Source organism: Leptothoe sp. LEGE 181152, assembly GCF_032906605.1.
In the GTDB taxonomy this organism is placed as follows: Bacteria; Cyanobacteriota; Cyanobacteriia; order Phormidesmidales; family Phormidesmidaceae; genus Leptothoe; species Leptothoe turfae.
The window spans coordinates 57,672-115,342 of the sequence record NZ_JASATU010000058.1 but is presented as its reverse complement, the minus strand read 5'-3'; the positions used below and the strand labels follow the sequence as shown (position 1 = coordinate 115,342).

Below are 57,671 nucleotides of genomic sequence, written 5' to 3'. Positions count from 1 at the left end.
TCTACCTGTTGAGAGGCTTGGTGACAATTGGTTCCCCTTCGTAAGGGGAACCGTCAGGGAGGGGTTTTCGATACTAGCGCTGTTGGTCGAACCCCCTCCGCCTACGGCACCTCCCCTTCGTAAGGGGAGGAAATCCTACAACACAATTTCAAACGGGTATTCTATTGATTGGCAGATCCCTAAGACGCTGGAGCATCCGCGACTCTGCAAGTACGATATGACGCTCATGCGCTGATCGACAGCCCGCGCGTCATCAAGATGAACAACTATAGTGTGACACGCCACCAACGTCAGAAAACGCGCTAGGTCTTAGATGATAGTATTTATCTTCTACCTCTTGTGATTGCTCATCATAGGGATAGCTAAGGACTGCTTGCAACTCTTTAACTAACGTGTAGTCACCCTGCATGGCTTGTTGATAGGCAGGAACAATCAACCACTCTCGCCATGCGTATTTGGGATTAGTCTGTTTCATCTTTGTGGATATCTCAGCCAAATTGCCCTCGTTAATGAGACCGCGCCAGCTTTTTAGCCAAGATTGCCATTGTTCATCAAATTGTTGTGACGTTTTACCATAGAAGCTCTTTTTCAATGCTGAGACATCGTCTGGTATATGGGATAACTCGCGGAAGAAAATGGTGTAATCCACATCTGAGTGGGTCATTAGCTGCATTAATGTCTGAAACAGCTCTGGGTTAAATTCAGTTAAGCCAAGTTTGGCCGCCCACATTGTTTGGAGTTGTTGTTGCATGGCTTCTGCAAAGCCACGGCCTACTTGGTCAAACTGTTCTAACGCGTCAGCATCGCCCGCCAGTAACGGTCTCACAGTTTTCCAAAACATGTAATAATTCGCTTCTGCTGCGTTCGGCTGATTGATGAATGCAAAGTGTTCGCCGCCACCAGTCCAGGGTTGAAACCAAGGGTCAAAAATTTCGCAAAACCCAAAGGGGCCATAGTCGAGGGTAAAGCCACCAGCGGCGCAGTTGTCACTGTTAAAATTACCCTGGCAGTAACCCACACGTAGCCAATGGGTCACCAGTGACGTCAGACGCTGGCGAAATAGCTTAGCTAACTCAACCAATTGAGCTGCAAAACCAAGAGTTTGATTAATATCACTTTTGTATTCTCGCTCAATTAAATGGGACACTACCATGAGCAACTCTTCTGATGCTTTTGGATGGGCATTGCTGCGATCGCGACGAGCAAATAACTCCAGCTGACCAACGCGCAAAAAAGATGGTGCAACGCGAGTTGAAATGGCTACCGGATTGTCCACCAAAACATCAGGCTCAAGCGAGCAGGAGTCTTGGGAATACCAAGGCCGGGTAACGGTCTCAGATTTAGAAACATACAGTGTCAAGGAGCGCGATGTGGGCACACCTAACGCGTGCATGTATTCTTGCGCTAGAAACTCACGCACACTTGACCGTAGTACTGCGCGCCCGTCGGCACCACGGCAATAAGGTGTTGGGCCACCCCCTTTCAATTGCATTTCCCAACGCTGGCCATTGATGATTCCTTCAAATATAGATATTGCTCGACCATCACCATAACCATTACCCGTACCGAATGGACAATTTTGGATATATTCGGTGCCATAAATCGACAGTGCATACCCTGTCGCCCAACCCACATGACGCATCGGCTCATGGGCGACAGAGAGATCACCAGAAAATAATTGCCGAAATTTTGCATCCAGCGCCAGCTGATCGCTCAACCCAAGTTCTTTAAAAAAGGTGCTGCTGTGGGCTACATATTCGGGTTCTGCAAGCGGCATGGGTGCCACAGGTACAAAATGACCTGAAAAAACCTGGCGGGCACGGTGATCATCCCCATCGACCGTGGCATCAGGATCGGCATTTAAGGTATCCATCAGGGAATAGTCTGCTAATTGCACAAACTCGTCGAAGGTGGTTACGCAGGGCTCAGCAGAAGCCTCTGCTGAGGGTGTAGATGGATATGACATTGTCGCTGGCGAGGGAAAGATTTATGTTTAATTGTAAAGGCTGGCATATTGAATGTGGAGCTTTCTAGGCTAATTGACTTGTTGGTATGCTCGATGATGCAGACCTATTACCGTTTAGCTTCCTCAATCAGCTGTGCTAATGCTTCCAAGGCACCAAATAGCCTGGCTAAATTATCAATAGTGTAGTTACCGGTGCTTCTGGTGAATGTGTCTAGCACCAATCGACCAAACTGCCAAAGGTTACCATCGGTGACGATGCCATAGACCGTAAATGTGGCATCCTCGTTTATTTTCTGGGAGGCTACTAACTCGGCTAAACATTGTCCCCATCCATGCTCAAAGTCGTTTTTCTTGGCTTCTACGACGACTACAATCGGCGTTTCTAGGACTGTTTTTCCGAGGTTTGAGCGCTTTGAAAAGATGTAATCTGGCGTCCCTGAAAGTGTGGAATCATAGGAGATACTCTTTTGAATCCAGAAAGAATAGTCTTGACTGTGTTTTTTATACAGCTCGCGCAGTAACGGGGATATAATCAGCTCGCTACGCGATGCCTCCGATGTGAAAATATCAATATTCTCTTTGCTAAATCGAAAATCGCTTAGAAAAGCTTCAGAGGGTGATATCTCCGTCACCGTAAGAAAGTCATGTTCATCATATTTGATGTCATACTTCTTCTGCACATCTGCAACAGTTTTGAAATCACTAAATGACATTTTTAGAGTTACCTATTCAAAGTCTTCGTCCAAATAAATGTGAATAGAAATATCACTCATAGATTCCGTACTCGTGAATCAATCAGCTGATCAGGAATACGATTTCGCTCAATGTATTCGTTGATTTCTGCTTGATGATCCAGGTAGTAGCTGAGTGCATCAAAAACCTGGGATAAACCAAGGTGTGGCAGTCTTTGGGGGATTTCCTCAGGTGAAACTCCAATACGCCACATTTCTACAATTGCTCTAACAGGTGTACGAGTACCTTTAATAATGGGCTCATTGCTCAGTATTTGGTCATTTCTGACAATATGGCAGTGCTCTGTCGTTTGTACCATACTGATGTTCCGGAGGGATCAATATATAATCGGTTCTATTTTAGCTTGAAAAGAAATTTCCGAGCCTGTTCAATCTGTTAGGGCAGATTAGATGCTCAACCTGACGTATGAGTACAAGCTACTACCGTAAGCCGATCAGATTGAGCGCGATCTAGAGATGTGCTGCAAGGTCTCGAATTATGTGTGGAAGGAACAACTTTTTCTGACAGGTAGCTTACTTCCTAGAAGCTGATTGGTGACAGCCTCAGCAACTTTTGGAGAGAATTAATGTTCCCGTTCACTCGTCGCAAAAACTTTTCGCACTCAGCGAAAAGACTCAATACGATCGGTGTGCAACGGGGTTGTTAGGCTACCTCCGATTGCAGTTAGACTGCCCCCAACTTTGTTTTTATCGCAGTGACTATCTCATCTGCCAGTTCATCCACAGAGCTGACTCCATTTAGAACCAAATCGCAATTCTTCAAGACCCTTGCGTTTACTTGAAGATACATTTCTCGGGTAGCACCATTAAGATACCCCGTTAGATATTCTTTAAGATAGGCTGCCAGATATTCTGGATTTCTTTTAATGAGACACCATTCAACATCTCGAAGCAGCCGACGTGCTAAGGCAACTTCTAGCGGAAGGTCGATACATGCTACAAAATCAATAAGTCCATTCATCTCGGCTCGTTCTCTACCAAATGGCTCCTCAATAACAATGAAGCTGGCCGCCTTGATCATTCCTTTGTTATCGGGGAGAGAAATGGATTCCCCATGCCGTAACATCTGCAAGTCTTTAAGGAGTTGTGGGGTTTCCCATTGATTAGGATCGGCTCCCTCTCTAATCCACTCAGAGAAGTTCGAGGGGTATTTCGATACGGAAGCGTAGTCGTCGAAATAGAAAGATACAGCATCCTCTAGCAAACTGGTTACTTTTTGAACCAGAGAAGTTTTTCCTGATCCAGAGGGTCCACTTATAGCAACCACAAAACTTGGCAATTGTTTGTTAGTCATCCTGTCCATGCCCTTAAGTCTTGGCAGCCTAACGCCAAGCTCACCGGCACATGCTGTGGAGAAGTTTTTGTGTGATAATCGAGCGCAGCGACCCAAACAAAAACGGGCGGAGCTGCATGTGTCCGTGTGCAGCTTTTTGTCAGGAAAAATTCAACTCCATAATTGTCTCTTCGAACTCTTCTTGATTAACCACTTCGAAACCAAATCGCTCAAAAAAGTGTTTCATTACGTCATGACCTTCAACGTAACATATCGAAATAGAAGTAATACCGTTCAATGATTTTATCTCCTGAATCGCTAAGTCAATTGCTTTTGTCCCATAACCTTTTCTTTGTTGACTTACATCGATCAATAGTTGATCTATAAATATTTCGTTTGATTTCCCATCTCTATAGTTCGGATAATATTGAAGAAAACCGACAGGCTCATCTCCCAAGTAGATACCTCGATTCACATAGTATTCATAGAACTTTGACGCTGCAATAGCCTCCGATGGGAGCGCAACAAAACCCTCCTGCTTTTCTGTAATTTCTAAGTCGATCATATCGACCCAATTGTCTTTGGTAATATTTCTTAGATTAATATCCAAAACATACACCCTTACTAAGATAGGCTTCTAACTCTTATTTAGACTGATTCTTCGTAGTATATCTCGCCAAATCAGATGGATAGGCTGCAAGTTGTCCACATAGTACGCTCAAGTTAGGTGAATATATTACAAGTTTCAGTATAGCTGCCGAGTTTTATCAGTATTTTTTTAATTACAGGTCAAAATAAACACATTCTTTTTGTGTCCAATACCTACAGAATCACAACCACGAAAGCTACCAAACCAAGTCAGAGACCAGATTCACTTAAACCATCACTCCTATCGCGCTGATTTACTGCCGATGCCAACGGACGGCTCCATCGGGCTGATCAACCACCGTAACCCCCGCTGCCGCTAGCTGATCGCGAATATCATCTGCCGTTATAAAGTCTCGCTGTTGTCGGGCCGTTTGGCGCTGCTGGATAAAGTCTGCGATCGCACCCTCATCCAATCCACCCGTTGCCACGTCACTGTCGGCTTTGGCCTCTAATGCCCTGTTTCAGGAGCAAACTGAGCAAATAGGCGGCTCCAGCAACAAGAATAATCGTTGCGCCGGAGGTGAGGTTGAAAAAATAGGAGAGCCACAGCCCTGTCGTCGTAAACGCCATCCCCAGTAGACTGGCCAGAAACATCATCTGCTTGATGTCCTGGACAAATTGGCCAGCGATCGCTGCGGGAATGGTTAACAGGGCAATCACCATAATTAACCCCACCACCTGCATCACCATCACGACTGTCAGGGCGATCGCTGCCACCAGCGTGAGGTACAGGGCATCCACCGGAATGTTGCGGGTGATGGCAAAAACAGGATCAAAGGAAATGGCCAACAATTCTTTATAAAAGAGAAAAACCATCGCGCCAATCATCAGGTTGAGGATGAGCATAATGATTAACTCCTGGCGGGGAACTGTGAGGATACTGCCAAAGAGATAGCTCATTAAATCCGCTTTGTAGCCCTGGGTTAAATCAATGGCAATAATGCCCACTGCCATACCGATGGCCCACATTACCCCAATAATTGTATCGGCCCGTTGTTGGGTCTTGCGCTCCACCCAGCCCATGCCCAGGGCCGCAGCCAGGGCAAAGGCGATCGCTCCTAACACTGGATTAACGCCAAAGAAATAGGCTAATCCAATCCCCCCATAAGCAGCGTGGGCAATGCCCCCACTGATAAAAACAATGCGATTGACCACTACAAAAGTACCAATAATGCCGCAGGCAATGCTCACCAGTACCCCAGCCAGGAGAGCATGACGCATAAAGTCAAATTGCAAAGCTTGTCCAATGGTTTCAATCATTATGGTGGTGAGAAAAAACGCGGTGAGGAACACCGTGGGCAATCAGATCCACGGGGCATTGATAGGTTTGCTCAAGCATTTCCGACGTAATTAACTTGTCATTGTGGTAAAAAAGGCGATGGTTAAGGCACCCCACCGTCTTAACGTAGGTGGAAACAGCACTTAAGTTATGGGAAATCATCAAAATGGTCATAAATTGATTGAGATCCGCCAGTAAGTCATAAATACTTTTCTGGATTTTACTATCCACGTTAGCTGTGGGTTCATCCAGAAGTAAAATATGGGGTTCAGAAGCCAGAGCCCGCGCAATGTAAACCCGCTGCCGCTCTCCACCGGATAGCTGACCGATGGGCCGATCGCGTAATCCCAGCATTCCCACCTGCTCCAGGCTGCGAGTGACCATACTCTCATCCTTGCGGTTATACCGTCTCAGCAAAGGGCGTTTACCTGAGCGTCCCATGCGAACTACATCCTCTACCCGAATGGGAAACTCCCGATCAAATTCCAGGAATTGGGGCACATAGCCCAGGTATTTTCGCCCCTGGGGCACCGGGCGACCCATGATTTTGACGTCTCCGCTATTGGGTGAAATCAGCCCTAACAAGACCTTCAACAACGTTGTTTTTCCCCCGCCATTGGGGCCAATTAAACCGATAAAATCTCGTTCCTTCACCACCAGGTTAATGTCTTCTAATACCGGAGTTGTCCCATAGCCCGCCCAGACCTGATGCAGGGTAATGACCTCGGTCATTTAATTTCCGCCCCCGTTCTGGTTCAGCACGTCGGCAAAGGTTTGGGAAACTTGCAACAGGTTATCTGACCAGTTGGGAGCCAGGGGAGTAATGAACAGGACTTCTCCAGCAATTTCGGTAGCGATCGTTTCTGCACTTTTGGTACTGAATTCTGGCTGGGCAAAAATCACTTGAATGTTTTCTGTTTTTGCCTGTTGTATAAGTTCCCCCAGTTCCGCTGCACTAGGTTCCTGACCACCTATTTCAATAGGCACCTGTTCCAGGTCATAATCCTGGGCAAAGTATCCCCAGGCCGGATGAAAAACGATAAACTCACGATTCTCAACTCCGACTAAGTTTTGTTTAATTTGTTGATCTAACTGATCGATTTCGCCTAAGAACTGGGTCAGATTGGCTTGATAGGTTGCCTCATTTTCGGGATCGATGGTTACTAATCCCTGATAGATATTTTGGGCTTGAATCTTGACCCGTTGCGGTGACAACCAGATATGGGGATCCAGAGTTCCCTCAGCGTGCTCATGTTTTTCCTCGTGCTCATGCTCTTCTTCATGGTCATGGTCCGCTGCTTCCTCGGCATGATCTTCGTCGTGATGATGGGCAACCATTTCCAATCGTTCAATTCCCTGGGCAGAATCAATCACCAGCATCTGGGCATTAGCAGACTGAATCTTGTCCATCCAGGCGTTTTCAAAAGGAACGCCAATCCTGACGTAAGCTTCCGCTTCACTCAAGTCCTTCAACTGTTGGGGCTTGGGTTCGTAGGTTGCCGGTGATTCCCCCGGTTGCACCATTACGTTCACCTCAACCCGATCGCCTCCGATTTTTTCAACAAAGTACTCCTGGGGCAAAATACTAACCGTAATGTCCAACGGCCCCTGAGGTTCACTGCTGACCGGAGTCGTTGCAGTCTGCGCTTCATTCCCTTCACTGACAGAATCCGTTGACGGGGAGTTGCAACCCGTCAGCACAATCACCCCCAACAACAGGGATAACACACTCGACTTCGGATAACTCATTGGTTCTACCCCCCAAAAACAACTTGACGCAATACAGGTGATGATAGCTCACTTGAGAATGATTATTATTCTCAAGTGAGTCAAAATTATGGAAATTCTAAATGTGAAATCTAAATGATGGCTGGTGTTAAAGGCGATTATTCCGGGAGGTGTCCCGTTCCTGGGAACATCACTTGCAAGACGATCTTGAACAGCTCCAGAGATTGGCCCAAGACTTTGCAGTTGAACTGTTGTCTTGGAAACCCGAATTGATAATCTAATAATGGGGCTGTTGGCGCTATCGTTGATTTACTGCTGATGCCAACGGACGGCTCCATCGGGTTGGTCGACCACCGTAACTCCCACTGCCGCTAGCTGATCACGAATATCATCTGCCGTTATAAAGTCTCTCTGTTGTCGAGCCGTTTGACGCTGCTGGATCAGGTCAGAGATTGCAACCTCATCCAATTTACCCGTTGCCGCATCAGTATCACTGTCGGCTTTGGCCTCTAACCCCAACACCTGGGCCAGGTGCAACAACGTTTGCCACTGCCGCCAGAGAATCTCTGGACTGGATTGGGTCTGCCCTTCATGCATCAGACGATTCCCCTCTCGCTGTAGCCCTTTGGCCAGCTCAAACAGCACTGCCAGAGCACCCGATGTATTCAGATCATCGTCCATGGCGGTTTGAAACCGTTTAACCCACGGGTCTTCTGAGGTGGGTTCCTGAGGAGAAGACTGGAGGCTGGCAACTGGCCATGACAACGCTGCTCGGTGATGGTTGCCAAAGAGAAGTCCGGCTTTTAGCGTTTGCCAACCGTTGACCGCAGCTGCGATCGCATCTTTTGTAAAATCCAACGGTTTCCGATAGTGCCCCTGCAGCACAAACAGTCGCACCGCCATTGGGTCTACCGGTTGTGGGTATTCTGCCCACAACCCATCCAGCAGGTCACGGATCGTCGTGAAATTGCCCAGGGATTTCGACATTTTTTCACCATTCACCGTCACCATGCCATTGTGCAGCCAGTAGCGAGCAAGCGGTTGTCCCGTCAGCGCTTCCGATTGAGCAATCTCGTTTTCATGGTGGGGAAACACCAGATCGCCACCACCACCATGAATGTCAATGGTTTCACCCAATCGCGCCCGGATCATGGCCGAACATTCAATATGCCATCCTGGTCGTCCCAGGCCCCAGGGTGACTCCCAGGCGGGTTCACCCGGTTTTGCCGATTTCCATAGGGCAAAATCAAACGGATCACGTTTCTTCTGGTCTGGAGCATCAGCGGCAACTCGTCCCCCCGCCCCCGCCTGCAGTTGATCCAGATTTCGTCCAGAGAGCTTGCCATACTCCGCAAACTGCCGCACGCTGTAGTACACATCGCCATCGACTGCATAGGCGTATCCTTTCTGTTCTAGCGCCTGGATCAATTGATGAACGGCAGGGATATGCTCTGTCACACGGGGATAGTCATCGGCATCGAGAATGTTGAGTCGGCGAATATCCCGAAAATAGGCAGCAATGTAGCGATCGCTCACCTCCTGCATCGTTATCCCTTCCACACTGGCACGATTGAGAATCTTGTCGTCAATATCTGTAAAATTTTGCACATAGCGCACTGTGTACCCACACCAATGCAAATAGCGTCGCAGCACATCCCAAACCATGTACGAACGAGCATGCCCTAGGTGGCAATGGTCATATACTGTCACACCACAGCAATACATCACCACTCGTCCGGGATGAATAGAGATAAATGGCTCTTTTCCACATGTCAGAGTGTTGTGAAGGGTGAGGTTCATAGAGATTGTTGCTAACTAAAAATTGTGATGGGGCCGCAGGGGGTGAATCAGGATAGATCTCCAGTTTTATGATAATGATTATCGTTCTCATTTTATCATAAACGGTCAAAACATTCCCGCCCCTTACTCTCTGGGTGCGGAAACTTGTCGAACCCGACATTAACCCTGATGACAGTTATCGAGTCATACAGTTATTCAGCTTTTGCATCAACGAGATCACATCTAACTGACGGCCAATCCACACCATTTCCGTTTTCGGAGGTGTTTTCCAGTCGCTGTCATCTATTGTGAATCGGCTCCCGCTGAGTTGAAATAGATGGCGCTTTTCACTCTCTGCAAACCAAATAACTCCTTTGGCCCGGAACACGTTGTTGGGAAGCTGATAGTCGAGAAATTGCTGAAACTTTTTGAGGGCAAAGGGGCGATCGCCTTTAAATGAAACAGACATAAACCCATCATTTTGGAGATGTTTGACCGAAGAATCGACGGCAGAAACATTCTCTTGCACCACAGCAGCATCTGTTAGTTGAACATTTAGAATCAACGATAGTGGAACCTGACCATGGGTTGCTTCTAATACCCTGGCTCTATCCTTAATGGAAAGAACGTGATGTTTTAACTTCTGAACTCGAGGTTCAGGCACTCGATCGATTTTATTCAAAAGAATAATATCACCATAGAGAATTTGACTCATCGCCGCGTTGCTTTCATAGTGATCATCTGGGTCAAAGGTTTCTACATCGATTAAGGTGATTACGGCATCCAACTGGGTCAAGTCTCTCAGTTCTGTGCCAAGAAACGTGAGCATGATAGGTAACGGATCGGCGACGCCCGTGGTTTCTAGCACCAGGTAATCAATGCGATCCCTCCGTTCTAATACACGATAGACCGCATCCGTTAGATTGTCGTTAATGGTGCAACAAATACAGCCATTGGTGAGTTCTATCATGTCCTCTTCCACCGCAATCAAGAACTGACTGTCGATGTTAATGTCCCCAAACTCATTCACGAGAACTGCTACCTTAAAATCCTCAAAGTTTTGGAGAATATGATTCAGTAACGTTGTTTTCCCACTACCTAAAAAGCCAGTGATGACCGTCACGGGAAGCTTCTGAAAATCAAGAGTGGGAGCCATAACGCTCATAATATAGATGTGCCTGTATAAAGGGGAAGAAGTGGAATGCTACTGGAAAACGATTGACCTGTTGTTCTACTTAAACCCTTTTCCTTTAGTCGTTTCAGTCCATACAAACAGCTCGCCTCCACTACCACCAGCGGCTAACATTGTGCCCTGCCCAGACCAGGCCAGACACGAAAATCCGCTGGAAGCACCCTCCAACTTTTGAGCAATCCGACGGGCCTTCTGCCACAAATACAAACAACCATCCTCAGCGGCAGTGGCCAATAATAGGGTATCGGGCTGAAACGAAATGGCCCGCACCATTCCCTCATGGGCATCCAACACCTGAGGCTTCCAACCCTCCGATGGATCAGCTGCTTTTGTCCACACAACGATTCCTTCAACACTTATTGATGCCAGCAACGGCGCATCCCGTACCGCCGGTTTCGACCAAGCCAACTGTCGCACCTTGCCAGGAAATCCCTGCATCCGCCAGGGAGCGGGATGATCTTTTGCCCACACCAAAACCGACCGATCATTGTTGCCCGAAGCCAGGTAATTACCATCCGGCGACCAGGCAACTGCCACACTAGCCCCGCCTACTTCTCTCACCGCTGGGTCCTCATCCCAATCCTGATACTGCCAGGTTTTAATACTCTGGTTACCCCCCAGCGATAGCCTGGTTCCCTGGGGGTTCCAGGCGAGGTCTAATACTGAAGACTCTTCAAAATTCAAGGTGGTGACAACCGTTTGCTCAACCGCATGCCACACCTGCACATAACGGCCAAAACTAAAGGCCAGTTCTGGAGAACTCGGGTGCCATTGCAGCCGATCAATCCAGGTACGGGCATGTTCCAAAGTTGTTAACAGTGTGGGTGAATCACGGTCAATTTGCCAGATCCAGACTGTGCCGGCCTGTCCGCCAGCGGCTAGAAATTGACCATCGGCGGAGATGGCCAAAGCATCCACAGATTCGCCCTGGGAGCTTTGTAAGCAGGTGGATTCACCCGTTGCAGGGGTGTAGAGTGCTATTTCTCCTGCGCCAGAGCTGACAGTGAGTTGAGTGCCGTCGGGTGACCAGGCAATGGCGGTTACATAGTCGGAAAGACGGGTGTCCCACAGCGGTTTCAGTACAGTTTGTTTATGCTTTTTTACTTTCAGCATGTTTCTGGGTATTAGTGGCTAGAGAGGCTGTTTAGGACACTTAGCGTAAAATGTTGGTGGAGAGTTTCAAGATGTTGCTTGGGGTCCCTCCGAGTTCCCCAACCCCCCTGGCTAGGGCCAGGACGCTGCCCTAGGACCCAACGTACTAGGTTGTTCTTAATGGCATTAAGTTTGAGGGTTACGGCGGGGTCGATTATAAATGTTCTGGATCGATTCCTGCGGCAAATTTAGTGCATGAAATTCAAATGATGAAGTTGTTGCCTAACGACTCGTTACCAAACAATCGCGAAAGCGCTCGCTTAGATTTAGCTGCTCCAGGTTACGACCGATAAACACCAGTTCATTTTTACGGGATTCGTCTGGTTTCCAGGGGCGGTCCTGGCGACCATCGAACAACATGTGCACCCCCTGAAAAACAAAGCGATTGTCTTCTCCAGCCATGTTGAGAATGCCCTTCATGCGAAAAATGTCGGGTCCGTGGTCGCGCAATAGTTCTCCTATCCAGGCGTCAAGTTTGTCGCCATCGAGTTCTCCTGACTCCACCAGGGCAATGGAGCCGACGGTTTCGTCGTGCTCATGGGCGGTTTCATCAAGGAAATCGGGGTCGATTTTTAGGGCGTTATTGAGGTCAAAGGCGCTGACGCCGAGGAGGGCATCCATTTCTATTTGGGCATCACGGGTGCGATGGATTTTGGCCAGGGCATTCATTCCTCGAATGCGCTGTTCTAGTTGGGTTAATTGGTCTTCTGTAACCAGGTCAATTTTATTGAGCAAGATTACATCGGCAAAGGCAATTTGCTCTACGGCTTCCTCTGCTTCCCAATGTTGCCAGATATGGCGCGCATCCACTACCGTCACCACCGCATCCAGACGGGTTTGTAGCTGCACTTCGTCATCCACAAAGAAGGTTTGGATCACTGGGGCCGGGTCTGCCAGCCCTGTGGTTTCAATGACTAGATGGTCAAACTTGTCGCGACGCTTCATCAGGTTGCCAATGATGCGAATCAGGTCGCCCCGCACGGTGCAACAGATACAACCGTTGTTCATTTCAAACACTTCTTCATCGGCATCCACCACCAGTTGATTATCGATGCCCACTTCGCCAAATTCGTTGACGATTACTGCAACCTTTTTGCCATGTTCATGGGTGAGAATGCGATTTAGCAGAGTGGTTTTGCCCGCGCCTAAATAGCCAGTTAAAACGGTTACGGGTACGGTGTTGTAAATGTCGTTGATTACCATGAATAGTCTCCTTGAGTGGTGTTTGCCTAGGCTTGAAAGTGGGCAAGCGCGATCACACCCACCTCAGCGCCATATTCTTCGTATAGCCCCAGCGAACCAGGTAGATGGTCGGTCTGGATGCCAGGGAGTTCTGACAGCGCCTGCATTTCAGCTTTAGACTGGGGTGGTGCCTGGTCCGCCAGGATCACTCGCACAGAATTATTGGGGTCCGCTGTGACCGCCGTTGCGATCTGGAGCCACTCGGTGCGATCGCCCATTGGATCTAGGGCCGCTGTCACAAAGGCAGCAGGAGCAAATCGGGCTCCCGGTTGCTGGGTAATGCGGTGACGTTGCTGAATAAATGTGGGAGTGAGCCGCGTCTGATCCACAAACACATGGCGCTGATACATCCATTTAAGAAAGGCTGGATGGGTATTTGCGCCATAGAGAGCAGACCCAACGATCGGCAACCCCACCAGACTGCGCAGGCTGGCCGCTAACCAACCGGGTGCACCCATGGCCCGCAGGGGACCTTTCCAGGTGGGTGCCACCAGCAGCAGTCGGGTGCTTATCTGGTTCTGGGTCAGGTGGTTCTGAGCCAGATGGAGCGCATACCCCGCCCCATGGCCTGCTGCCAAAATCCCCACCGGCCCTGGACAGCAGTTTTGTACAAAGTCCTTGAGTAATGCCTGATACAGCGATCGCTTGTAGGTGAAAGCAGGTCGCTCAGATTCACCAAACCCTAACCAGTCCAGGGCTATAACCTGAAATTGAGACGCCAGCACCTGAGCAATTTGGGCCAGCTCTGCCCGAGTTGAAACGGTACTAAACGCGGGTAGCAGCAACACCATTGGCCCTGCCCCCGACGTTTCGTAGGCGAGGGTTACCGTTTGCCCCTGATAGGTCCAGTCATAGTGCTGCACCTGTCCGCCTAGGGTAGGGTGGGTTAATTCTTGATAGGGACTGACTGTCATCGCGCTTCGCCTTTTATCTGGGGACGCTGCCAGGGTGCTCACCTGGTTATAATTACATAAGAATGATAATCATTCTTGCTACTAAAACGTTGAGTCGTTACCCTTTATTAACTTTTAGGAGCGTTTAGGAGCGATGGAGATTTGAGTGTGGCCAGTCATAGATCAGTAGAATGAACCTATAGCACCTGATGAACCCTGCAAAATCTGTGACCAAACCTAGTGATGTCTGCCAAGTCCGCTGCTTCAACGAAGAGTTAGTTCATCAGATCGGCCAGGTGCTCCCCGGCGACGACCTGTTGGAATCTGCCCAAGTTTTGTTTGGTGCCCTGGCCGATCGGTCTCGGCTAAAAATTTTGTACGCCCTGCGCAATGATGAGGAGCTATGCGTCTGTGATGTGGCTTCCCTATTGAACATCAAGGTGGCAACGGCATCTCACCACCTACGGAAGCTGCGCGACCTCAGTATTTTGAAGTATCGCAACGACGGTAAATTGGCCTACTACTCCCTAAAAGATCCACGGGTTGCTGACATTCTTTGCTATGCACTAAGGCAGCTGGTCGAGTAAGGGATCAGGATTTTATCAGATCCAAAAATGTTGTCTGCAGAGGCGTCCCATGGAACGCCTGGACGGTAAAAGATAGAACCTAATTGAATCCTCATTCTGCAGCCATCGGGGGCATTCCGCTGTCATTCTAATGATGGTTTGAATGACGTCTTTTTTCGTGATAACGTTCTAATACTTGCTTGAATGTTTGAATGATTGAATGTTGGAGGTTACCATGGCTGATGATTGTTGTCAGGCTAAAGCTTGCGAAGTTTCCAAGCTAAAAGAGCGGCAGGCAAAGGTACTTTGGTCGGTGTTGTGGATCAATGCTGTGATGTTTGTTGTCGAATTTGGTGCGGGTATTCGAGCAGCTTCTCTGTCGTTAACTGGGGATTCGCTGGATATGCTGGGAGATGCCCTGGTGTATGCCAGCAGTTTGTATGTGATTCACAAAAGCACAAAAGCTCAGGCGGGAGCGGCTCTGCTTAAGGGTCTGATCATGTTTTTGTTTGCCATTGCCGTATTTGCCAGAGCCACCTATCAGCTATTTGCAGGGGCCAGTCCCGAAGGCTCCATCATGGGGGCAGTGGGCGTATTGGCGCTACTGGCCAACCTGTTGTGTTTATTGTTGTTGACACGGCATCGCAACGACAATCTAAACATGTCATCGGTATGGCTGTGTTCTCGCAATGACATCATTGCCAACACGTCTGTTCTGGCTGCGGCAGTCTTAGTTTTACTTACTCGCTCAATTTTGCCCGATCTGGCGGTTGGATTGTTGTTAACCGTTGTCTTTGCGAAATCGGCTGGAACCGTGCTTTCTCAGTCCTGGAGAGAGCTGCAACAGACGTAAGGGGATTATGTAAAAATTAAGCTCATTCTTTGACTATAACTGTTTGGCCTAACATGAACTAGATAACGTCTCTTTTTAGAATTTTGTCGTTCATCATTAGTGATTCGGGCGTAGTTGGGTTATGGCAAGGTCAGGGGTCAGGTTATCGCAAATCATGAAATAGGTTTTTACAGCCCCTGATATTATCTTTTTGTTGCACCAAACCCCTTCGCCTTCCCATAATTCACGGTTCTAAAAGAAAGCTGCCCTTTTTCAGGACTGAATAGTGTATACGTCGCCTTTCCAGGCGTGCGACCCACCGAGCCAACACCCACAACCTGGCGGGGTGTTTTTCCATAGTCCTGAGGCTCTTGCTCACCGTCCAGGGTGGTCACTGTCGAGCGTAGCCCCACCGGGGTAACCCAGCATTCAAAGGTAAGGCCAGAGCGGCCACAAAAGAGATGACTGGCATCGGCCCGAATTAAGCGATCGCACAGTTGAATTGCCGGGGTATCAGGGGTAAGTTCATCGGCATAGCTAACGGTGCTGCCGTGGATCAGTAAACAGTTGTGTTCATGGAAGCCAAAGTGTTGCGATCGCAACCACCGCACCGATTCCCGTGACACAGATTCCCACATAGTTTTTACCCCATCACCTCCAAATTTCTCCATCAGCTCCGGCGCATCCTGCAAGCCGCTCACCCCGTGCAAACTAAAACACTGCTCTTCCCACCAGCCCACACATACCTGGGGCACTAACTCACCAGTTCGAGGAGACTGCAACCGTTGAATCACCGCCTCATTATCTCCCTGCAGGCCCACTACATCCCCCAGGATATAGAGATCGCTCACCGACTGCCGCCGTACATCCTGCAACACCGCTTCATAGGCCGTTAAATTCCCTTCAATACCACTTAAGATCGCCCACTTCACTTAGTTATCTCCCCGTTATTTTAGTGTCTAACGCTCACACACATGGCTCGGATCGTCCGCCCGTTCCGCAAACTCCATGCCCCGTGCTAATCGCCATGCAAAAATAGCAGGCAATCCCTTTTCGAGGATGGCCAGACAGGTCTTGGTATAGTCATAGGCAACTTCCCGTAGGGTTACCTGGGTTGTCTCCGTGTCGTAGAGAACATAGGTGGCATTGGGTCGACCGTGGCGGGGTTCCCCCACAGAACCTGCATTAATAATGCGTTTCAGTTCTGCCTGAAACTGTTGAGAACCCTCAGTTTGAGCCGGACTTTTCACCGTGACCGACAGTTTGGTATCCGCTAACTCTCGCACATAGGGAACATGGGTATGACCACAGAACAACACATCGGCATCGGTAGAGAGAACTCGCTCCAACGCGGCAAAGCCATCCATGCTGGGCAACAGATACTCATGCTGACTGTTGGGACTGCCATGGACAAAACACAGATTGTCCCGTTTTAACGACAGGGGTAATGTGGCCAAATACTCCCGCACGTCGGGGCGAATCTCAGTATTAGTCCATTCATGGGCCAGTTTGCCCCGCTGCTCGGCAAGCTGTGAGGGGTAGCTGCATTCACAGGCATTTAACCCTTCCACAATGTCCTCATCCCAACATCCCTGGCAGGTGGGAATCTCCAACGAGCGAATCCGATCCACTACCTCATTAGGATAAGGGCCATAGCCCACCAGATCTCCGAGACAGTAAATCTGATCAGCTTTCTGGGCGTCAATGTCTGACAACACGGCATTCAGTGCCTCGTAGTTGCCGTGAATGCAAGAAATCACCGCGAGTTTCATGCCATCACCTCTTGCTCAGTCTCTTCTGCTACGGTCTCTTCTTCTAACTGCAATTGTTGGTACTGTCGCTGATATTGGAACAACACATCATCGGCTAAACAACATGCCAGCAATGTTTGAGCAATGGTCTTTTGCTCTAAATTACGACCCACGATTTCCACACCACTAAAGCGATCGGGATGGCCCTCTAGCCACCGGGGCAACTTGAGGTCAGTGTATTCAATGCCCGGTAACCCTTCGACAAAATCAATATAAAATGCCTGACCATCTGGCAGTTCAAAAATACCCTTTAAGCGCATTACCTGACCGTAAGCTCCCCCCGTCAGCTCAATTAACACTTCATCCAGGCTAGGGGGATCAAACACTTGCCCCGTCAACGGCGATCGCCATAGGGCCGGTAGCTTGCCAGCACTCGATAATTGGCTATGGTTACTGGGTATCACCTCGTCTGCCCAATCGTGCCATTCAGACGTTTCCAGTCCGGGGGGCACAATGGCGATCCGCCGCCCAGGCAACGCTGCTAACAACGGTGATTCTAGATCCAGATGAAACCCTAATTCCATAAAAACCTGGGCCTGGTCGGGCAAGTCAGTCAGCACGGTCGCAGCCCGATCGTCCGCAATGATCGACACCCAGGGAAAGCAATAGCCAATCCGAGCCAAATCGACAGATTCCGCCTGTGACCCCGGATACAAATAAAACAGAGGACGTGAAACGTCTTTGAGAAACTGACTAATCCAGGTGGTTTTACCCACCCCAGGAGGACCAGCCACCAACGTCAGTTCGAGGGATTGCATAGGGCACTAACAGTCTTTAAGCTCAGGGGTTTGGTTCAAAATCTGACCGCGTACTGAGATAACGTCACGATACGCGTCAGAATTCAATGCATCACGGTGAAATGCTGCCAGCCTAGGGCAGTTCTGCAAGGCTAGCTTGACGGTTTACAACTAGGTTTGCATTATAATACTAGAACGATAATCATTCTCATGTTTTGATTTTAGTTAGGGTTGATGCCGTTGCGCCACCCACGACTGTTGTTGTTCACGCGGCATCGCAACGACAATCTAAACATGGCATCGGTGGATTGTGTTCTCGCAATGACATATTTTTGCACAAACCCTTAACAGACAAGGGGATGCCCCGACGAAGGGTATCTATTGATTATTTTCCATGATCAATTAAATTAAATCTCTATCGTAATTTCGGAAATGGGTTCGCTGCAATAAATGGAAAGCTTGCAGGCCACTTCGACGGCTTCGCGGGGACTATGGCCAAGATGTAGTGCTGCTTTGGCAAAGTCTTCACCAGCGCCAACGGCTTCAAATTCGGGCACTTCGTAGATGTCTAGCCCACCGTAGGTACGGAATAATTTCTGATCGTAGGCAATCAAATAATCATTTTCTGGGGAATGACTAGAATCGCGCTTGTTGATCCATTCACGGAATTCAACAAAAAAGTCAATGACTGCTAAACGACTACCATCCACTGGCCGATGATTACGACTAAACAACTCCATCATGGTGCCTTCATAACCGGTACCTGTACTACCAATAACCATGTCATTTTGCTGGAATAGCTTGTTGTAAATCACTTCCTTATCGGTGGCTTTGAGATACCCAGCTACCAAAATGGAGTCAGACGCAAAGGTAATGACGTCTTTAGTTTTACGAGCAGCAATCACAGTCATATAGAGGTCAAGCAGTACGAACGATACTTTACCAGCTAGCCTGGGCCTATGACCTAAGACAATTGTCACAACAACTGTCACACATATACGATCTCGCCCTAGTTAAACAGCTTAAAATCCTGACAGCGTAGCTGTCGTAATTAAGATGACGCCGGAGTCCCTGGATCAGTTTTTTTCAAAATCACAGCAGCAGGAGTATGTGCACCATTTGTTGGGTCGTGTCGGCCTCACCAGACGGCGGGCAGATTGCTTTGTGCGGCTGTGGGCTTACTTACAATTAAAACAAGCGGACATTTCTGAACCTTTGCAGCAATTAAAGCCTATCGACAATTGGGTGGATTGCACCTGCCGTGAGGCAGCCGCACTGTTTTATGCCGAGTCTGAGCGGGGCAGTGAACGTTCGGCTGGGATGATGCTGGATAAGCTGATGGCGTTGGGGTTAATTCAAAAGCAGTTTGATGGTAATACCATTGCGATCGCAATTCCCAAACCGCCAGAACTTATCCAAACACAGCCTAAACCAGCCCATGTCATCGCCGACCAGTTTGACCCACGCTGTGACGCTATTCCCATCGCCAACCTGCTGGCCAGCCGCTATAACTGGATGAACAATAGCAACACCGCTGTGCCTTATCGCATTACTGAACTATTACGACAGTGGGCCGCAGGCTATAACCGTGGTATGCGCGTATTACGTCGCAGCGATAACCTCAATCCGGTAGGGTTCTGTCTGCTGTATCCCACCACTCGTGATTCCGAAATTCACTTTTTTGGTTCCCCTAACAAGGGCTTACATCTCAGCGGCATTTCTGATGAAGACCCGTTTACCCTAGCCAAACCAGGGGATGAATCCTGTCGTTCCATATTTATCCGTAGCTGGAATATTGCCCCTGAGTATGAAGACCAGGCACTGATACTGCTGCAAGATAGTCAAGTCATATTAAAGGCTATGCAGCAAGACTTTCCAAATCTGTGTGATCTCCACACTCTGATTATTCATCGCCATTATGAACCCCTGGCCACTGCCCTTGGTTTTCAAAAAACAGGGTTAGATAACCAGGCTGCCATTTATTGGATGTACTTGGCCTTGGATCGTTTTCTAGCCATTGACATGGAAGACTTGCCCCATGCATCTTTGCATCTCTCATAAAAAACCATCTAAACAACAACCGTGTAAGTCATTGTTATCCAGATACAAGAGAGAGTTTTTTATGCCAAATCTGACTTTTTACCCCAATTCAAACAAAAGGCTCCTGTAGGGGCTGTGCCTTGTGCCAGTCCCGTGATACCGGATGCTACCCGTCAAGATTCGTACAGGATTGGTGATCAGTTTTGATAGAAGTCTGCACCTTTGTTAACAAACTCCAGAGTATATGCCTGGGTATAGTCAGTGTCGGCACTAAAGATACCTGCTGTAGACATGTCTTCAAAGAACGTTTTCCAGCGCTCATCGGTCATAGCCCCAATGCCTTTGGCCTCCGAATCTCCAGATATGGCAATGCCATATTCCTGCATTTTCTCAAGGCTATAGGCCAGCTGTTCATCCGTCATTTCAGGGTTGTCTTGCTTGATCAGCTCATTGCCCAGGGAAGGATCTTCAAAGTAGCTATACCAGCCCTTGATGGACGCATCGACAAAACGCTGAACCAAATCAGGATCGCCATCAACAATCTCCTGACGGGTTTCAATCGTAGTTGCGTAGGCCGTGTAGCCATAGTCAGCTAGCAGGAACACCATGGGTTCAAAACCGCCTTCTTTAGCAATGGCTAATGGCTCAGAACTTAAATATCCTTGCTGTACCGAGTTTTTATCAGCCAGAAACGGACCGGGGTTGAAGTTGTAGTTACGCTTCATATCGTCGGTAAAGCCATATTTAGCTGCTAAAAAGGGCCAATAGGTAACGTTGGCTGCCTTTGAAATGAAGATAGGTTTACCTTTGAGATCAACCAGGTCTTTAATTCCTTGGTCAGGGTGAGCGATCAGAATTTGAGGGTCTTTTTGGAAAATAGCTGCCACGGTAACTTTAGGTATGCCTTCTTCAACGGCTTTAATCGCATCCGCAGCATAACCCATAAAAAAGTCCACAGCGCCCCCCATCAGCAACTGGGTACCGTTGATCTGGGGACCCCCCATCTGAATGGTGACATCCAGACCATACTCCCTATAGATGTCTGCTGCGATGGCCTGATAGAAACCACCATGTTCAGCCTGGGCGTACCAGTTGGTACCAAAGGTAACCTTTTGCAATTCCCCCGCTGCTGATGGTTCAGCTGGGGTGTCAGTAGTCGTTTCAGCTGTGTTACCACAGGCAGCAAGCAGCCCAGTTCCAGCCGCTAATGAACCGTACTGGATAAAGCGACGGCGATTGAATCTAGCCATTACAGATACCTCCGTATTGTTTAGGACGTTGTACCCACAGAGAGCACTCCATCCAGCTACTTGGTCAGCCATTCTATGACTTGGTGTCCCAGTTTTACCGTATTCAGGCGATCAATTTCGCGAATTCCGGTGGGGCTGGTGACATTTACTTCGGTCAGGTAGCCGCCAATGATGTCAATGCCGACAAAATATAAGCCATCACGCTGTAGCGTGGGTGCCAGCTGTTTGCAGATTTCCAATTCTCGCTCGGTAATATCCACCTTGGCAGTGCGTCCACCAACCGCCATGTTGCCACGGAATTCTTTGCCGGTAGGAATACGGTTTACGGCCCCTTGCGGTTCGCCATTGAGCAAAATAATGCGCTTATCGCCGTCTTTGGCAGCGGGCAAGTAGGTTTGCACCATGACGGGCTCTTGCCCTTGTTTGGTGCTGATTTCAATCATGGAGTTAAAGTTGCGATCTCGACTACTCAGAAACAAAATTCCTTCACCAGCCTTACCACCTAAAGGCTTAAGCACAGCTTCCCCACCCCATTTTTCAACCGTCTCACGGATAACCGTTTTATCCTGGCTGACGATGGTCTCTGGAATCGCCCCAATAAATTGCAGAGCATACATTTTCTCATTGGCAGCCCGAATCCCCCGAGGCGAGTTAATTACCTTGGTTTTCACTGGATCGATGTAATCGAGGATGTAGGTAACGTAGAGATAGGGCACAGTGACCGGCGGGTCAAGGCGCATAAAGACGGCATCCATGGTGTCTAGAGGTTGCCACTGGGTATCGCCGAGGGTATACCAATCCGCCACAGCATCCCAACGATTGTCGCCGAGAGTAACAGGAACCAGGGTCACAGGATTCAAATAGGCCATAGCCTGACCCGCAACCACACCCATGTGCTGGGCCTCAGTAATGTAAACCTGGTGACCTAGCTCTTGAGCAGCTTCCATAATGGCAACACTGCTATCGTGGCCGGGGTCTAGCTTAGCAATGGGGTCAATGATAAACGCAAATTTCACGGGGTAGACAAACAAGTAGGTCAGTCTGATCTTGCCATGGGGTGGGACACAAGATAACAGGTAACGTAGGGCCAGTGTTCTGAATTCTGCTGCGAAGTCTAAGAATTTGTAGCGATCACTTACCTACAGAGCATTGACAGAGCATTGTATGTACATAAATCTTGGCCAGAATTGCATTAGAATCCAGAAATTGTGATTTATGTGTCCAATGTCAAACGATCAAACTGCGGTTCTGGAAGCCAATCACGCGTTTTATCGCGCCTTTGAGAAAAAGGATATTGAGGCTATGGAGGCAGTTTGTTCTAAAGGCATTGGCAGCCTTTGTATTCATCCAGGTCGTAAGGCTATTAAAGGCTGGGAAACCATTCGACAATCCTGGATGCAAATATTTAAGGCGACTCGCTACCTGGAAATTGATCTGGATGTAATTTCCGTAGAAACCTCAGGCGATCTGGCCTATGTGGTTTTAGTAGAAAACGTGATGCAAGTTGCTGGTAGTCGACGGTTAGAAGCTAAATCGATGGCAACAAACACCTTTGAGCGTATGGGTGGCCAATGGTATCTGGTGCACCACCACGGTAGCCCGATTGCGGGATAACGTTTTGCCAGATTCCACAAAACTATGATCAAAGGTGTGATTTAGATGGCAGAAAACTGCAACACGGCCACCTTCAAGAAAGGCTAAACTTGGCCCCAATGTGAAAATTGCCAGCGTTCTACACCAGATGGTTGAGGACGAATCAGGCAGCACATTGAGCGTATCCAATGGGCTGATTTCCTGTGAATACCTTATGGTTAGGGGTAGCAATAATAACAATGCTCGGGTGGACAACCACCCTCTATTTTGCTAAGCAGCGACAGGCAAACCAGCAACAGGCATGGCTGTGGTGGCATGGGGCGCAAGCATCTCAACTGCATAACCAAGCAGAATCTATTCGAGACGATGTATTGCAACAAACATTCGCCTTTCGACGTTATTTGGAAAATACCCTCATAGGAAAGAACAGTAATCAGACCGATGTAGCGCAGGCTGAACAGTGGCTAGGGCGATTGCAAGCACTTTATCAAAGCTTAGAACAGCTCAGTAATCAACTATCGCCGCCATTTATAACAGATAGCCTGCCACTGGCGCTCCAGTTTATCGTGACTCACTGGCAACAAACCCATTCTGGGCTCATAGTCCAGCTAAAAAACTCCCCTAGCTGGACGGATTCATCCCTTAATAACAATCAAATAATTCTCTCAATCACCATCAGAATTCTAGAGCTATTACCCAATGGCGACGACAGCGACGAACAACGACTAGACATAGCGCTAGACCATCAGCAAAATTCTCGCACCCTCACATTGACCCACAGGGGTGGCCAGCCTCAAAATGCAAAATCCTTAGATGTCAAAAAGATTACACACCTTAAAGAAATCTTTCATACTTTAACAAGTGGCAAACTAGACGTTAGCAACCAGGGAAATTCGGTCACTTGCCAGCTGAGCTGGCAGGATCAAGAGAACGGTTAATTGTTGAAAGCTTGCCAACTATAGCAACCTGCTAATGCATATCGCCCAAGGAGAGGCTACGCCAACAGCAGGCTGCTGCGCCCATAGCTTTTTCTATGTATAGCTTTCAGCAATACCTGGCACTGTGAACTACGGGCGCTAAGCTATATTTTGTAGATAAGATAAAACCTCATGCAGTGAGGAAACAGTGGCTAAGGCGTGCTTTTTTGAATAGTCCGTAGGCGTTTGCAAATCTGGCACCATAATGACCTCCATACCAGCGGTAATGGCAGCCTGCACCCCAGCGTTAGAATCTTCCAAAACCAGGCAGCGGGATGGAGGTATATTTAGCGACCTGGCTGCAGCCAAAAAGATATCTGGTTCTGGTTTGCCCACTCCAGCGTTATCTACGGTGACGATGGCATTAAATCTTGACCAAAGCCCTGTACTTTGCAAACTCAATTGGGCTTCACGGTCACTACTAGACGTACCGACGGCTTTTGGTAAGCCAATCTCATCTAGCCAGTTTAAGAGGGAGTCTAAACCTGGCTTAATCGGGATACCTTGGGCCGCAAGGATTTCCCATCGAGTCATCCAGCCAGTACGAAATTGATCAACAGGAAACTCAGTGCCCAATAGCTGTAGCAACATTTGCTCAGCTAAATCGTTACTACAGCCAACCAGCTGTAGATAAGCGGCCTCATCAATAGCGCCATAACCCAGGTGCATTAACTCATCCTGCCAAGCTTTATGGAAGATGATCTCGCTGTTCAACATGAGGCCATCCATATCAAAAATGATGGCGGCAGGAAAGGTAAATGCAGTACTCTCCATGGGAACCGAGTCAGACACACCGCCATCCAGTGTAGGCCTAACTGAGGCAACAAAACCGTACTGTCAAGGTTGACAGTACGGTTTTATTCCCCACGGAAATCAGTAATTAGGATTGTTTATCTTGAATATGAGTCTTTTTTTGACAGGGAACTAATTTAGCAGGCTAATAATTAGAGAGATAGGTCTCCAAAATATTGAACTGCTCAGGATTGAGACTATAGTACATCCAGCGCCCCTGCTGACGAGCGGTCACAAGTCCCGCCTGTTTAAGCGTTTTGAGGTGGAAAGACAGTTTCGACTGAGCGATACTGAGACGTTCACACATATCGCCAACACAAAACTCTCCTTCGCGTAGAAGCTCTAATACTTGAATGCGAATTGGTTCTGATAGCGCATGAAATCCTGAAAATACGTGTTCCTGATTAGCTGAACTATGCATGGTGATCGATTGAATAAACACTAAACCCCATATCCAAACGCAGGTAAAGTTGATAATACTCACCTAAATCGTTTGAATTTTTTTCCAAATTAGCCAAGGTTACGACAGCAGGCCATCCGGACAAATACGCGAGATTTGTTTATATCAACTGCTCTCTAACAGATGAGATAATCGCTAAGGCGGTAAGCGAAGCTGTTGTTGCGCGTAATATCCCGGATCCAAGAGAAACTTCTTGGTAGCCATGTGCGATCGCAACCGCGATCTCCTCAGACGTCCAGCCCCCCTCCGGACCAACCACCACTCGAATCGATTGCTGAGGAGAATCGGTCAAAAGTGTCCGCACACAAGGCAATAGCCCAGGTGCATTGACCCTAGCAGCACAGAAATAGTTCCCTACGGACACGGGTTCGGCTTTGATCCATTCAGCAAACTTGATAGGTGGCTCAAGCCTAGGTACATAGCCACGTTCGCATTGTTCAGAAGCTTCCTGAGCGATCCTCTGCCAACGCACCAGCTTTTTAGGGCTGGGGTTAAGCAGGGTGCGAGCGCTCAGTAGGGGTTGAATATCTGTTACACCTAACTCCGTGGCTTGACGCACCACATCATCAAACCCTGATTTGGGAAGAGCTGCCGCCAACTCTAGTGTTGCGGGTCGAGTCGCTGTCACCAGTGTGGAGAGAATTTGGGCCTCCCCTGAGATGTCCGTTAACTGACTCTGCCATTGTTGCCCCTCTCCATCCTGGGCAATAAACAGATCGCCAGACTTTAATCGCAGCACTCGCTGTAGATAATGAATTTGCTCACCGGTCAATTGGAAAGTATTAGTAGTGTCCACCCGCTGGGCTGAACTAATGGTAATGCGCTGCATTCGACAACTGTGGCTGATTCCAGCTCTTCTGACTAACAAAATTTGTAAGCTGGATAGGTCTTAACGTACAGGAACAAAGCCCGCCTGCTCAATCAATGTTTGCCCCTCAGACGATAGCAGCATATTCACGTAGGCACGCCCAGCGGTTTCATCGGTGCCACCATCAGCCTTAACAATCACAAATAGACGCCGGGTCAGTGGGTAGTTGCCATTACGGAATCCTTCTTGATTAACCGTATTGGCACTATCTAGACAAGCCTTACCAGTTCGCCAGGGTGCGGCAAATGGCGGAATAAAATTATCAGGCTGCTCTTGGGATGCAACCGGAATGGCATAAATTGAACACTGGTTAACGATTTCAGGAGCTGAAGCATAGTAAATGCCCCCTCTATTGCCCAGCACCTGGCGCAAACCTGCAGTGGTATCCCCCACAAAGACGACGTTCTCACCATAGGCATCTGCATTGATGACTGACTCTAAGAAATACTTGGCTGTCCCTGCCGCCTCTGGCGAGCGACTATAGGCCTTAATGGGTAGATCAGGACCGCCCACTTCCGACCAATTGGCCACGCCACCCGTGTAGATTGATTGAATTTGTCCAATTGTCAGTCCCTTCTCTAAGTTAAGATCTGGGTGAACCGCCAGGGCAATTCCATCGATGGCAGCTGGAATTTGCTCCAGACTAAAACCGCGCTGTTGAGCTGCTTGGTACTCCTCTTCTTTTAATGGCCGAGACGATTCTGAAAAGGATAATTGGCCATCTAAAAGCATCTTGATGCCAGTGCCTGAGCCAGGTGCATCGGTAGACGGCAATGTATATCTCAACTGAAAATCTGGAAAAGCATTAGTAATGGCTGCATTGACGGATGCGTGCACTGGAATCCAGGTGGTACTGCCACCATAGCTATATAACCCCTGAGGCACATTCTCGGCACCGCCTAACTGACCTGAATCGGCAGCAGACACAGCACTGACATCACTGCTGCCATCGTTGGACCGGACCACCGGGCTAGAACCACTCCGACCGCCCACCATCCATGCGGCCAACCCAAATATCCCAGCTATCAGCCCAAGGCCAGCCAGGGTAATGACTATCAGCGTTCTATCTTGTTGCTGTTGCATAGCGAAAATAAACCTGTGCCTCAATGGCGATAAAAAATTCCGTATAAGAGCTGCAGATAATCATAAAAGCTCAACTGTGCCCAATTAATCAATAATTATCGAGAAATTATGATGATCGTTAAGAATTCAATACGAATTAAAATATTCACTGGGCTCAAATAGACTATCGATTCAGGGATCAGTGGCATAAATGTACGGAAAAACAACCGGAATAAAAAACCTCTTTGTGAAGAACTAGTTAAATGCACCCAGCAGCCCATGGGCTGCCGGAGTGAAGCTAAATTTAATATGAACTTATTGTATATGTCTGACTTCCGTAGCTCTATATCCCTGCCAGGACTGGCTCTCTCTCCATACCTAATCAATACATTCTATTGAGTAGATGATTATTACGTGATTTTAATGAAACAGCTTAATCAAATTCCTGTTTTACTAATCTATAAAATTATCTCAAATCTATAAAATAACGACCGCGATAATTTTTGCGGGTGATAGTTTGGAATGGTCTCAGCAATGGGAATTTTCTCTGATGCTAGTTTTAAGCTGCTAGTCCATACAGATTCATTATTGAAACCACCGCCTATTGACTTAATTTCGTACACTTACCAGTCAGACACAATGATACAGCGCTTAGTCCATCAGGGTTTTAATCATGGCAGCAGTTTTGAAAATTGGTAAATCAGAACTTGATATTCGTACGCTGCTAGAGCAGTTACATCAACATCAGCTTTTGCCCAGACTAGTGCAGGAAGTAGTCGTAGACCAGGCGATAGAGGACATTGAATGTGAGCCCGAAGCAGCCTATAAAAAATTTTGTAGTCAACGGAACTTGCTCACTGAGGAGCAGCAACAAACATGGCAAGATCAAAATAACCTGACTCAAGAACAGGCTTATATGCTGGCTTTACGAGAGGCCAAAATTGCCAAATTTAAGGAAGATACCTGGGGGAATCAGACCGAGTCTTACTTTTTAGAGCGCAAGATTAATTTAGATCGGGTGCTCTATTCATTGATTCGCACTAAGGATCCCAGCCTTGCCCAAGAGCTCTACTTCCGCCTCAATGACGATGGGGGTTCCTTTGCGGATTTAGCTCGACATTATTCTGAAGGTCAAGAAGCTCAAACAGGAGGGTTAATTGGACCTGTTGAGCTGAGCGTGCCCCATCCAATGATTGGCCGGATGCTTTCTGTGAGCCATCCTGGACAGTTGTGGTCCCCCACCCCCATCGGCGAATGGTACGTGATTACTCGGCTAGAGAAGTTTGTACCCGCACAGTTTGATGAGTCCATGCGGCAGCGCCTCTTGGATGAGCTTTTTAAAAAATGGCTCCAAGAAACTACGCAGTCTACAGCCGTCGAACCCCTTTTAGATTGAGGCATCAGCTGCTTACGCACGCAGAGTTCGTATTAAATTATGACTTATACCGCTAGTCCTATCCATCAACAGCTAAGCGACACTAGGCCTTTTGACCAGTTGCCTGCAAAGGTGCTACAGGATTTGGCTGACAACAGCCAACTGTTACGCTATCGCATGGGTCAGCCCATCCTCAGACGGGAAACCATGCCGCATCAGGTTGTCCTCATTAAAGAAGGACAGGTGCGCCTGCTGGGATACGACCCCTATACTAAAAATCCAATTACGCTAAAACTCTTGGGTCCAGGAGATATTTTGGGTCTGGCAGGCCCAGCTCGTGGGGTCGCCTGTGAGAGCGCGATCGCATCCACTGAAATTGTGGCCGTGGCGATCCCTGTGGCCGCTATTAAACAGCTGGTTCATGACCATCCCAACTTTGGCAACGCCATCCAAAATCATTGCTATTTGGCAGAGCTATTTGAAATCCTCAGCAAATACTTTGAGAAGCAGGCCCATAATGCCGGTGATATAGCTGAACTCACGGCAAACATTCAAGCGTCAGGTGTTTCCGTTAAAGAAGTCCCCGCCGGTCCCTTAAAGCACAGCGACCTTGACGGCCAAAATCTTTGGTTCATTAGTCGGGGCAACGTTGCCTTCCATGAGCAGGGTGGCCAGTTGAGCCCCACCATGGCCTCCACCGAAGTGCAAAGTGCCAATGGTGCTCGTCTGCTGGGGATTCCCCATGCCATGATTGCGGCCCAGGTTGAAACCAAGGCAGCAGAAATCGTCGAAGATGATCCCTGGGAGGCTGAAACAACGGCTACAGCGATTCCCTACGCCGATGCGCTCCCCCAAGACCTGGGTCCAGAAACAGAGCCCAGCCGCCGCAATCAGACCTATCCCCACATTCGCGCTCGTGGCGAAATCGACGCCTTAATTGCATGCTTTGAAATGTTGTCCAAACATTTTGGCATGCCCTTTAAAAAAGATGTGGTACGCCGAGTCCTGGTTAACCAAAAGGCTCGTTTGGGTCAGGTGTCGCTAGCGTCCTGCGGAGCCGTGGCTGACATGTTGGGCCTAAAGCCTCAGTTGGCTAAGGTACCCGCCAGTGCCATTGGACGACTGCCAAAGTTAGCGCTGATCAAGTGGCGTGATAGCTACGCCCTGCTATATGAAACCTCAGCGAAGAAATACGTCATTGGCTGCCCTGAAGATCGGGAAATCGTCCACCATTCTCCCCAGGCCTTTGAGGAAATTTGGGGGCAAGAGGGTGAAGTTCTGCTGCTAGAAACCACGGCCCAAACACCCCAGCAGCGTTTTGGTCTGTCCTGGTTTGCCCCCTCCCTACAGAAGTACAAGTGGATTTTGATCGAGGTCCTAGCCGCCTCATTCTTCTATCAAATCTTTGGACTGGCTAATCCCCTGATGATTCAGGTGATTATTGACCGGGTTATTGTGCAGCAAAGTGTCGATACGCTCCATGTGCTGGGAATTTTCCTGGTGATTGTGGCAGTGTTTGAAGCAATTCTGGGCAGTCTGCGCACCTATCTGTTTGTCGATACCACTAACCGGATCGACATGACCCTGGCATCCCAAACCATTGATCACTTACTGAGGTTGCCACTCAAATACTTTGACCGGCGGCCTGTGGGTGAACTGTCCAGCCGTGTTAACGAGTTGGAAAATATCCGGCAGTTTCTCACCGGTACCGCCCTAACCGTAGTGTTGGATGCAGTTTTCTCGGTGGTGTACATCATCGTGATGCTGATCTACAGCATCAAGCTGACGGTGGTGTCCCTGGCGACCATTCCTCTATTTTTAGGTCTTACGTTTTTTGTTTCACCCATTGTGCGCCGTCAGCTACGGGCTAAGGCAGAGCAAAATGCTAAGACCCAATCGTTCTTGGTGGAGGCGCTATCGGGTATTCAAACGGTTAAGGCCCAAAACATTGAGCTCAACACCCGTTGGAAATGGCAGGATCGCTACAGCCGCTATGTCAGCGATGGCTTTAAGACGGTACTCACATCCACCACTGCCAGCTCAGCCAGTAACTTCCTCAATAAAATTTCGGGTTTGCTCGTCCTCTGGTTTGGTGCATTTTTGGTGCTCGAAGGTGATTTGACCCTAGGTGAATTAATCGCCTTCCGAATCATTGCAGGCTACGTAACCCAGCCCCTGCTCCGTCTGACTCAGCTATGGCAGAACTTCCAAGAAACCGCCTTGTCCTTAGAGCGTTTGAGCGACATTATCGATCATCCCCAGGAGCAAGAGGAAGAACAGCGTAGCCAGATTCCCATGCCGGATATCAAAGGCCATGTTCGCTATGAGAATCTCTCCTTCCGATTTGGCGCATCGGGTCCGCTCCAGCTATCTAATATTAATGTGGAGTTTCCGGTGGGGCAGTTTGTCGGCTTAGTGGGTCAGAGTGGTTCGGGTAAAAGTACCATGATGAAGCTATTGCCCAGACTTTATGAACCCAACTCAGGCCGGATCTTGATTGATAACTACGACATCAACAAGGTTGAGCTGTACTCGTTGCGGCGACAGGTGGGTATTGTGCCCCAGGATAGTCTGCTGTTTGAGGGCACCATTCAGGAAAATATTGCCCTGACAAATCCGGAAGCCACGACCGAAGAGGTGATTCAAGTTGCCAAGATTGCCTGCTGCCATGATTTCATCATGGGTCTACCGGTGGGATACAACACTCGGGTGGGTGAGCGGGGGTCTTCCTTATCGGGGGGACAGCGCCAGCGGATTGCGATCGCACGCACAATTCTGCAAAATCCCCGTCTATTAATTTTGGACGAGGCCACCAGTGCCCTGGACTATGACACCGAGGCCCAGGTCTCCACTAACCTGATGAAATGGTCTAAAGGCCGTACAGTCTTCTTTATCACCCACCGACTAGGGGCATTACGGACAGCCGATAACATCCTAGTCATGGACCAGGGCTCTATCGTTGAAGAAGGTACCCACAACGAGCTTCTTGCTCTCAAAGGGCGCTACTACTGTCTACACCAGCAACAAGGGAACGGTTAGTTAAATGACATCTCAACAAATACCCAACAGCGGTGTCCCGAATGCTCCCAGCAGTCAGGCCCAGCCTTTTGATCAGCCCGTCATCTTACGTCAATCGCCCCTGTGGTCACGGGCAATTGTGTGGGCCATCCTTGGTGTCACCAGCATCAGTGTACTCTGGGCCTTTTTAGCCAAGGTAGAAGAAACCATTCCTGCCCAAGGCAAGTTAGAACCCGTGGGTGTGGTGCAGCCCGTACAAACCCCCAGCGGTGGTGTCATCGAAACAATTCACGTAAAAGAAGGTGACCTGGTAGAAAAAGGTGATGTGCTCATTACCTTCAACCAATCAGCGGCCAAAGCTGAACTAGATTCTTTATTACGCATTCGTGGCTACCTCGCCGACCAAACTGAAATTTATCGGTCCCAGAATGGCAATGGTAATGGAGAAGCAGTCAGTGGCATGACAGCGAACGATCTACAGCAGCGACTAGAAGAAAGAAATCAGCTAGAAGCTAGCAATCGTATCTATCAAGCTCAAATTGATGGCGATACCAGTGGTTTATCCGCCGAGGCTGCGGCAGACGTTAGCAGTGCCATCGGGGAATCCCAAGCACGGCAAACCCAAAACCAAGAGCAAATTAAAGACCTCAAAGCTCGTCTCAGCCAGGCTCGTTCCGAACTGGTCAACGCTGAAAATGACTTGGACACGAACGAAGAAATTCTCAGCCGATTACAGTGGCTAGAAAAAGAAGGAGCCGTAGCCGAACTAAGCCGATTGCAGCAAGAGCAGGAAGTCAGCACTCGGATTACTCGAGTCAGTACTCTCAAAGATGAAATTAGCCGTCTTGATGCCCAAATTAATCAAGCTGAAGCCGAAATTGAGCGGGCCGAGTTCGAATTTGAGCGCAGCCGCCGCGATCAGATCCGCAATAACCGCGAGCGGATTTCATCGATTGACAGTGATTTAGGGCAAACCGTCTTGCAAAACGAGACCCAGCGTCAGGAGCTAGGCAGCCGCATTGCCCAACTGGAAGAGCAACTACAGTTCCGCGAACTGACGGCTCCAGTCAGTGGTGAGGTGTTTAATTTAAAAGCCAATCAACCAGGGTATGCGGCCAATTCAACCGAGCCGATTCTAGAAATTGTCCCTCAAGATAACCTGACTGCCCGCGTCTTTATCCCCAATAAGGATATTGGTTTTGTACAGTTGACGGATGATTGCCGTACCGCCGTCCGGGCAGAAGACCAAGCCGGGATCGAAGCTGAATGCAAGCCAGTGGATGTCAGAATCGATGCCTTTACCTACAGCGAATATGGCGACATTGACGGCCACTTGGTCAGTATCGGCTCAGATGCTTTACCTCCTGATGAAATATATCCGTTCTACCGATTCCCAGCTGAGATTCAGCTTAAGTCCCAGGTATTGGAATCCAGAGGTGAGACCTATACGCTACGGTCTGGCATGTCGCTCAATGTCAATATTAAGACCGAGAAGCGCACGGTGATCTCGTTCTTTACAGACTTGTTTGTGCGCAAGAAGGATAGCTTCTTCTCGAAGTAAGCAATGATCGATTTTGTCTATCTCTAGGTCGTTTGGCTGCATAAAGATAGTCCCTACTGGTAAGGTCTCCCGTAGGATTTTAGCCCTCATCCTAAATCCTTCTCCCCCAGGGAGAAGGACTTTGAGGAGTACTCAGGAAAAGGGGACTCTTCTTTTCGGGGCATTGTCTTTTTGGAGCACTGTCTCGCGACTACCGCAGTACCCGGCACAAAATACCGTAAATCACAGCTGCAGTCACAATTCCATTGACTGGACCAATGCCGATACCAGCATTACCCGTCACGTAGGCCACAATAGACCCGATTACATAGGCGATCACACCGGTCCAGTTAAAGGCAGGTAAACGGGATGACAGCTTAGGAAAACGGCCCCCATGGCGCAGCCAGAAGTCCACCATAATGATGCCGCCTACGGGGGGAATCACAGTACCCAGAAAAATCAGATATTGGGGTAATAGCTCGTAAATACCAGAAAGAGTAAAGGCCAGTGCTAATGTTGCCCCACCCAGTACAAACCCATGACGTTTGCGAGTGCGGAACATATTGGCCCCTGCCACTGAAAAGGCATAGATGGTGTTGTCTTGAGTGGTCCAAACGTTAAGGATTAAAAGAATCACACCGCCTGCCAAAATGCCCTGGGTCGCCATCGCCTTGATCAAATCTTCTGACCCATAGACCAGGGTGCAAAATGCGCCTGCAAACACCAAAATGCCATTGACCACCATAAAGGCGCTCAATGTGGAAATGATGGCACTTTTACCAGAATCAGCAAAGCGGCTCCAGTTAGTGGATTGGGTTCCCCCTGAGATAAAGGTGCCAATGACTATGGCCAAGGCAGCTCCCATATTAATCTCACCCGTAGGCTCAGGGAGAGTGCCATTAAAGTCTCTAAATGCTAGAAACAAGCTAATGGCTACCAAGATCAACATGGCAGGCACAGCTAATCGACTCAGCCAGTCAATGGCTCGATAGCCTACATAGGCAGTGGCACAAAAGGCATAGTTAAAAAACAATACCAGCACCATATACAGAAAGCCCTGGTTCGGTACCCCCAACAGCTCTAATAACACCTGCACCACAATGGCCGTGGTAAAGGCATACCAGCCAATCTGGGTAAAGCCCATAATGAAATCTACCCAGCGAGAGCCCACGTTACCAAAGCTAAACCGGGCCATAAGTACCGTGGTCAGACCGCTTTGGGAAGCAATGTAGCCCAGTGCTGCACAATAGCAGCCGAGAATCAGGTTGCCAATGATAATGATGGTCATCAGCTGCGGGACACTAAATGCCGGTCCGAGGGCACCCCCTGCAAACAGAGTGGTCGATGTCAGGGCAAATCCCATCAGCAATAAGCACAGCGACCAAAAAGATTTACGTGCTGTTTTAGGTACCGCACTGAGCGGATAGTCCTCGGCCACCGAGGTTTCGAGTACATTCGGTTCTGTAGATAGAGACATTAAGTTACCTCACCAGTAGAGCGTGAAGGTGTTTCTAGTTAGTCTCTATTCATACGGGTTTTTACGGATTTAGATAGTATCCATTGCAACGATCTATGGAATACACCTAATTACATCCCCTAACCCAGCATCTGCCTCCAATTCAGGCAGTAGTGGGTATGGATTACGGAGCCAATTGGACTTTGTTGAGCCATCTGATGCAACAGAGTCAGATGAAACGCTTGAGGTGGTATCTTTTTGGCGCTGATAGTAGACGGCCCGAGCCTGAGGGCCAAAGATAATTTCATCCTCGTTTTGCAGATCATGGGACTCGAGCTTACGGCCATTGACTAGCATGCCGTTAGCACTGGCTCTACCCTGGAGGTTGCCATCTAAAATTCGATAAAACAAACTCCCATCTTCCTTAGGAAGCTGAACTAAGGTGGCATGGTGTCGACTAACAAACTGTGACGTTAAGCGAACATCGCATTTAGTATCACGCCCGAGAGAGTAGAGAGAATCATCAAGAACAATCTCTCTTCGGCCTTGATTATCTTCAACGATAAGAATACTGGAGAGACAACTGGATTTCATTAATCTTTAATGGTAATGATTAAACTCTTATAAGAAGTAATTTTCCTAATGCGATCGGGCATTAGAAACTACTGAATAGGTCTAGTTTTACAACTATTTCGCCCGTCTCCCCCGTAATAGTCCTTGGCTTTGGAGAAGCTTTAACAAAAATGTAGTCTTGCCCTAGTTTGATAGACAGAATCAATGAATTTGATGAACAGAATCAATGAAATAGAGCGATCGCAACTGCTGCTGCCATCACCCCCAACATCAAGCTATGACTTGAAATAAATAGCACCCATAAGCAGGTGGCTGCCATCAACACCCGTTGTAGCCAATGGACCTTAGACAGTGCCGGTATCTTTGAATAGTTCCATGGCGGACTGTATTCAGAAATGAGTCGCTTTTCTAGGGTGCGTGCAGCTTGCTTGGGCAATGGCAAATAGTGCAGGCTAGGACGCCCGAGTTTATCAGCTTGAGCAAACCGATGATGTCCTTTACCCCGCCATCTTCGATTTAGATTACTGGAAAAGCCAATGTAGTAAATTTTCTTCTGTTTAATGACCGCATAAACACCTGATGTCTGAGGCAAACTGCGTCGCTCCTCTAGCAGTACAGAGGCCCAACGCCGTGGGTGAGGGTGCGCTCTCATTCAGTAGGGATTTAAACGGCAACCCCCATTTTAGTATCTTAGTATCATCAAAAAATGGTCTAAGGGCTCCTATCTGAGACCCCTAGACCATTTTCATCAGCAGCATTTAGTGAGTTAACGATTCTAGAGCTGCTACCAACAAAGCTTTCTAAATCTTAGTGACCAAAATGTAGCTCAGCAGCTTATGTAGCTCAGCAGCTTACCAATCTTCGCGAAGAATTACTTTGGAGCGTACCCAGGCAGCCCATAGAAACGGCTGTAAAACTATTTTTACCACCCACTTACGCCAGGAACTTGGCTGCCGCGTTGGCTCGTCGACTACAACAAGCATTTGATCTTGGGTCAGGGGTGAGGCTACTGTCGTCATCATTTGCTTGAAATTCCCTATATATAGAACTTAAGTCTCCGTTGGTTATTTCCCCTGATGTGTGGGCGTCACAACGAGCTTAAATCTAATGGTAAATAGACTGATACCTCAGCCATTGATCGCAGGTTGCTAACGCCCTCCTAACGTATCAACCTTGCCAACGGCCAATGTGCCACCTTTGGGGTGTTGGTTTAAGTGGCACACTCGTTTCCTTCGCATCAACTTTACATTCACCCACTATACGTTCACACGTACATCAACCAAAATCCTCTTGAGTATTCAGACAGGCCGTAGTTTTAAGGGACAGCCATTTGCATAGCATTGCGATCGCAATTATTGACGCCCTCGCGACCAACTTAAATAAGTGGCACATGACTTTCCTGGCAAAAAAGATGGTTTTAGGCCCCTATAATCTCCAACATCTAGCCACCAAATATGATCTTTTTATGTAGCTCTCCGTTCAATCTTTAGATCAAAAGGCCGATCTGGGTCCCAGTTTTTCCTGGACAATTCTGCAAAGTATCCCCGTAAAAATCCTTACACATCAAGCCTTTACTCTGATGTCATCCTCTGAAACCCTTGATTTAAGGGCCTTCAGCGACGCTCGTATTCATGAACATTTATGTCAAAGTACCGGATATACATCTAGTTCAATTGGCTGATGCTTTTTACTCCTTTTACAAAGATTATGTGAATATGTTCCCCAGACTACATTTCTATGTGGATACTCAGCACGTTACTAGAGGGCGGCAGTATAGAAGACGCCATTGTGAAAACCGTGGTTATGAATGCTAAGCGCCCAAGCTACTTCCCCCCCCAAGGGTTCGTTCTAACAATGTTAGAAAGCCTTAGCCAAGTGAATTCAGGGTTATCCAATGCCATCGATGTGTGTGTGATTGAAGGTGGTCGTAACTCCTAACCTGGCACTCAAACGTAGTGAGTCAGATCAGAGGATTTACCGCAAAGCAGCATCTACTATTGCCATTGGATCCATGATTTTGACATTTAATAGTACTTAAACCCCGATGTCCTTATCGACATCGGGGTTTTTAATACCTATCAAATTATGATTAACCCGCCTAAGCAGCCTTGTCGTCTAAGGCATCAGCTTTTTTAACCTGAAACTTGAGACGGTCTTCGATGTAATCGATAACGACTTTGCAGCCTTCAACAAACGTATTTTCTAAAATTTTGGTGGCGATGGGATTCTCCAACTCCCGCTGGATCGCCCGCTTCAGCGGTCTGGCTCCATAAACAGGGTCGTAGCCCTTATCCGCCACGTAATCAATGGCTGACTCTGAAACATGTAAGGCAATTTTTTGATCTGCCAGGAGTTTATACAGACGCTTCAGCTGAATCGACACAATAGAACGGAGTTCATCTTTACTCAATGGATGGAAGATAATCAAATCATCCACACGATTGAGAAACTCTGGACGAAAATGACCACGCAGGGCACCCAGCACTCGCTCCTGCATTTCTACAAACTGCGATTCATCTCCCGCTACATCAAGAATGTGATCGCTACCAATGTTGCTAGTCATGACAATGACTGTGTTGCGAAAGTCCACCGTTCGTCCTTGAGAATCGGTAATCCGACCATCATCGAGTACCTGTAGCAAAATATTAAATACATCGGGGTGGGCCTTTTCCACCTCATCCAGCAGCACCACAGAATAGGGATGACGTCTGACAGCCTCAGATAGCTGCCCACCTTCTTCATAGCCAACATATCCAGGCGGTGCACCGATCAGTCGAGCGACGGAATGCTTTTCCATATACTCCGACATGTCCACCCGCACCAGGGCCTCCTCGGTATCAAACAAACAGTCAGCTAACGCACGGGCCAACTCAGTCTTACCCACCCCTGTCGGTCCCATAAATAAGAATGAGCCGATGGGTCTGCCCGGGTCTTTCATGCCTGCGCGGGCCCGGCGAATAGCGGCCGCTACAGCAGTCACCGCTTCACTTTGCCCAACCACACGCTGATGCAAATATCCCTCTAACTGCAACAGCTTTTGCCGCTCAGTTTCCATCAAGCGATTGACGGGAATACCCGTCCAATTGGCAACAATCTCGGCAATATCCGCCTCACTTACCTGTTCACGCAACAGAGTAGATCCCTTATCCTGCATCTCTTGCAGCTGCCCGTCTAAAATCTCCAGCTCCTGTTGTACAGCTTCCAAACGTCCATACTTAATTTGGGCAGCCCGATTCAAATCATAGGCCCGCTCAGCTTGCTCCACTTGTACCCGCAGCTGATCTTCTTCTTGTTTCAATGCCTTAATGGCATCGAGGGCTTGCTTTTCAGACTGCCACTGTGCCGTAAATTTCTGTTGTTTAACAGAGAGTTTTTCGATCTCTTTATTAATGCGAGATAACCGTTGTTTCGATGTGCGGGATGTGGACTCTTCCCCTTGTAAGGAGAGTTTTTCCATTTCTAGCTGCCGTAATCGCCGATCAATGGTCTCCAACTCCACCGGTTTGGACGTAATCTCCATTTTGAGCTTGGCAGCCGCCTCATCGATCAGATCGATCGCTTTATCGGGTAAAAAGCGATCGCTAATGTAACGATCCGATAGCGTCGCTGCAGCCACCAACGCCGAATCCACGATCTTCACACCATGATGGGCCTCGTAGCGTTCTTTTAAACCACGCAGAATCGAAATGGCATCTTCCACACTAGGCTGACCAATGTAGACCTGCTGAAACCGTCGCTCTAGGGCCGCATCTTTCTCAATGTGCTTACGATACTCGTCGAGAGTCGTGGCACCAATACAGCGCAGCTCTCCCCGTGCCAAAATCGGCTTGAGCAGGTTGCCGGCATCCACATTACTATTACCACCACCCGCGCCAACGACGGTATGCAGTTCGTCAATGAAGAGCACGACCTGACCATCAGACTCAGCCACTTCCTTTAGCACTGAGCGCAGCCGTTCTTCAAATTCACCACGGTATTTAGCTCCAGCAATTAGGCTACCTATATCCAGGGAAATCAGCTGGCGATCCTTAAGGGATTCGGGCACATCGCCATTGACAATACGTTGGGCTAACCCTTCCGCAATGGCGGTTTTACCCACACCGGGTTCACCAATTAAAACAGGGTTGTTCTTAGTACGCCGTGAAACAACCTGAATCACCCGCCGAATTTCTTCATCACGGCCAATAACCGGGTCAAGCTTACCGTGTTTAGCCTCTTCCGTTAAATCGCGACCATATTTCTCTAACGCTTCGTAAGACTCCTCCGGGTTCTGACCGGTGGCTTTTTGCTTACCACGCACTTGATTAATGGCCGCACGAATGCCAGATACATCTAACTCAAAACCACGCAGTAGCCGTCGACCAATGCGCTCGTCCTCAGCAAACCCCAGCAGCACATGCTCAACAGAAATGATGTCGTCCTGTAGCAGTTGACGAGCTGCCTCTGCCTGATCGAGCATCCGGTCCAGACTTTGCCCCAAATACAAGCTACTATCTGCTGACACCCTGGCACGCGCCTGACGCTGGGCAAACGCTTCCAACTCTTGCAGCACTAGCTCAGGATCCAAACCCGCTTTGGACAAAATGGTATCCGCCAACCCCTGCTGCTCAATTAGCGCCACCATGACATGTTCAACCTCAAGGTATTGCTGACGAAAACGTCGTGCCACATCTTGAGCTTCAACAATGGCATCCCATGCCTTAGCGGTAAATTTATCAGGATTAGATGGCTGCATGGGGTCTAAATGGTTCGGCAGGGAAACGAGTAATCAGTATATCAATTGGGGGTGGGGGGCGTTCGCTGCGCTGGGGGAGTAGGGGACGCTGAGCTAGGCAGTAGGGGACACGAGAAAGCCCGCAAGTCTCAAACAAATGGAGCCGTTGTTCAACCTGATAGTGGGTTCCCCCCATTCCCCACGGCCTATTTCCCGCTCTCCGCTCTATATCAAACCGTTGCCGCTGCCGTTGGCACCTCAGTCTCAGCCCCTTGCTTTAGCTGAATCAACTCAACCTTATAGCCATCAGGGTCAGTCACAAACGCAATCACAGTTGAACCATGCTTCATCGGCCCAGGCTCACGAACGACTTGCCCGCCCCGTGCTTTGATCGCTTCGCAGGTCTGATAAATATCGTCTACCCCAAGGGCGATATGGCCATACCCTTCACCGAGATCGTAGGACTCTACGCCCCAGTTATGGGTTAGCTCGATGACGGTATGATCGCTTTCATCGCCATAGCCCACAAACGCAAGGGTAAATTTCCCACCTGGGTAGTCCTTCTGGCGCAGTAGGGTCATACCTAAAACATCGCAATAGAATTGCAGGGATTTTTCTAAATTGCCAACCCGCAACATTGTATGCAATAAACGCATGGCCTTTCTTTCCTTAAGCTCAGTTGGTTCTAATCCTAGCGTTGGTTAGTTTCTATGATGGCCTAGACCGGTATATCTAGGCAGATTGATGTGCTTTTCCTTACATTTTTGCTCTGCAACCCTATCGTTGATGCAGGATAGCACCGTATGCTTGTTTATCGTGCAATCGTTCAGCCGTCATCGGCATTGAAAGATTGGACATAATGACCAGTGAGTCCTACACCCCCATCGTTTAACCGTAGTTAATCCACAAGGAAGCGTAGATTTGATGATTGACCTACTCGAAACCACTATTGAAGAGATTCGCGCCCGCGAAATCTTGGACTCTCGGGGTCGCCCCACGATTGAGGCTGAAGTTTATTTATCGGTGGGTGCAGTGGGCCTCGCCCAAGTCCCCAGTGGAGCATCCACAGGCACCTTTGAAGCCCACGAACTCAGAGATGGTGATACTCGCTACGGAGGTAAGGGGGTGCTCAAAGCGGTCAACAATGTGCATGAAGCCATTGCTCGTGAGCTGATGGGTCTAGATGCTTTAGATCAGGTGGTCATTGATCGCACCATGATTGCCCTGGATGGCTCAGACAATAAGGCAAATTTAGGTGCCAACGCTATTCTGGCGGTATCTTTGGCCAATGCGAAAGCGGCGGCTCAAGCATTGGGACTACCGCTCTACCGGTATCTGGGTGGACCATTAGCCAACGTACTCCCCGTTCCCCTGATGAATGTGATCAATGGTGGAGCCCACGCCAATAATAATGTAGACATTCAAGAATTCATGATTGTGCCCAGCGGTGCTAGCAGCTTTAAAGAAGCTCTGCGTTGGGGTGCAGAAGTTTTTGCTAGTTTGAGCAAAGTTTTAGATCAAAAAGGTTTGCTTGGCGGTGTGGGGGATGAAGGCGGTTTTGCCCCTAATCTGGGTTCAAATCAAGAAGCGCTAGAAATTTTGATCGCTGCCATTGAGTCAGCAGGGTACAAGCCGGGTGAACAAATTTCCTTGGCTTTGGATGTAGCTGCCAGCGAATTCTATAAGGATGGTAAGTACACCTTTGATGGTCAGGCTCACTCTCCGGCGGAGACCATCGAGTATCTCGATAAGCTAGCCAGTCAATACCCCATTGTGTCCATTGAGGATGGTCTCCATGAGGAGGACTGGGATAGCTGGAAAGCGCTAACCACCAAGATGGGCAATCGGGTACAGCTAGTGGGCGATGATTTGTTTGTGACTAACCCCACCCGCTTGCAAAAGGGCATTGATCAGGGGGCCGCTAACTCCATCTTGATCAAGTTAAACCAGATTGGCTCGTTGACTGAAACCTTGGAAGCCATCGACTTGGCGACTCGCAACAAGCTGACATCAGTGATTAGCCACCGTTCTGGTGAGACTGAAGATACCACTATTGCTGATTTGGCAGTGGCTACCCGTGCAGGCCAGATTAAAACAGGTTCCCTATGCCGTAGTGAGCGGGTTGCAAAATACAATCGCCTGCTACGCATTGAAGACGAGCTAGCAGAACAAGCCGTCTATGCTGGTGCCGTTGGCATGGGACCCGGTCAGGGCTAATTTCTCTTCGGGAAATTTATAGTTTGGCGCAGCCTCTCCTTTGGAGATATGCATTCAGCAGATTGCTATAGTTTCGAACCCACAACGGTTACCCCGTTGTGGGTTCTCCTTAAGAAATGGTGAGAGTAAACGTTTTGAGAGTTATTCGTCGTCGGTTGGCAAAGGAGATGGGCTGCTGGGCGTGAGTGAGCTGTCTGGTAATGAACTGTCCGGTAATGCACTGCCCGGTGTTGTTGGGATGGGCGTAGTGGTGGATGGATTCAGGGGATCGCTGGGTAATTCACGCCCTGGCAGACTGGAGTCTGAACCGTTGATTAAGTCTTGAATATCAGCCGGTAGTTCACCAGGCAATGTATCTTGTGACGACTGCGTACCCGGCGGTAACGTTGCCAGAGCCACACGGTTCCCCCCCACCGTCCGCAGGATGTCTAGCACTCGCACAACATCGTCATAACGAGAGTCTTTGGCTGCATACAGCACCACAATCCCCTCCGGGTTACCTGTATAAAAATCACCCACAAGCCCCAAGAGGTTCTGTTCCAAAATGGGGTCTTGGTCAAGATATATGCGGCCAATGGGGTCAACACTCACATATAAGCGATCGCGACCAGTGGTTAAGGCCGCAGGCGGTAATGCCGACCCGGTATTCGCATTGGGCAGATCTAAACTAATCGCCTGTTGACGGCTACCCACTGCCGCCAAAATAAAGAAGGTCAGAATACAAAAGACAACATCGACCAGGGGAAGTAGTTCGATGACAATGCCGTTTTGTTGATCGTCTAGGTCTAGTTTCATGGCGATGCTCAGGGGGTTGGGGGAGATTGGATTGGAGGGGGGAAGAATAATTTTGAGGTGATTGCTGTTTTATCAGAACGACCCAAGCCGCAGGTTTTGAACTTAAAATTCAGAATTCAAAACCTATTCCACCTTAATTAACTGAAGCACCCAGTTCGCTGGGCTTACCCCCGCTTAGGGACCAGGCCTGACGGTAAAGTAACTCTAGCTCGCTACCGGACTGACGAAAGACTTTGGCTTGACCAAACACCAAACCTTGAAAGAGGCGATAAAACATCAGGCTAACAATGGCAATAATCAATCCAGTAGCCGTGGTGATCAAGGACTGACCAATACCTTCAGCAGCACCACTGGTTGCACTACCAATGGCCAAATCATTGAGATTGAGTGACCCAAGGGAATTCATCAAACCTAAAACGGTACCTAACAATCCCAACATTGGAGAAACAGCGATCACGAGTTCTAGCACCTTATCGCCTCGACGCATAGCGGCTAATTCTTCATTGGCAGCTGTTTCTAGGGCCAGACGAAACACTTCAGGATCTTGATCTTTGAGCTTCAAAGCAGCATAGAGAAAACGCCCCATGGGCAAACGGTGGGCTCGTTGAGCAATTTCAGTGGCGGCAGTCCATTCTCGCCGGGCGGCTTCGAGCACACGACCGGCGATCTCCCGCTCGCGGGTAATGATGCGCGACCAAAACCAAATACGCTCAATAATTGTGCCGAGGGCAATTACTGATAGGACTAGCAGGGGCCACATGGCTATCCCACCTCTGGCAAATAAGTCAGTAATGTTCACTCGTTTTCTCCCCTACGCTTTCTCAGACGCATGTTACCTGCTCGGGTCCCAGATCGGCCACTATCTTTTAGCACAAGCTGCCTTGCCGGTGGCCAAGGCTAGAATTTCGTTGGCGGCGCGATCGCAAACTCCCACGGAGCCCAAATGCTTTCGCATTGTCCTGTAGCCCTCCACCATTTTTTGACGCTGATCCGGATTGTTCAATAGATTTAGCGCCATTTGGCTAATGGTGTCAGGTTTGGCATCCCACTGCACAAACTCTGGCACAATCGGCTCCATATTAACCAGATTTACAGGTGAAACGTAGGTCACCGAAAATTTAAGCACAAACTCCGCCACCCAGGCAGTTAAACGATTCAGCCGATACATCACCACCTGAGGGACTTCCATCAAGGCGATCTCCAGATTAGCGGTGCCTGACTTAGCAATGGCTAAATCGGCAGCGGCAATGGCCAGGGCCTGTTCTTGCTGAGCCACAACCTGCCCTTTCAAACCATACTCTTTCAGTGCCGCTTCTAGCCTTGAACGAAAGGCCTCCCGAGCCAGCGGGATTAAAAACTTGATCTGAGGGATTTGGGTCTGAATCTGCTGAGCCGCCGTCAACATGATCGGCAGCACATAGGTTAACTCCTGGGGGCGTGAGGCGGGCAACAGGGTAACAACACAATCAGAGCCAGCTACCCCCAACTGTTGACGAGCCTGTTGTTTTTCAGATGCTGGATGATAGTCGGCAAATTTATCCAAAAGGGGATGACCCACCCAGGAGACCTGGCCACCTTTTTCACGATAGTAGCGAGCTTCGCCTGGAAAAATGGCCAAAACCCGATCAGAAATAGACAAGATCTTCTCGGTATCGCCCGGCATCATGGCCCAGACCCACAGCTGTGGTGCAATGAAATAGGTGATCGGCACCGTAGGAAACTGTCGACGAATGAACTGCCCAATGGCGACATTAGGCCCCATGTAGTCAATCAACACGACTACATCGGGGGGCGATTCCAGTAAATGCTGCTTAGCCTGGCGCTGCATTTTAATCGCTGCCCAAGCATGGGGTAAGGCTTCAAAAATGCCGATAGAGCTCACGGGCACCGTATTACCAATCAGTTTCGCCCCAGCAGCAGCCATGCGGTCTCCCCCCATGGCACTGATTTCCACCTCAATGCCCTGCTGAGCAGCTTGGCGTTTAAGCCCCTCCACCAGCAACGCTCCTTGTAAATCACCAGAGACTTCCCCAGTGTGAATAAACACCCGAACAGGAGACGCAGGGGCACGTCTCACGGCAACGGGAATGTTGGTGTCAGTATTGTCGTTATGCTGCATGCTAAGACCGGTTGTAGCACCGAAGATGTAGGGCCAGAACCTTATTTGCGTGAGATATGCCGTCCTGGAATAACACCTCGTCGGCTGTCGCCTTGGGAAGCCACTAAGAATCTATGGAGATGTTGCACATACTCATTGTTAGCAACAGAGTCCAATTTATTGAGAGCCTCGCTAAATGTGAGCCCCGAGCGATAAAGCAAACGATAGGCCTGTTTGAGACCATCGTATACACGCCCAGATTCTAGATCGCCAATGCCTGATCGCTTCAGACCGACCTGATTGAGTCCCCTTACCCTTGATGGATTGCCTTCCACCATCATGTAGGGAGGCACATCGCGCTCAATCCGACTCATGCCACCAACCATGGCATGGCGACCAATGTGAACAAATTGGTGAATGCCAACAAGACCGCTGATGCGGACATTAGATTCAATGTGAACGTGACCGGCCAGTGCCACCGAATTTGCAATGATAACGCTGTCTTGAATCAGGCAGTTATGGGCTATGTGCACATAGGCCATCAAAAGATTGCCATTGCCTAAACGGGTAATTTCACCAAATCGAGTGGGTCGGTTGATGGTGACATATTCACGAATGTTGTTATCGTCGCCGATGGAAACCAAGCTCTCAGAACCGTCATACTTGAGGTCCTGAGGCTCTAAACCAATGGCAGCTCCAGTAAAAATGCGATTGCGCTGGCCAATTTCGGTGTGCCCATCCAATACCACATGGGGACCAATTTCGGTGTCTTTACCAACACTGACTTTTTCCCCGATAACAGCGTAGGGGCCCACTTTCACACTAGAGTGGACCTGGGCCCTCGGATGAATGACCGCCGTGGGATGAATCAGAGCAGTTGGGAACATTGGTTATTTGTTATTCCACCACAGAAAACATCAGGGTACCTTCGCACACCAGTTGACCATCAACTTCAGCCTTAGCCTGCATTTTGCCGAATTTTAGCCCGCGAACGCTAAGCAACTCTGTTGTGATAACCAGCTGGTCACCTGGCACAACTGGTCGCCGAAACCGAACTTTATCGATACCAGCAAACATACATAAGCCATTCACACCAGGCATTTGGGTCAGTACAATACCGCCCACCTGAGCCATGGCTTCAACAATCAGGACCCCGGGCATAATAGGACGCCCCGGAAAGTGTCCTTGGAAATGGGGTTCATTGAACGTGACATTTTTTAAACCAACTGCCTGTTTGCCAGGAACATAGTCGATGATGCGATCAACTAGAGCAAACGGATAGCGATGGGGTAACAACGCGTGAATCTGCTCTAGATTAAGGGTAATAGGGGTAGGATTCTCGTCGGCAGTCGGTTGAGATTCCTGATTGGTAGGATGAGCTTTATCTTTAACAACGGTGGTGGCCATAGACGTTTTTGAACAGCAACGGCGTAGGTGCTCTCGGCTAAGCGGGAGCCGATGTTTCTGACAAACAGATAGCGGCCAAATGACGAGCTAACTGCACGTGCAAACTATGACTAGCTCGATAAGCTGTCACATGCATCGTAGGGAGAACACCTAATAAACTGAGATCCCCTACTAAGTCTAAAAGTTTATGACGTGCCGGTTCATTTGCAAATCGCAGCGGGGGATTAAGCCAGCCCTCTTCATCACAAACTAGGGCGTTTTCAAGACTGCCACCTTTAATCAGACCTTGCGATCGCAAACCGTCAATTTGATGGGCCATGGCAAATGTACGGGCCGGAGCCACCAGCTCAACAAAGTCTCCAGCCATGGGAGACCAGCTATGCCACTGATTACCAATGGCAGACATCGGAAAGTCAATGCCATAGCTAAAACGAAGCTCTGAAGCGGGCAACGCCATCACATAGGCATCCCCATCCCGCACAATAACAGGCTCAGAGAGTATTCCACCGCCGCGTGGGGACTCTTGTTCCACCGTTCCCACCGATTGCACAAGACGACTCCAATCAAGTGAGGACCCGTCCATGAGAGGCACTTCTGACCCGTCAATTTCAATACGGGCATTGTCCACCCCGGCAGCCCACAATGCTGCCAACAAATGCTCCACCGTTCGCACGTATGGCCCTTCAGGGCTGCCCAACTGTGTTGAAAGACGAGTTTGACTCACAGCTGAGACATCAGCTGGAATCAATTCAGCACCTGCATCTGTGCGAACAAAATGACGACCCACATTAGTAGCGGCAGGCAACACCGTTACATGGGTTATCTGCCCTAAATGTAGCCCCACTCCCGTAGCGGTAACCGGAGCAGCCAAAGTATGTTGCATGCCTGCTCCCTCTGTCATTAGAAGCGTTCTCCAATCCCAAAGTGAATGCGACCATCACCGCCGTCACCTAAGCCATAGTCAAGCCTGAGCGCACCTAACGGTGTTTGTACTCGAATACCGGCACCGTAGCCAAAGCCATCTCCAGGCTTATCACGAATAATCGCCGGATCGCCAGGGACATTATCCCCTGAACCCAGGTCAGTACCATAGTCAACAAACAAAGCGCCGCCGAGAAAAGACGTGAACAATGGGAAGCGATATTCAGCAGTTGCCTGCACAAAAGAACGACCACTCCCTAAATCACCCTCATCAAACCCGCGCACTGAGTTGGTTCCCCCGAGAGAGAATGCTTCATAGGGAGGCAAGTCGCCCAGCACGGTTCCCCCCTGCACATTAAGAGCAATGGTTTGGGGACCATCACCCAATTTGATGAAATTAACCGGCACATAGCGACTATAGCTAGCCCGTAATCGATTAAAGAAAATTGTGCCTTGACCAACCGGAATAGTCTGCTCCGAACCAAGCCGCAGCAAACTGCCACTAGTGGGAGCTAAGGGGTTATTACGCTGGTCCCAAACAAAGCCGATGGGAATACTCAAGAGATCATCACGACCATCGCCACTAAAGCTTAGATCGTTACCAAACTGGTCTTCAGGAGATAAATCGCCATCGCTATCTCGAATGGAAACACGCTGATATTCCAGACCAACTGAACCACTCCAACCGTTATCTAAAGGACGTCCAAAGGTCACACCTCCACCCAAACGGTTAACCCGAGGAGTATCTCCATTAGGTAGATCAACATCGGTGTCCCCTCCGTCAAAGATTAGAGAAATTGAGCGGCGGTTAAAGCCATTCACCGTGTAGGACGTGCGATGGGGGTCTCCAGCAATCCAGGGATCCGTAAAGCTGACATCAAACAACAGCTCGCGTTCACTTAGCTGCACTTCGGTGCGCAGCGTCTGATTATTACCGCCCAGGTTATCCTGCTGATAGCTGACACTACCAAAGACATCACCACTGAGGTTAAAGCCAACGGCAGCACCGACAGATCCTGTATTGCCTTCATCAACATTGACGACCACCTTGACTTTTCGAGGATCTTCATCACCAGGGTCCAGCGAGAGACGGACGTCATCAAAAATCCCTAGACCAAACACTCGCTGCAGATCCGACTGGATTCTGTCCTGCCGGAAAACGTCACCGGGCTGGGTTTCGAATTCTCGGGTAACGATAAACGGGCGGGTTCTACCGTCGATGGGTTCCCCCTCTGCATCAACGCTATTACCATCCGCATCGATGTAGCGAACTTCGATGGATTCAATCACACCCTCAGCAACGACTAGGGTAGCCACACCATCGTCTGAAACCTGGGGAGCCGCCGTCACCTGAGCCAGTACATATCCCTGCTCACGGTACCACTCGTTAAGTTCTAAAATACCGTCTTGGAAATCAATCAGATTGAGGATTTTGCCATACTGATCGCCAAAGATTTCATCAATTTTCTCATCCGGCAACACACTTGCTGTTTCAGCGTCAGTGCGCACATCTACACCGGTTAGTACTGGGTTGGGTTGTACCCCAAAGGTAACCCGCACCCCCAAATCAGTATCCTCGGGTCTGGCCCGAACATTGGCAAAAAAGCCCGTGGCAAACACGTTGTTAATGTCTTCTTGCAGCTGGCTACGGGTGGCTGTACGACCAGGACGCAGGTTGATTGCCTGATAGACAATGTCTTCAAGTTCTGGATCGAGGGGACTACCGTCCAGGGTAATGACATCTAGCTCAGCCACAAGCACCTGAACTTCTTCGTCTGCGGGCTCCTCTTCTACAACCTCTTCATCGGGTGTTGGACTCTCAGGACTCTCAGTCTGTGGCGTATCCTCAGGTTCTGGCGCTGCCTCAACGGGCTCGGCTGGCTCGGCTGGTTCAGAGGGTTGATTGTTAATGCCGTCTAAAAGGCGATCTAACGTTTCTTCAGGGGTTTCTTCAGATTCTTGAACCAATAAGGTAGCGCTATCAGTCGATTCGGCTGCGGCAACGGGTAGCTCAACAGCCACATCCTCAGAGGTTTCAGAGGCAATTTCTGTTTGCTGCTGAGGCAATCCCTCTGTTGGGGTTAGCTCTGACTGACCAGCAACCGCTGATTCTGCGGCATCATCTGCCATAGCATCAACTGTGGAAGCGTCCACTACGTCAGCCGCATCGGCTGCGAGTACGGGCAACCCAAACAATGTCGCAACGGTGCAACAAGCCAATAGAGTCGGCGAAAAGCGCATAGGCAGAAAACGTACTCCTTACACCAAATAGGAACAGACGCTCTTAAAAAGCCCCTGTTAATGACATACACTAAATCCGGCTTAGGGGTCTATAACTAAGGTTCTAGTAACCCTTCACTTTTTCAAACACACGTCTGATTGCGCTAGAAAAATGTGAACAGAATTTAATATTTTTCTGAAAGATTCTACCGCACCGCATCCCTCAGTGCTCAATTTGTATGTGCCAGAATTCGATCCAACACCTGCTGATATCCTGACTCCACATCCCCTAAATCCTGACGAAATCGGTCTTTGTCCATCACTCGACGGGATTCATCCGTTTCCTCTTGATTCCATAGGCGGCAGGTGTCGGGGCTAATCTCATCGGCCAAAACCAGGGTGCCGTCAGCAAGGGTGCCAAATTCAAGTTTGAAGTCAACCAGGGTAATACTACAGCTATTGAAAAAGTCTTTGAGAATTTGGTTAATACTGCGGGCCATGCGATCTAGCTCAGTCACAGTATCATCGCTGGCGATATCCATGGCACGGATGCGATCGCAAGTCAGCAGCGGATCTCCCAGGTCATCATTTTTGTAGTAAAACTCCACCAGCGGCGGCGTCAGCGGTGTGCCCAGGGCTAACCCCGTTTGCCGACAAAGACTGCCAGCCGCCAGATTACGCACCACCACTTCCAGGGGCACAATGGTTACCGGCTTCACCCACATCTCCCGCTCATTGGGAGAAGCAATCCAATGGGTGGTCACGCCCTGGGCTTCTAGCAGCTTAAACAAGTGGGTGGACACGGCATTGTTAATGCACCCTTTATTGGCAATGGTCCCTCGCTTCTGAGCATTAAACGCCGTGGCATCATCCTTGAAGTACGTCACCAATACCGCCGGATCCTCAGTGGCATAAAGAATTTTTGCCTTGCCTTCATAGAGCTTCTTTCGCTCAGCCATGGGGCCTCCCAAGGAAAATTTGCATCGCTCATTTTAGCGTGGATGGGTGTTATAGGGGCGTTCCAAAAATTTGTAGAGGCGTCCTAAAAATTTGTAGAGGCGTTCCATGGAACGCCTCTACAAATTAAGGAAAAATGGCAAACCTATTTTTATTTAGTGGTCATGACATATACCCCATCCCAATCCGCTGGCGGTGGATTCTCTAAATAGGAATGAATACGGGCAATGTGCACCGATACAGCTTTATCCTGAGGTCGCATCACCTTTGCCCGCGTGAATAGGTCTAATGCCCGCGTAAACTTTTGCGAGGTGTAGGCCTTACGGGCTTGCTTGTAAAGGTCTAGAAAGTCCTGGGTTACCTGATCTAACTGGTGATTTTGTCGGCTGCCAATCAGCTCATAGATTTTCACAGGCTTTGTCTTACCCTTAACACGGGTTAGATCCAGCTCTCGCACCCAGACTAAATCACGACATCGAGCATAGGTATGTTCGCTCATGACAATGTCACAGCCATACTGTTTGGTCACCCCTTCCAACCGGGAGCTGAGATTCACACCATCACCGATCACCGTATATTCCATCTTGCGACGGGAACCGATATTGCCAGACACCACCTCGCCAGAGCTCAGACCAATACCGATGTTGATTTTGGGTTGGCTATTCGCCTGGCGTGACCGGTTAAAGTGCACCAGCCGCTCCCGCATATCGAGGGCCGCTTCCACGGCTGACCAACCATGGTTTTCCAGGGGCAACGGCGCACCAAACACAGCCATCAGGGCATCACCGATAAATTTATCTAAGGTGCCTTGGTGATTAAAGACGGCTTCCACCATGGTCTCAAAGTACTCATTCAGCATGGAGACCACCTGAGATGCCTCCAGTCTCTCGGTCAGGGTGGTGTAGCCACGAATATCGGAAAATAGTACGGTGACATCCCGACGTTTACCCACCATCAGGGAATCTTCCCCAAGGGCCATGACCTGATCCGCCACACTGGGGGTCATGTAGCGATACAACGTCGTTTTCATCCGCTTTTCCTGGCTGATGTCTTCCAGAACCACAAGACCACCCCTGACACCGCCACCGGGATCGGTCAGGGGATTGACCGTGAGGTTAATGCTATGTTCAAGGTGGTGTACGTTCTCATAGGCTTTGATCGCGTCAGACCGTTGCCCCCAGAGATAGTAAGTCTGGTTAGTATCGTCATGTTCTCGGGGAATAAACGTGGAGGATTTGCGCCGGATTTCGGCAGGCACTAACATAACCAACTGGTCTTTAACCGTAGTTAGCGCCACCTGTAGGGTTTGCTCAGGTACATACTGATGTGTACCAAACTCTAAACTATCAGCCAGGCGCGATCGCAAATTCTCAATCGGCACCACTTCCCAAAGCAATCGCCCGATCAGCTTTTCTTCCCAGGTTTTCTGTAACGCCTCCAGAGATTCACCCTCAACAATCACTGACTCGTCCATGGGACACCCCAGCAAGCTCAGGGCTGTTTCATTGATGGTGACGATCCGGCCCCCCATATCTGTGGAAATAACGGCATCCGAAAGACTCTGAAGAATATCCTTCTGATATTGCTTCTCCACCAACACATTTTCAAATAGCTGGGCATTTTCTAAAGCAATCCCCGCCTGGGTATTAAACGCCCGCATAAACGACTCATCCGAGCGAGTGAAGGCCCCCTGCATCTTATTAATCAGCTGGGTCACCCCCATAATTTTGCCCGATGAGTTAAACACCGGCATGCACAAAATACTGTGGGTGCGATAGCCAGTGCGCTCATCCGCCGAGCGATTAAACCGACTATCCTTGTAGGCATCAGGAATGTTCAGAGTTTCGCCAGTGGACGCCACATAGCCCACAATACTGTCCTTATCATTGGCCTGGCGTAACTCCATCAGCTCTGTACCATCGGCACTTTGCACTTTAGACCATAGCTGATTACCATCCATCAGCCACAGGGTGCTGCGATCCGCCTGCATGAGTTTTCGCGCTTCAGCCATGACCGACTGCAGAGTCACTTCTAGCTCCAAACTCTGCTCTAACGATGAAATGGCATTGAGTAGCGCATTGAGGCCTTTCTGGGTGCGGGCAGCCGTATAAAACGAGTTACAGCTTTCTAGGAGTACACCAATGGAGCGAGCAAAGGATTCAAACTCCTTTTCATCCTGGAGCGTAAACCGGTTACCGCCAATTTTATTGAGCAACTGCACCACCGCAACGACGTTGACACCGTCGCTAAAGATGGGCATACACAGAATATTTTTAGTGTGATATCCCGTTTCTTCGTCCGTTGCCCGGTTAAATCTAGGATCATCATAGGCACTGGGAATGTTAAGGGTTTTTCTAGTCTCAGCAACATAGCCAGCAATCCCTTTACCCATTGGTATTCTGATCTCGACCGCCTTCTCCCCCGCACCCTGAGCAATTTTTGACCAAAGTTCTTGATTCTCTTCATCGACGATGAAGATAGTAGTGCGATCGGCCTGTAGAATCTGACCAATTTTTAAGGTAAACGCCTCCAACAGCTCTTCCAGAAGCGTTTCCAGCGATTGATTATTAATCAAGTTGATCGCTTTGAGAAAATACTCAAATTCTTGAATGATCAACTCTAAAAGCTCAATAAATCTAGGCTTAGATAAATGCCGAACCTGAGCCTTAAGACGACCGGGCATGGTGCCCTGCGACAAGCGGGCCAACGTGCTATCTGCAGATGACTGAGCCATAGTTATTTATACGGGTTAGCCAAAATTATAAATTAACGGGAGTTATTGAGCCTTTATGGTGCAGAAACTCGGAAAATGCACGGGTGCATTCTCTAAATACTGACAGAAGACTGCAATTACAATAGTTTGCCCTCAACACCTTCCCCTATAGTTTAATCAGTTTGGCAAGATTAACTAATCACGACTTCCTTGCTCAGGCTTCAGCAAGGGAAATGCAATCACATCCCGAATGCTGGGCGAATCCGTCAGGAGCATCACCAGCCGGTCGATCCCCATGCCCATCCCCCCTGTGGGTGGCATACCATATTCTAGGGCAGTAACAAAATCTTCATCTAGGCTATGGGCCTCCAAGTCACCCGCTGCTTTTTTAGCCGCCTGGGCCTCTAGACGCTGACGTTGATCCACAGGATCCGTAAGCTCTGAAAAACTATTAGCGGTTTCTCGACCGACGATAAACAGTTCAAATCGTTCCACCAGACCAGGCTTATGTCGATGGGGTTTAGCCAATGGAGAAATTTCCACCGGATAGTCGGTAATAAAGGTGGGCTGAATCAGCGTCGGTTCCACTGTCTGCTCAAACGCTTCATTTAAGACATGGCCAATGCTGGGGCAGTCATCGATACCATGCAAGCCCGCCGCTTTTGCCGCCGCTTTCGCCTCATCTAGATCAGTGAACTCAGCAAAGTTAACCCCAGTTTTTTCCTGGACGGCATCATGCATCGTGATGCGCTTCCAGGGAGTGCTGAGGTCAATGGCATCACCTTGATAGGTAATTTGCGTAGTGCCCAGCACCTCTTCCGCAGCATTAATGATCAGCGCCTCGGTGATATCCATCATGTCGTGGTAATCAGCGTAGGCCTGGTACAGCTCAATCGACGTAAATTCTGGATTATGACGGGTGGAAATGCCTTCATTTCGGAAAATGCGACCCATTTCAAACACACGTTCAAAACCACCCACAATCAGGCGCTTCAGGTGCAGTTCCGTAGCAATCCGCAGATAGAGCTGCATGTCTAGCGTGTTGTGATAGGTCACAAACGGACGGGCATCGGCACCACCGGGCTCCGCCTGTAAAACCGGCGTCTCAATTTCAATAAAATCTTGCTGGTCCAGATAGCGACGAATTGAGGCGGTAATTCGCGCCCGCTTCCGAAAGGTATCCCGAACCTCAGGGTTCACAATCAGGTCAACGGAACGCTGGCGGTAGCGCTTGGCCACATCGGTGAGGCCGTGCCACTTATCTGGCAGCGGCAGCAGCGCCTTGGTGAGAATGGCATAAGTGCTCACCTTCACCGACAGCTCCCCTTTATCCGTGCGCTTAACGATGCCCTTCACCCCAAAGAAATCGCCCACATCCGTCAGCTGTTTGAGATGGGTAAATGCTTGCTCATCAATGTCGGCCATCCCCGCTTGGATGGTCTTTTTATCTAGAAATAGCTGAATTGAGCCCGTTTCATCCTGAAGCGTGAAGAACGCAAGCTTACCGAATACCCGTCGGCCCATGATGCGACCGGCAATACTGACCTCAACCTCGGTCTCTTCTCCCGTGGGCAGATCAGCAAATTTCTTCTGAAGGATGGCAGCCTGATGGGTCACATCCCATTTGTAGGCATATGGATTGAGTCCCAGTTTTTTTAATTCACTTATTTTCTGTAAGCGAGCAGCGCGAATTTCGCGAGGACTTTGATCGTTGGGCTGGGAGCTAGCCATGCGTTAAGGGTCAGAAGTAATTGTGCAGTTGTTAATTGTATGGGGGGGATGGGGAATGGGCAATCCCCCATTACCGGGCATCAGAAATATACTTATCCAGCAGCTGAGCTACTTTCTCAGGCGCTGGCGGTTTGGCTAAAAAGTCATCTGCACCTACCATTTTGGCCCGCATCCGATCAATCATGCCGTCCCGTCCCGTCAAAATGATAATGGGTGTTTTATAAAATGCTTCAGTCCGACGGAGAAACTTGCACAGTTCATAGCCGCTGATATTGGGCATGGTGATATCCAAAAAAATCAGGTCAGGCCGGTGCTGGGTCAGGATGGAAATTTGCTCAACGGGCTTGGTTACGGGCAGCACTTCGTAGCCTAGGGGTTGCACCAGCTCTGCCATGACTTTGCTGACTAAGGGGCTGTCGTCAATACAAGCAATCAGCCCTTTGGTCAGTCCCTGGGTGGCTAAGGAGCGGGGGGGGACATAGGGGGCGGGAATATCTTGCACGGGCTGTAGATCGACCCAACCTTGATAGATCAGTGGCAACAGCAGCTTAATCACATCCGGCAGTGAATGCTGGGTTTGGGCAGCCATATCCCAAAGGGTAATGTTGCCCTGCATCCAACGACTCAAACGCTTATATCTAGCCGCTGTCAGATGCACCTGTAGTCCCCGTGGATTGATCACAACAGGGGATAGGTAAGGCAGGTCGTGAGGGGCAACGGTGGTGAGGGGATCGTTTAATTTTTTGGGCCACTGATCATGGTTTTTTTGCGATCGCACCAACGCCCGCTGCACCGACAAAAACACCATCTGCTGAGCCACCATGCGATTTGGGTGCCATTGCACATCATCGGCTGGAGAGGTAAGCAATGTCAGAATCACCTCATCCACAATGCTTTGGATGGCGGCCTTAGCCTGATTGAGGGAAATGTGTTCACACCGGACGGCTTGATTAATAAAATCCACCTCCCAGTAATCATCAGGGGTGCGCATCGCCGCGAACCAGCTACTGGAAAACTGTTCACTATGGCGACGCAGGGAGCGATACCAGCGTCGCACGGGATGCGGCCCTCCCGTGGCATAAATCAACCGTCCAGAATAAAAGTAAAGCTTCCAGGGTTCAGTAGTTTTTGCACCGATCACCAGCTCACCCGTGCGATGTTGCTGAGCAAGGGTGAGTAAATACTGGGGTAAGGATTGGGCCTGGGTCAGCATATTTAATATACTTGGAGGCTTCGGGCTCGCCTCTAGTACGGCGTCAAGCTAATGAGTTTGAATAGGGAGCGATTTTCCCCATCATGCACCTCAGGCCTAGTTTTCCCAGAGTTAGGAAAACACAGCTATTATGCTCCCCAGACTATGACCTGATCACTGGACTAAAAATTACATGTGCCCCCATAATGCACCCCTACGTGGAGCGGGCCAGTTCTTTAGTGGGTTGATCAACAGCAGACGAGTCAGCCAGCACACTCACATCTGACGTGCAGCCATTTTGCAGTTCCCAAACCTTAAGGGTGATCAAATACTCATAAAATGCCTGGAGCATACACCAGGTAAATCCAGCCCGACCGTCTAGAATGCCGCCCAGGACAAAGTACATGTAGATAAACCGCACCAACGGGCGTAGGGGCAAACGCAGGGACAGGTCCTTCAGGGCGCGACGGCGTTCTACTTCGGAACGGCCCAGGAATAGGGCACGCCAGTCTACGCCATGGTCCGATAGTTGCTTAATGGTTTCGGCAGCTTCGTCACTGGAATAGCGGTTATGCTTTTCAATCCAGCGGTCAAAGCCTTTGCTACAGGTGTAATGGGGGTAGGTGGCCTGAAGAAAATCGGTGGACCCCTCACACACTTCGCGTTCGGTGTGGCCGTAGTCGTCGAACCATACGTGCTGCTTGTCGAGCAGCCGTAGCTGGTAGCGGGGATACTGGGTGCTGTGGCGAATCCAGTGGTCCATGAACATGACGCGCTCGGCGGCATAATAGCCCACATGCTGGCCAGACTGGGCGGCGGCGATACATTCGTTGAACAGCTCTGGCGTCATGCGTTCATCGGCTTCTAGAATGTAGACCCATGGGTGCTTGGTGGGGACATTGCGCAGCATCCAGGTGCGTTGTTTGCCATGGCTTTCGAAGGCGTGCTGCACTGTACGAACAGGATAACGCTGAGCGATTTCTAGGGTGCGATCGCAACTAATCGAGTCGACCACAATGACATCATCCGAGACCAGAGCTGACTCTATGCATGCGGCAATGTCTCGTTCTTCATTGTGAGTCAAAATAAAAATCGAAATCATCGCGATATCCTAGAAATCACTCAGCGATCAACTTATCAAGAAACACTCAACCAGCATTACTGCCAGCTCTTCTGCTCAGATTGCCCTGAATTGGCTATGGGCAAGTCAAAAAGACAGACTTACTACAGAATATTTGGTTTAGGTTGACGAACCCATAAAGGCATCCGTAAATTCAGCCAAATTTAATGTACTCGTACTAGGCATCAAGGTGTGGAGGTTTGCACTAGCAGATTGGGGGTGGGAGTTATTGGGTATTGGGTATTGGTGCAGGTCAGTCGGATGTTTTGAGGCGTTGATAGGCGGCCACAGTGGGATTAGAGGCTTCATAATCGGAGCAGTCGATGGCGTCTTCTGACAGTGCGGTGGTGGGATGGAGCGAGCACTTGAGGACGGCCTGATTGGTAAAAAATGCACAGTCAGCGCAGGGAATACGGTGCATTGTCTGGGCGCGCTGCACGCTATCACGGGTGGCGGCAATCATTTGCCAGAGACCCAGGATAACGACGGACCAGGCAAGGACAAAGCAAATGGGTCCCAGGTATGGCTGCAGCCATTGCATAATGTGCAGCAAAATGAAGTGAACCAATTCTAGTAGCTGATACATGCGACCCTGTCAGTGTGTTGGGTATCAGCTTAGGCGACGGATAAAATTCGTTGCTCAGAGTGAAAATATTTGTAGCAAAGGGGTGGGGGTGAAGAATAAACTGGTTCCCCTTGGTAAGGCTACCGTGTACACACAAGTATTGGAAA

The 57,671-nt window shown here is 49.1% G+C and carries 53 protein-coding genes and 1 pseudogene; 10 read left to right on the top strand and 44 right to left on the bottom strand.

Annotation, left to right across the window (positions count from 1 at the left end; genetic code table 11):
• Positions 1-253: 253 nt before the first annotated feature.
• From QGP82_RS26235 to QGP82_RS26170, 14 genes are all read right to left on the bottom strand, one after another.
• Positions 254-1,966, bottom strand: coding sequence for a protein adenylyltransferase SelO (locus tag QGP82_RS26235; RefSeq protein WP_499061491.1), 1,713 nt, complete (start codon positions 1,964-1,966; stop codon positions 254-256).
• Between the two features lie 107 nt (positions 1,967-2,073).
• Positions 2,074-2,679 carry a hypothetical protein gene (locus tag QGP82_RS26230; RefSeq protein WP_163698146.1) on the bottom strand — a complete coding sequence of 202 codons (606 nt, stop codon included), beginning with the start codon at positions 2,677-2,679 and terminating at the stop codon, positions 2,074-2,076.
• A gap of 56 nt (positions 2,680-2,735) precedes the next feature.
• Positions 2,736-3,017 (bottom strand): DUF433 domain-containing protein, encoded by a 282-nt coding sequence (locus QGP82_RS26225; protein ID WP_163665220.1) that lies wholly within the window; start codon positions 3,015-3,017, stop codon positions 2,736-2,738.
• A gap of 365 nt (positions 3,018-3,382) precedes the next feature.
• Positions 3,383-4,012, bottom strand: a complete 630-nt coding sequence (locus QGP82_RS26220; protein WP_499061490.1) for a nucleoside/nucleotide kinase family protein — start codon at positions 4,010-4,012, stop codon at positions 3,383-3,385.
• Positions 4,013-4,151: 139 nt separating this feature from the next.
• On the bottom strand, positions 4,152-4,601 hold the full coding sequence (locus QGP82_RS26215) for a GNAT family N-acetyltransferase (RefSeq protein ID WP_163665216.1): 450 nt from the start codon (positions 4,599-4,601) through the stop codon (positions 4,152-4,154).
• Between the two features lie 292 nt (positions 4,602-4,893).
• Complete coding sequence (locus QGP82_RS26210) at positions 4,894-5,067, bottom strand: CysS/YqeB C-terminal domain-containing protein (protein WP_499061489.1); 174 nt, start codon at positions 5,065-5,067, stop codon at positions 4,894-4,896.
• Between the two features lies 1 nt (position 5,068).
• A complete protein-coding gene (locus QGP82_RS26205) occupies positions 5,069-5,899 on the bottom strand; it encodes a metal ABC transporter permease (RefSeq protein WP_163698152.1) in 831 nt (276 codons plus the stop codon).
• Positions 5,892-6,650, bottom strand: coding sequence for a metal ABC transporter ATP-binding protein (locus tag QGP82_RS26200; RefSeq protein ID WP_499061488.1), 759 nt, complete (start codon positions 6,648-6,650; stop codon positions 5,892-5,894). The genes QGP82_RS26205 and QGP82_RS26200 overlap by 8 nt, the downstream gene beginning before the upstream one ends.
• Positions 6,651-7,667, bottom strand: a complete 1,017-nt coding sequence (locus QGP82_RS26195; RefSeq protein ID WP_499061487.1) for a metal ABC transporter solute-binding protein, Zn/Mn family — start codon at positions 7,665-7,667, stop codon at positions 6,651-6,653.
• A 288-nt stretch (positions 7,668-7,955) separates the two neighbouring features.
• Entirely contained in the window at positions 7,956-9,446 is a 1,491-nt protein-coding gene (cysS, locus tag QGP82_RS26190; RefSeq protein ID WP_499061486.1) for a cysteine--tRNA ligase, read from the bottom strand.
• Positions 9,447-9,621: 175 nt separating this feature from the next.
• Positions 9,622-10,581 carry a CobW family GTP-binding protein gene (locus QGP82_RS26185; RefSeq protein ID WP_499061485.1) on the bottom strand — a complete coding sequence of 320 codons (960 nt, stop codon included), beginning with the start codon at positions 10,579-10,581 and terminating at the stop codon, positions 9,622-9,624.
• A gap of 75 nt (positions 10,582-10,656) precedes the next feature.
• Positions 10,657-11,730: a WD40 repeat domain-containing protein gene (locus QGP82_RS26180; protein WP_499061484.1), complete on the bottom strand. Its 1,074-nt coding sequence runs from the start codon at positions 11,728-11,730 to the stop codon at positions 10,657-10,659.
• Between the two features lie 261 nt (positions 11,731-11,991).
• Positions 11,992-12,972 (bottom strand): CobW family GTP-binding protein, encoded by a 981-nt coding sequence (locus QGP82_RS26175; RefSeq protein ID WP_163659674.1) that lies wholly within the window; start codon positions 12,970-12,972, stop codon positions 11,992-11,994.
• Between the two features lie 26 nt (positions 12,973-12,998).
• Positions 12,999-13,925 carry an alpha/beta fold hydrolase gene (locus QGP82_RS26170; protein ID WP_499061483.1) on the bottom strand — a complete coding sequence of 309 codons (927 nt, stop codon included), beginning with the start codon at positions 13,923-13,925 and terminating at the stop codon, positions 12,999-13,001.
• A 188-nt stretch (positions 13,926-14,113) separates the two neighbouring features.
• Here QGP82_RS26170 and QGP82_RS26165 point away from each other — a divergent pair, with 188 nt between their 5' ends.
• Positions 14,114-14,491, top strand: coding sequence for an ArsR/SmtB family transcription factor (locus QGP82_RS26165; protein ID WP_163659672.1), 378 nt, complete (start codon positions 14,114-14,116; stop codon positions 14,489-14,491).
• A gap of 214 nt (positions 14,492-14,705) precedes the next feature.
• A complete protein-coding gene (locus tag QGP82_RS26160) occupies positions 14,706-15,323 on the top strand; it encodes a cation efflux transmembrane domain-containing protein (RefSeq protein ID WP_163659670.1) in 618 nt (205 codons plus the stop codon).
• Between the two features lie 182 nt (positions 15,324-15,505).
• Here the strand turns inward: QGP82_RS26160 and QGP82_RS26155 are convergent, their stop codons facing one another.
• From QGP82_RS26155 to QGP82_RS26135, 5 genes and pseudogenes are all read right to left on the bottom strand, one after another.
• Positions 15,506-16,234, bottom strand: a complete 729-nt coding sequence (locus QGP82_RS26155; protein ID WP_163659668.1) for a metallophosphatase — start codon at positions 16,232-16,234, stop codon at positions 15,506-15,508.
• 27 nt (positions 16,235-16,261) lie between these two features.
• A complete protein-coding gene (locus QGP82_RS26150) occupies positions 16,262-17,074 on the bottom strand; it encodes a metallophosphoesterase family protein (protein WP_163659666.1) in 813 nt (270 codons plus the stop codon).
• Positions 17,071-17,871 (bottom strand): GTP-binding protein, encoded by an 801-nt coding sequence (locus tag QGP82_RS26145; protein WP_499061482.1) that lies wholly within the window; start codon positions 17,869-17,871, stop codon positions 17,071-17,073. The genes QGP82_RS26150 and QGP82_RS26145 overlap by 4 nt, the downstream gene beginning before the upstream one ends.
• A 6-nt stretch (positions 17,872-17,877) precedes the next feature.
• Positions 17,878-18,012, bottom strand: a pseudogene (locus QGP82_RS26140) (SCO5389 family protein); the annotation flags it as partial.
• 245 nt (positions 18,013-18,257) lie between these two features.
• Complete coding sequence (locus QGP82_RS26135) at positions 18,258-18,761, bottom strand: hypothetical protein (RefSeq protein WP_163659662.1); 504 nt, start codon at positions 18,759-18,761, stop codon at positions 18,258-18,260.
• Between the two features lie 145 nt (positions 18,762-18,906).
• Here QGP82_RS26135 and QGP82_RS26130 point away from each other — a divergent pair, with 145 nt between their 5' ends.
• Positions 18,907-19,911 carry a hypothetical protein gene (locus tag QGP82_RS26130; protein WP_163659660.1) on the top strand — a complete coding sequence of 335 codons (1,005 nt, stop codon included), beginning with the start codon at positions 18,907-18,909 and terminating at the stop codon, positions 19,909-19,911.
• 176 nt (positions 19,912-20,087) lie between these two features.
• Here QGP82_RS26130 and QGP82_RS26125 read toward each other — a convergent pair whose 3' ends face one another.
• Together QGP82_RS26125 and gshB are read right to left on the bottom strand one after the other, a co-directional pair.
• A complete protein-coding gene (locus QGP82_RS26125; protein ID WP_499061481.1) occupies positions 20,088-21,140 on the bottom strand; it encodes an ABC transporter substrate-binding protein in 1,053 nt (350 codons plus the stop codon).
• 56 nt (positions 21,141-21,196) lie between these two features.
• A complete protein-coding gene (gene gshB / locus QGP82_RS26120; protein ID WP_163659656.1) occupies positions 21,197-22,156 on the bottom strand; it encodes a glutathione synthase in 960 nt (319 codons plus the stop codon).
• A gap of 208 nt (positions 22,157-22,364) precedes the next feature.
• Here gshB and QGP82_RS26115 point away from each other — a divergent pair, with 208 nt between their 5' ends.
• Together QGP82_RS26115 and QGP82_RS26110 are read left to right on the top strand one after the other, a co-directional pair.
• The gene (locus QGP82_RS26115) at positions 22,365-22,754 is read left to right on the top strand and encodes a nuclear transport factor 2 family protein (RefSeq protein WP_163659654.1); all 390 of its coding nucleotides are present in this window, start codon (positions 22,365-22,367) and stop codon (positions 22,752-22,754) included.
• A gap of 218 nt (positions 22,755-22,972) precedes the next feature.
• Complete coding sequence (locus QGP82_RS26110) at positions 22,973-23,671, top strand: hypothetical protein (protein ID WP_499061480.1); 699 nt, start codon at positions 22,973-22,975, stop codon at positions 23,669-23,671.
• Between the two features lie 138 nt (positions 23,672-23,809).
• On the opposite strand, the gene QGP82_RS26105 is transcribed toward QGP82_RS26110, so the two are convergent.
• The 4 genes from QGP82_RS26105 to QGP82_RS26090 form a co-directional block, all read right to left on the bottom strand.
• Positions 23,810-24,502, bottom strand: coding sequence for an HAD family hydrolase (locus QGP82_RS26105; protein WP_499061479.1), 693 nt, complete (start codon positions 24,500-24,502; stop codon positions 23,810-23,812).
• A 145-nt stretch (positions 24,503-24,647) separates the two neighbouring features.
• Positions 24,648-24,923: an ArsR/SmtB family transcription factor gene (locus tag QGP82_RS26100; RefSeq protein WP_006518885.1), complete on the bottom strand. Its 276-nt coding sequence runs from the start codon at positions 24,921-24,923 to the stop codon at positions 24,648-24,650.
• Between the two features lie 139 nt (positions 24,924-25,062).
• Positions 25,063-25,791, bottom strand: coding sequence for a 16S rRNA (uracil(1498)-N(3))-methyltransferase (locus tag QGP82_RS26095; RefSeq protein ID WP_499061478.1), 729 nt, complete (start codon positions 25,789-25,791; stop codon positions 25,063-25,065).
• Positions 25,792-25,851: 60 nt separating this feature from the next.
• Positions 25,852-26,913, bottom strand: coding sequence for a PstS family phosphate ABC transporter substrate-binding protein (locus QGP82_RS26090; protein WP_499061477.1), 1,062 nt, complete (start codon positions 26,911-26,913; stop codon positions 25,852-25,854).
• A gap of 652 nt (positions 26,914-27,565) precedes the next feature.
• Here QGP82_RS26090 and QGP82_RS26085 point away from each other — a divergent pair.
• The 3 genes from QGP82_RS26085 to QGP82_RS26075 are packed head-to-tail and all read left to right on the top strand — an operon-like array spanning position 27,566 to position 32,846.
• Positions 27,566-28,288, top strand: a complete 723-nt coding sequence (locus tag QGP82_RS26085) for a peptidylprolyl isomerase (protein WP_499061476.1) — start codon at positions 27,566-27,568, stop codon at positions 28,286-28,288.
• 39 nt (positions 28,289-28,327) lie between these two features.
• Positions 28,328-31,306 (top strand): peptidase domain-containing ABC transporter, encoded by a 2,979-nt coding sequence (locus tag QGP82_RS26080; RefSeq protein WP_163698934.1) that lies wholly within the window; start codon positions 28,328-28,330, stop codon positions 31,304-31,306.
• 4 nt (positions 31,307-31,310) lie between these two features.
• Positions 31,311-32,846 (top strand): beta-barrel domain-containing protein, encoded by a 1,536-nt coding sequence (locus QGP82_RS26075; RefSeq protein ID WP_163659641.1) that lies wholly within the window; start codon positions 31,311-31,313, stop codon positions 32,844-32,846.
• Positions 32,847-33,036: 190 nt separating this feature from the next.
• Here QGP82_RS26075 and codB read toward each other — a convergent pair whose 3' ends face one another.
• The 4 genes from codB to QGP82_RS26055 all read right to left on the bottom strand — a co-directional run bounded on the left by codB (position 33,037) and on the right by QGP82_RS26055 (position 35,876).
• A complete protein-coding gene (gene codB, locus QGP82_RS26070) occupies positions 33,037-34,302 on the bottom strand; it encodes a cytosine permease (protein ID WP_499061475.1) in 1,266 nt (421 codons plus the stop codon).
• 93 nt (positions 34,303-34,395) lie between these two features.
• On the bottom strand, positions 34,396-34,875 hold the full coding sequence (locus QGP82_RS26065; protein ID WP_163698930.1) for an FHA domain-containing protein: 480 nt from the start codon (positions 34,873-34,875) through the stop codon (positions 34,396-34,398).
• Between the two features lie 202 nt (positions 34,876-35,077).
• The gene (locus tag QGP82_RS26060) at positions 35,078-35,506 is read right to left on the bottom strand and encodes a GIY-YIG nuclease family protein (RefSeq protein WP_163698928.1); all 429 of its coding nucleotides are present in this window, start codon (positions 35,504-35,506) and stop codon (positions 35,078-35,080) included.
• A gap of 199 nt (positions 35,507-35,705) precedes the next feature.
• Positions 35,706-35,876 carry a hypothetical protein gene (locus QGP82_RS26055; protein ID WP_156828462.1) on the bottom strand — a complete coding sequence of 57 codons (171 nt, stop codon included), beginning with the start codon at positions 35,874-35,876 and terminating at the stop codon, positions 35,706-35,708.
• Between the two features lie 715 nt (positions 35,877-36,591).
• On the opposite strand from QGP82_RS26055, the gene QGP82_RS26050 reads away from it, so the two are divergent.
• On the top strand, positions 36,592-36,792 hold the full coding sequence (locus tag QGP82_RS26050; RefSeq protein WP_163699299.1) for a hypothetical protein: 201 nt from the start codon (positions 36,592-36,594) through the stop codon (positions 36,790-36,792).
• Between the two features lie 160 nt (positions 36,793-36,952).
• Here QGP82_RS26050 and clpB read toward each other — a convergent pair whose 3' ends face one another.
• Together clpB and gloA are read right to left on the bottom strand one after the other, a co-directional pair.
• The gene (gene clpB, locus QGP82_RS26045) at positions 36,953-39,589 is read right to left on the bottom strand and encodes an ATP-dependent chaperone ClpB (RefSeq protein ID WP_163659632.1); all 2,637 of its coding nucleotides are present in this window, start codon (positions 39,587-39,589) and stop codon (positions 36,953-36,955) included.
• Between the two features lie 209 nt (positions 39,590-39,798).
• The gene (gene gloA, locus QGP82_RS26040; protein ID WP_163659630.1) at positions 39,799-40,224 is read right to left on the bottom strand and encodes a lactoylglutathione lyase; all 426 of its coding nucleotides are present in this window, start codon (positions 40,222-40,224) and stop codon (positions 39,799-39,801) included.
• 268 nt (positions 40,225-40,492) lie between these two features.
• Between gloA and eno the strand changes: the two genes are divergently transcribed.
• Positions 40,493-41,785: a phosphopyruvate hydratase gene (gene eno / locus QGP82_RS26035; RefSeq protein ID WP_163659629.1), complete on the top strand. Its 1,293-nt coding sequence runs from the start codon at positions 40,493-40,495 to the stop codon at positions 41,783-41,785.
• A 141-nt stretch (positions 41,786-41,926) separates the two neighbouring features.
• On the opposite strand, the gene QGP82_RS26030 is transcribed toward eno, so the two are convergent.
• From QGP82_RS26030 to QGP82_RS25970, 13 genes are all read right to left on the bottom strand, one after another.
• The gene (locus QGP82_RS26030; RefSeq protein WP_163659627.1) at positions 41,927-42,580 is read right to left on the bottom strand and encodes an ExbD/TolR family protein; all 654 of its coding nucleotides are present in this window, start codon (positions 42,578-42,580) and stop codon (positions 41,927-41,929) included.
• 133 nt (positions 42,581-42,713) lie between these two features.
• Entirely contained in the window at positions 42,714-43,379 is a 666-nt protein-coding gene (locus tag QGP82_RS26025) for a MotA/TolQ/ExbB proton channel family protein (protein WP_163701158.1), read from the bottom strand.
• A gap of 60 nt (positions 43,380-43,439) precedes the next feature.
• Positions 43,440-44,699: a lipid-A-disaccharide synthase gene (lpxB, locus tag QGP82_RS26020; protein WP_499061474.1), complete on the bottom strand. Its 1,260-nt coding sequence runs from the start codon at positions 44,697-44,699 to the stop codon at positions 43,440-43,442.
• Between the two features lie 41 nt (positions 44,700-44,740).
• Positions 44,741-45,565 carry an acyl-ACP--UDP-N-acetylglucosamine O-acyltransferase gene (lpxA, locus tag QGP82_RS26015; RefSeq protein ID WP_006518869.1) on the bottom strand — a complete coding sequence of 275 codons (825 nt, stop codon included), beginning with the start codon at positions 45,563-45,565 and terminating at the stop codon, positions 44,741-44,743.
• Positions 45,566-45,575: 10 nt separating this feature from the next.
• Positions 45,576-46,085 carry a 3-hydroxyacyl-ACP dehydratase FabZ gene (gene fabZ / locus QGP82_RS26010; RefSeq protein WP_163659621.1) on the bottom strand — a complete coding sequence of 170 codons (510 nt, stop codon included), beginning with the start codon at positions 46,083-46,085 and terminating at the stop codon, positions 45,576-45,578.
• A 37-nt stretch (positions 46,086-46,122) separates the two neighbouring features.
• Complete coding sequence (gene lpxC / locus QGP82_RS26005; protein ID WP_163661641.1) at positions 46,123-46,968, bottom strand: UDP-3-O-acyl-N-acetylglucosamine deacetylase; 846 nt, start codon at positions 46,966-46,968, stop codon at positions 46,123-46,125.
• A 17-nt stretch (positions 46,969-46,985) separates the two neighbouring features.
• Positions 46,986-49,247, bottom strand: coding sequence for a BamA/TamA family outer membrane protein (locus QGP82_RS26000; RefSeq protein ID WP_499061473.1), 2,262 nt, complete (start codon positions 49,245-49,247; stop codon positions 46,986-46,988).
• A 209-nt stretch (positions 49,248-49,456) separates the two neighbouring features.
• Positions 49,457-50,185 carry a phosphoribosylaminoimidazolesuccinocarboxamide synthase gene (gene purC / locus QGP82_RS25995; protein WP_163659617.1) on the bottom strand — a complete coding sequence of 243 codons (729 nt, stop codon included), beginning with the start codon at positions 50,183-50,185 and terminating at the stop codon, positions 49,457-49,459.
• A 149-nt stretch (positions 50,186-50,334) separates the two neighbouring features.
• Positions 50,335-52,917 (bottom strand): GAF domain-containing protein, encoded by a 2,583-nt coding sequence (locus QGP82_RS25990; RefSeq protein WP_499061472.1) that lies wholly within the window; start codon positions 52,915-52,917, stop codon positions 50,335-50,337.
• A 174-nt stretch (positions 52,918-53,091) separates the two neighbouring features.
• Positions 53,092-54,627 (bottom strand): lysine--tRNA ligase, encoded by a 1,536-nt coding sequence (gene lysS / locus QGP82_RS25985; RefSeq protein WP_163701141.1) that lies wholly within the window; start codon positions 54,625-54,627, stop codon positions 53,092-53,094.
• 70 nt (positions 54,628-54,697) lie between these two features.
• Positions 54,698-55,840: a response regulator gene (locus QGP82_RS25980; RefSeq protein ID WP_163659612.1), complete on the bottom strand. Its 1,143-nt coding sequence runs from the start codon at positions 55,838-55,840 to the stop codon at positions 54,698-54,700.
• Between the two features lie 193 nt (positions 55,841-56,033).
• Positions 56,034-56,921 (bottom strand): glycosyltransferase family 2 protein, encoded by an 888-nt coding sequence (locus tag QGP82_RS25975; RefSeq protein WP_163659611.1) that lies wholly within the window; start codon positions 56,919-56,921, stop codon positions 56,034-56,036.
• Positions 56,922-57,192: 271 nt separating this feature from the next.
• The gene (locus QGP82_RS25970) at positions 57,193-57,480 is read right to left on the bottom strand and encodes a hypothetical protein (protein WP_250566267.1); all 288 of its coding nucleotides are present in this window, start codon (positions 57,478-57,480) and stop codon (positions 57,193-57,195) included.
• Between the last annotated feature and the right edge of the window lie 191 nt (positions 57,481-57,671).

Excerpts from the sequence above, each read along its gene's own strand:
- QGP82_RS26235 (WP_499061491.1), bottom strand. The coding sequence starts at position 1,966 with ATGTCATATCCATCTACACCCTCAGCAGAGGCTTCTGCTGAGCCCTGC.
- QGP82_RS26230 (WP_163698146.1), bottom strand. The coding sequence starts at position 2,679 with ATGTCATTTAGTGATTTCAAAACTGTTGCAGATGTGCAGAAGAAGTAT.
- QGP82_RS26225 (WP_163665220.1), bottom strand. The coding sequence starts at position 3,017 with ATGGTACAAACGACAGAGCACTGCCATATTGTCAGAAATGACCAAATA.
- QGP82_RS26220 (WP_499061490.1), bottom strand. The coding sequence starts at position 4,012 with ATGACTAACAAACAATTGCCAAGTTTTGTGGTTGCTATAAGTGGACCC.
- QGP82_RS26205 (WP_163698152.1), bottom strand. The coding sequence starts at position 5,899 with ATGATTGAAACCATTGGACAAGCTTTGCAATTTGACTTTATGCGTCAT.
- QGP82_RS26200 (WP_499061488.1), bottom strand. The coding sequence starts at position 6,650 with ATGACCGAGGTCATTACCCTGCATCAGGTCTGGGCGGGCTATGGGACA.
- QGP82_RS26195 (WP_499061487.1), bottom strand. The coding sequence starts at position 7,667 with ATGAGTTATCCGAAGTCGAGTGTGTTATCCCTGTTGTTGGGGGTGATT.
- cysS (WP_499061486.1), bottom strand. The coding sequence starts at position 9,446 with ATGAACCTCACCCTTCACAACACTCTGACATGTGGAAAAGAGCCATTT.
- QGP82_RS26185 (WP_499061485.1), bottom strand. The coding sequence starts at position 10,581 with ATGGCTCCCACTCTTGATTTTCAGAAGCTTCCCGTGACGGTCATCACT.
- QGP82_RS26180 (WP_499061484.1), bottom strand. The coding sequence starts at position 11,730 with ATGCTGAAAGTAAAAAAGCATAAACAAACTGTACTGAAACCGCTGTGG.
- QGP82_RS26175 (WP_163659674.1), bottom strand. The coding sequence starts at position 12,972 with ATGGTAATCAACGACATTTACAACACCGTACCCGTAACCGTTTTAACT.
- QGP82_RS26170 (WP_499061483.1), bottom strand. The coding sequence starts at position 13,925 with ATGACAGTCAGTCCCTATCAAGAATTAACCCACCCTACCCTAGGCGGA.
- QGP82_RS26165 (WP_163659672.1), top strand. The coding sequence starts at position 14,114 with ATGAACCCTGCAAAATCTGTGACCAAACCTAGTGATGTCTGCCAAGTC.
- QGP82_RS26160 (WP_163659670.1), top strand. The coding sequence starts at position 14,706 with ATGGCTGATGATTGTTGTCAGGCTAAAGCTTGCGAAGTTTCCAAGCTA.
- QGP82_RS26150 (WP_163659666.1), bottom strand. The coding sequence starts at position 17,074 with ATGAAACTCGCGGTGATTTCTTGCATTCACGGCAACTACGAGGCACTG.
- QGP82_RS26145 (WP_499061482.1), bottom strand. The coding sequence starts at position 17,871 with ATGCAATCCCTCGAACTGACGTTGGTGGCTGGTCCTCCTGGGGTGGGT.
- QGP82_RS26135 (WP_163659662.1), bottom strand. The coding sequence starts at position 18,761 with ATGACTGTGATTGCTGCTCGTAAAACTAAAGACGTCATTACCTTTGCG.
- QGP82_RS26130 (WP_163659660.1), top strand. The coding sequence starts at position 18,907 with ATGACGCCGGAGTCCCTGGATCAGTTTTTTTCAAAATCACAGCAGCAG.
- QGP82_RS26125 (WP_499061481.1), bottom strand. The coding sequence starts at position 21,140 with ATGGCTAGATTCAATCGCCGTCGCTTTATCCAGTACGGTTCATTAGCG.
- QGP82_RS26115 (WP_163659654.1), top strand. The coding sequence starts at position 22,365 with ATGTCAAACGATCAAACTGCGGTTCTGGAAGCCAATCACGCGTTTTAT.
- QGP82_RS26110 (WP_499061480.1), top strand. The coding sequence starts at position 22,973 with ATGCTCGGGTGGACAACCACCCTCTATTTTGCTAAGCAGCGACAGGCA.
- QGP82_RS26100 (WP_006518885.1), bottom strand. The coding sequence starts at position 24,923 with ATGCATAGTTCAGCTAATCAGGAACACGTATTTTCAGGATTTCATGCG.
- QGP82_RS26095 (WP_499061478.1), bottom strand. The coding sequence starts at position 25,791 with ATGCAGCGCATTACCATTAGTTCAGCCCAGCGGGTGGACACTACTAAT.
- QGP82_RS26090 (WP_499061477.1), bottom strand. The coding sequence starts at position 26,913 with ATGCAACAGCAACAAGATAGAACGCTGATAGTCATTACCCTGGCTGGC.
- QGP82_RS26085 (WP_499061476.1), top strand. The coding sequence starts at position 27,566 with ATGGCAGCAGTTTTGAAAATTGGTAAATCAGAACTTGATATTCGTACG.
- QGP82_RS26080 (WP_163698934.1), top strand. The coding sequence starts at position 28,328 with ATGACTTATACCGCTAGTCCTATCCATCAACAGCTAAGCGACACTAGG.
- QGP82_RS26075 (WP_163659641.1), top strand. The coding sequence starts at position 31,311 with ATGACATCTCAACAAATACCCAACAGCGGTGTCCCGAATGCTCCCAGC.
- codB (WP_499061475.1), bottom strand. The coding sequence starts at position 34,302 with ATGTCTCTATCTACAGAACCGAATGTACTCGAAACCTCGGTGGCCGAG.
- QGP82_RS26065 (WP_163698930.1), bottom strand. The coding sequence starts at position 34,875 with ATGAAATCCAGTTGTCTCTCCAGTATTCTTATCGTTGAAGATAATCAA.
- QGP82_RS26060 (WP_163698928.1), bottom strand. The coding sequence starts at position 35,506 with ATGAGAGCGCACCCTCACCCACGGCGTTGGGCCTCTGTACTGCTAGAG.
- QGP82_RS26055 (WP_156828462.1), bottom strand. The coding sequence starts at position 35,876 with ATGATGACGACAGTAGCCTCACCCCTGACCCAAGATCAAATGCTTGTT.
- QGP82_RS26050 (WP_163699299.1), top strand. The coding sequence starts at position 36,592 with ATGTGGATACTCAGCACGTTACTAGAGGGCGGCAGTATAGAAGACGCC.
- clpB (WP_163659632.1), bottom strand. The coding sequence starts at position 39,589 with ATGCAGCCATCTAATCCTGATAAATTTACCGCTAAGGCATGGGATGCC.
- gloA (WP_163659630.1), bottom strand. The coding sequence starts at position 40,224 with ATGCGTTTATTGCATACAATGTTGCGGGTTGGCAATTTAGAAAAATCC.
- eno (WP_163659629.1), top strand. The coding sequence starts at position 40,493 with ATGATTGACCTACTCGAAACCACTATTGAAGAGATTCGCGCCCGCGAA.
- QGP82_RS26030 (WP_163659627.1), bottom strand. The coding sequence starts at position 42,580 with ATGAAACTAGACCTAGACGATCAACAAAACGGCATTGTCATCGAACTA.
- lpxB (WP_499061474.1), bottom strand. The coding sequence starts at position 44,699 with ATGCAGCATAACGACAATACTGACACCAACATTCCCGTTGCCGTGAGA.
- lpxA (WP_006518869.1), bottom strand. The coding sequence starts at position 45,565 with ATGTTCCCAACTGCTCTGATTCATCCCACGGCGGTCATTCATCCGAGG.
- fabZ (WP_163659621.1), bottom strand. The coding sequence starts at position 46,085 with ATGGCCACCACCGTTGTTAAAGATAAAGCTCATCCTACCAATCAGGAA.
- lpxC (WP_163661641.1), bottom strand. The coding sequence starts at position 46,968 with ATGCAACATACTTTGGCTGCTCCGGTTACCGCTACGGGAGTGGGGCTA.
- QGP82_RS26000 (WP_499061473.1), bottom strand. The coding sequence starts at position 49,247 with ATGCGCTTTTCGCCGACTCTATTGGCTTGTTGCACCGTTGCGACATTG.
- purC (WP_163659617.1), bottom strand. The coding sequence starts at position 50,185 with ATGGCTGAGCGAAAGAAGCTCTATGAAGGCAAGGCAAAAATTCTTTAT.
- QGP82_RS25990 (WP_499061472.1), bottom strand. The coding sequence starts at position 52,917 with ATGGCTCAGTCATCTGCAGATAGCACGTTGGCCCGCTTGTCGCAGGGC.
- lysS (WP_163701141.1), bottom strand. The coding sequence starts at position 54,627 with ATGGCTAGCTCCCAGCCCAACGATCAAAGTCCTCGCGAAATTCGCGCT.
- QGP82_RS25980 (WP_163659612.1), bottom strand. The coding sequence starts at position 55,840 with ATGCTGACCCAGGCCCAATCCTTACCCCAGTATTTACTCACCCTTGCT.
- QGP82_RS25975 (WP_163659611.1), bottom strand. The coding sequence starts at position 56,921 with ATGATTTCGATTTTTATTTTGACTCACAATGAAGAACGAGACATTGCC.
- QGP82_RS25970 (WP_250566267.1), bottom strand. The coding sequence starts at position 57,480 with ATGCAATGGCTGCAGCCATACCTGGGACCCATTTGCTTTGTCCTTGCC.